Raw genomic sequence first — 55,675 nt, 5'->3', positions numbered from 1 at the left:
AGTGAGCACGGGGCCGGCCGAAGGGAATCCGTGCACGACCAGCCCCGTGACATCGGGCGCCCCGTCCGCGACACGCGTCGGCCGCGTGCACCGGGACGGGACCGGCCCGCCATACTCGTCACGATGCGTGTCGCACTGATCACAGCAGGCTCCCGGGGTGACGTCGCTCCGTTCACCGGCCTCGGGCACGGCCTCGTGCGCGAGGGCCACGACGTGACCCTGGTGACCCATGAGACATTCGCGGGCCTGGCGCGCGAAGCCGGTCTGCGCTTCCACGGCCTGCCCGTCGATCCGCAGGCCGAGCTGCGCACGGAGCGGGGCCGGCAGCTCCTGGCGAGCCGGAGCGGTCCGGGCAAGCTGGCGCGCATGCTGGCCATGGCGCGGCGGCTGGTCGGGGCCATGGCGCCGGGGATGCTGGACGCGGCCCGCGCCGCCGACGTGCTGCTTCTGTCGGGGTCGGTCGCGCCCCTCGGCCGTGCCATCGCCGACGGCCTGGGGATTGCGAGCCGCGGCGTCTACCTGCAGCCCCTCGCGCCCACCGCCGCGTTCCCGCCGCCCGTCATCGGCATCCGGTCGTACGGCCGCGCGGGCAACCGGCTGGCCGCGCGGGTCGTCGACTCCGCCCTGCACCTCACGTTCGCCGAGGCGGCCCGCCACATGCGGAGCGCACTCGGCGGGACCCGCAGCCGGAGGCGGGAGCGCCGGAACTGGCCGGTCCACCACGGCTTCAGCCCCTTGGTCGTGCCCCGCCCGGCCGACTGGCGCCCGGGCCTGACGATCGGCGGCTACTGGTGGCCGTACGTCTCGCCGGCCGCCGCACTGTCCGATGAGGTCCACGCCTTCCTCGACGCCGGTCCTGCCCCGGTCTTCGTCGGGCTCGGCAGCCCGACCGTGCCCGATCCGGAACGGATGAGCGACCTGCTCGTCCGGGCACTGCGCGCGGCGGGGCTCCGCGGGGTGATCCAGTCCGGGTGGAGCGGGCTCGGCGCCGACGGCGACGACATGCTGACGATCGGAGAGGCGCCGCACTCGCTGCTGTTCCCCCGCATGGCCGCCGTCGTGCATCACGCGGGCGCGGGGACCACGGCGGCGGCGCTGCGCGCCGGCGTGCCCGCGGTGCCGGTGCCGGTGTGGTTCGACGGCGCGTTCTGGTCCTCCCGGCTCACCGCCCTGGGCGTGTCGCCCGGCGCCGTGCCTCTGCGAACGCTGACCACGCCGGACGCCCTCGCCGCCGCGCTCACCGCGGCGGTCCGCGACCCGTCGTACCGCCGGCAGGCCACGGCCGTCGCCGAACGGCTCCGGCGCGAGGACGGCGTCGCCCCCGTACGCGCGGCACTGGACGCTCTCGACCGGGGCTGACGAGCCCGCCTTCAGAACGCGTTGTGACGGCGGAGTCTCGCCGGGCGGCCGTCCGGGTCGACCAGGAGGCGGTACAGGGGCATCGACAGGGCGCGGGCCAGACGCGACATGTCGGGTGGGCGGTAGGCGCGGACCCGGCCGGGCGGTCTCGGGCCGCGGCGGCCGCCATCATGCCAGGCGTCCAGGGCCGCGGCGCTCGCGGCGAAGGCGTCGAAGGCCGTCCGCGGGTCGCAGAGCTCGTCCCCCGCGTACGGCGCGCCGGGCTCGCCGGCCCCCAGGTGCTCGCGGGAGAGTTCGAGCCGCAGGTCCCGCGCGAACCGGCGGGCGCGGTCGCCGAGGCCGCCGGGGTCGTGGTGCGGCCGTTCGTCCACGTCGTCGTCCAGCACCACGCAGCTGAGCTCCGAGTCGTGCGTCCAGGAGCGCAGGTTGACGTTGTCGGAGCCGACCGAGGCCCACACGTCGTCGATCACGCACACCTTGGCGTGTACGTACACGGGGGTCCCCGTCGGGTTCTCCAGCCCGTAGACGGCCACCCGGGAGCCGCCGGCGCGGCGCAGTTCGTCGAGGGCCGTGACCCGGCCGACCAGGTTCACCGGGAGCGCGAGGCGGCCGTCCTGCTCCGGGAACGAAGGGATGACGGCGATCAGCCGCAGGTCCGGGTTGTCGCTGAGCGCCTTCGCGAAGGAGCCCACGACGTTCGGCGACCACAGGTACTGGTCCTCCAGGTAGATCAGCGACCGCGCCCGGCGCAGCGCCTTCAGGTAGCCGCGCGCGATGCTGCGTTCGCCGTCGGGGGCGAAGGGGTAGCCGTTCAGCAGCCGGTTGGGGTAGGTGCGCAGCACCTGCACGGTGTGGCTGCCGCGGGGCGGCGGGTCGGGGAGCTGCGGCGGGAGGGCGCCGGCCTCGGTGTCCTCGTGGTGCGCGAGTTCCCGCAGCCGGACGAGGGGGCTGCGGCTGAGCGGCGACGGGTCCTCCCAGCGTTCGCGGAAGACGAGTTCGATGTCGCCCACCGCCGGTCCGCGCAGGGCCAGTTGGACGTCGTGCCACGGGGGCCGGGGGCCGTAGGCGGTGGCGAAGGGCAGGGTCTGGGGGTCGCCGTGGTGGGACGCGTCGTCGTTGCGGCTGTGGCACAGATCGATGCCGCCGACGTACGCGACGTCGAGGTCCGGGCGATCGGGGTGGCGCAGGACGACGAGCTTCTGGTGGTGGGAGCCGCCGGGCCGTACCCGCATGTCGAGCAGGCACTCGGCGCCGGCGGCCTCCAGCTCCTCGCCGAGGTGCCGGTTCTCGGTCTCGCTGAACTGGAACTTGTCCAGGTGGGAGCGCCACACGAGCCCTTTGACGATCACTCCCCGCTCCGCCGCCTCGCTCAGGACGTCGCCGATCTCACTGTCCGAGCCGTCGAGGCGCTCGTCGGGATCGCCCCGCCAGTCCGTGAACAGCAGGAGGTCTCCGGCGCGCTGCGCCCGGATCGCGCGCAGCAGTTCGGCGAAATAGGCCGCGCCGTGGACCAGGGGCCGGACGTCGTTCCCGGTGGTCCAGGGCGCTCCGTCGGCGTGGCGCCGGTCCAGGCGCGTCGCGTCGTTCCCCCGCTCACGCACGGTGAGCATCCAGTCGCTGTGCTTCACGGTAGGACCTCCACCCGGCGGCTACCCCGCTCGCCCGGCCGACGAACAGGCGAACCTGGTCCTCGTGCCACCGGGCCCCGCCCGCGTCAGACCGCCCCGCCCTCCGTCAGGCCGCCTCGGCCTTCTTGGCGCGGGCGTCCGCGACGGCGTACGGGATCGCGGGCAGCAGCAGGATCGGCGCCACCCAGACCGGCAGGGTGAAGAGCGCGCCGTCGCCGGCCAGGAGCCGCACGCCGAGCGCCGTGGGCAGGCCGACGGCGAAGGCGAGCAGCCAGCTTTTGCGGAACCCGAGGCTGCCCCGCCGCAGCTCCCAGGCGACGGTGACCGTGGCGAGCATCCCCCAGAAGGCGAGGTCCGCGGCCTCGACGGGCAGCTCGGCGGTCCACCGTACGAGGTGACGGAACAGGCAGACGGCACCCACCACCCCGCCGGCCAGTGCCGCCAGGCGCAGGGCGCGTCGGTGCAGGGGCGTCCGGCTGCGGGCCCAGGCGGCGGCGAAGGCGGGGACGTCGTCCCCGACGACGTCCCGCGCGGTCCGCCCGGCGGCCTCGGCGTCCTGCAGATGGGCGGCGAGCTCCTGGAGCATCTCGCGCACCGACGCCTCGTCGAGGCCCCGGTACTCCCAGTTGCTGCGGCAGATCGCGAGGATGCGGTCGTGGTCCGGGCTCTCGTCGGCCGTGGGCCGGACGGTGCTGTCGGTGGTCATGGTGCGGCTCTCCCCCGTGGTCATCGAGTGGTCTCCCCCGTCGTCATCGGGTGATCTCCCCCGTGGTCATCGGGTGATCTCCCCCGTGGTCATGGTGCTTTCCCCCGCGGCAGTGCGGTCGAGGATCCGGCTCACCGGGTCGGCGAAGGCCCGCCACGCCGCACGCCCTTCGGCGAGCGCGGCGCGGCCTTCGTCGGTGAGGCGGTAGTACTTGCGCGGGGCGCCGCCCGTGGCGGACGGCGCGCGGTACGAGTCGACGAGCCCGGCCCGTTCGAGGCGGGCGAGCAGCGGGTAGATGCTGCCCTCCCGGACGAGGTCGAGGCCGCCGTCGGCGAGGGCCTGGGTGAACTCGAAGCCATACCGGGGACGTTCGTCGATCAGGGCGAGCAGGCAAACGTCGAGCACCCCGCGCAGGAGCTGGCTGCGGCGCTGGTCGTCGGCACCGGTCGGCTCCATTGTCATGCGGCACAAGATAGTCGGCGACTCCCTTGCCGCGCAAAACAGTTCGACCGCGCGGGCCTCACCACCCGCGAGGCACGGGGCGGTTGCTTCTCCAAGATCGCCAACGCCTAGCATGACCACGTCACCGAAGCGCCGCGATTCCCGATCACGCCTCGACGAAAGCGAACCATGCACCTGAAGCGGACCCTCGCCGCGACCGCCGCCGCCCTCGCCGCCCTCTGTCTCGTCACCGCCTGCGAGGAGAACGACGGCGCGACCGACGCGGCGGGGCTCCCCACCGCCTCCCCCGGGGCCGCGGCCGCCACGCTGGAGGAGGCGCAGACGTACGTGCGCCGGTACGCGTCCTGCGAGCGGCTGAGCACCGATCCGAAGGACCACCGGCTGCCGCTGACCGAGTTCACCGCGCCCGGGAAGTGGTCGGTGACCGAGCGCGGGGTGTGCAGCGACCGCGTCGAGCACGGCGAGATCGTCCTCTACCGCTTCACCGACCCCAAGGCGTTCCAACAGGGCTACAAGGACCGCGTCCTCGCGAAGATCGCCGCCGGGGACTCCGACTACGGCCTGTTCAGCCGGGTCCTCGTCGGCGAGGGCTTCGCCGTCACGCCGACGTCGACGAAGACCGCCCTCAAGCTCTCCCGCTCCGACCTGCGGGTCCTCACCTGCAACCCCACGGCCTCCGTGCCCGACGGCTACAAGCGCGAGAAAGCCCTGGTCGAGGGCTGCGTCCTCAGCGACTTCGTCGCGAGCGACGACGGCGAGGGCAGCCCCAACTTCGAGACGCCGCGCGACCCGGCGGCCGGCGGGGCGTCCGAGAAGCCGGGCCGGCCGCGCGAGGGCAGCCTCGGCCTGGCGAGCGCGGGCAGCCTGGCCGAGCTCAAGAAGCTGGTGCACCCGTACACCGTGGACTGCACGAACTACTCCACCGACCCGAGCGCCCTCGCGATCGAGTCCATCGACTACCAGCCCGTGATCACCGGCGACCACCGCGCGTGGGGCGTCGAGGACCGGGCGATCTGCGGGAACCCCGGCGGGGCCCAGCGCGCGAGCAACCTCAACTGGCTCGACGTCGTCGACGACATGACGACGCTTCAGGAGCGCGCGAAGGCCGCCCAGCAGGAGGACCTGAAGGACGACAACCGGCTCAGGGCCACCGCGAGCCGGCTGCTCGTCGGCCGGAACATCGCCGTCGAGACCAACGACCCGACCGTCCGCCACGGCCTGTACCAGCTGCAGTTCCTGTACCTGAACTGCGAACCGGGCTTCACCGCCCGGGCCGGGTACCGGCTGGAGCGGGCGAGCGTCGCGGGCTGCGTGCTCACCAACTACGAGCCCGGGGTGGAGGTCGGCGGCCACTGAGGGTCACCGCCGGGGACGGTCCGGCACCGCGCCCCCGCGGCCTACCCTGGAGACGTGGACAGGGCGCAGGTCAGGCTGTTCCTGTGCGGTGACGTCATGCTCGGCCGGGGCGTCGACCAGATCCTGCCCCATCCGGTGGACCCGGCCCTGGCCGAGTCGTACGTGCGCGACGCGCGGGACTACGTGGCGCTGGCGGAGGCGGTCAACGGACCGGTCCCCCGGCCGGCGGCCCCGTCCTACCCGTGGGGCGACGCCCTGGAGACCCTGGAGCGGGCCGCTCCCGATGTGCGGATCGTCAACCTGGAGACGGCGGTGACCGCCGACGGGGTGCGCGCGCCCGGCAAGCCGCTGCACTACCGCATGCACCCGGCGAACCTGCCCGCGCTGACCGTCGCCCGCCCCGACGTGTGCGTGCTCGCCAACAACCACGTCCTGGACCTCGGCCCCAGCGGCCTGCGCGACACCCTCACGGCGCTGAAGGGCGCCGGGCTGCGCACCGCCGGAGCGGGCCGCGACGCGGAGGAGGCCCGGCGGCCGGTCGTCGTCCCGCTGCCGGCCGGCGGCCGGGTCCGGGTGTACGCGCTGGGCCTGGCGTCCAGCGGCATCCCGCGCGACTGGGCCGCCGGGCCGGACCGCCCCGGCGTCCACTACGCGTCCGGGCCCGCCGACGGGGCGGCGGTCCGGCTCGCCGCGCGGATCCGCGCCGAGAAGGCCCCCGGGGACCTCGTCGTGGTGTCCGTGCACTGGGGCTCCAACTGGGGCTACCTCGTGCCGCACCCCCAGGTGGCGCTGGGGCACGCACTCGTCGACGCGGGCGCGGACGTGGTGCACGGGCACTCCTCGCACCACCCGCGCCCCCTGGAGGCGTACCGCGGCCGGCTCGTCCTGCACGGCTGCGGGGACCTGATCAACGACTACGAGGGCATCTCCGGCTACGAGGAGTACCGCGACGACCTGCGGCTGCTGCCGGTCGTCGCGGTCGACGCCGACGACGGCACGTTCGTCGAGGCCCGGCTCGTCCCGTTCCGGTCCCGGCGGCTGCGCCTGGAGCATGCCTCACCACGGGACGGGCAGTGGCTGCACGAGGTGCTCGACCGGATCAGCCGGCCCTTCGGCGTGCGCGTGGAGCTCGCGCCGGACGGCACGCCGGCGGCCCGGCCGGCCTGACGAGGAGCGCGCCATGTACTTCACCGACCGGATCGACGCGGGCCGGCAGCTCGCCGCCCTGCTGACGCATCTGAAGGACGCGGACGCGGTGGTCCTGGGGCTGCCGCGGGGCGGGGTGCCGGTCGCCGAACAGGTCGCCGACGTCCTCGGCGCCCCGCTGGACATCTGCCTCGTCCGCAAGCTGGGCGTGCCGTACCAGCCGGAGCTGGCCATGGGGGCGATCGGCGAGGGCGGGGTGAAGGTGCTGAACGAGGACGTGGTGAGCCGCGGCGGGGTGTCGGCCGCGGACCTGGCGACCGTGGAGCAGCGCGAGCTGGCCGTCCTGGAGGAGCGGTCCGCGCGCTACCGCGGCTCGCGACAGCCCGTACCGCTCAGGGGGCGCACCGTGGTCGTGGTGGACGACGGTCTGGCCACCGGCGCGACGGCGCTCGCGGCCTGCCATGTGGTGCGGGCGGCGGGCGCGGCGCGGATCGTGCTCGCGGTGCCCGTCGCTCCGGCGGGCTGGCGCGCGGAGCGGGTCGGCGGCAGCGCGGACGAGGCGGTCAGCGTGCAGGAGCCGGTGTTCTTCCGCTCGATCGGCGAGTTCTACCGGGACTTCTCGCAGACCCCGGACGAGGAGGTCGTCGCCTGCCTGAACCGGAACCACGCGGCACACGGCTCTGGGGCCCGTTTCGGCGGCGAGACGCGGGGTGGCCCCACGGCCGGGCTGCCGCCCACGGAGGTCCGGCTGCCGGTCGGCGGCGCGGAGGTCGGCGGGGAGCTGACCCTGCCGGAGGGCGCCACGGGCCTCGTGCTCTTCGCGCACGGCAGCGGCAGCAGCCGGCACAGCCCGCGCAACCGCGCGGTGGCGGCCCGGCTGAACCGGGCGGGCCTGGGCACCCTGCTGTTCGACCTGCTCACGGACGCGGAGGCCGCCGACCGGGCCAACGTCTTCGACACCGAGCTCCTCGCCCGGCGGCTCACCGAGGCCACCGCCTGGGCGGCGGCGCGCGACGACACCCGGCGGCTGCCGACCGGGTACTTCGGCGCGAGCACCGGCGCGGCGGCCGCGCTGTGGGCGGCGGCGGAACCGTCCTCGACGGTGGCCGCGGTGGTGTCGCGGGGCGGCCGGCCGGACCTGGCGGGGCCGCGGCTCGGTTCGGTACGCGCCCCGACGCTGCTGATCGTCGGAAGCCGGGACGACCTGGTCATCGAGCTCAACGAGCAGGCACAGGCGGCGCTGCGCTGCGAGAACCGGCTGGAGATCGTCCCCGGGGCGACGCATCTGTTCGAGGAGCCGGGAACCCTGGAGCGGGTCGGCGAGCTGGCGGCGGACTGGTTCGCCTCGCACTTCTGACGCGCGAGTCCGCCGGCCGCCCGCCGCCCGCCGAGAGCCCCCCTGCCTCCCGCCGGGCGTCCTCCCGGCTGCCGCCCCGAGCCGTCCGCAACGTGACCGCAACCTCCCGCCGTGTCTCCTGGAGGCCCCGAGGAACCGGCAGGAGGGGCGGGGGACATGGACGCGTCCGGTGAGCCGCGAGTGGAGCTGACGCCCGCCGCGGCCGCGTTGCTGTGGCGACTGCGCCAGCAGCACGGGCCGCTGATGTTCCATCAGTCCGGCGGCTGCTGCGACGGCAGCGCGCCGATGTGCTACCCCGACGGCGACTTCCGTACGGGTGACTCCGATGTCCTCCTGGCCTCCCTTGCCGTGCCCGGAGTCGCCGAACGGGTGCCGTTCTGGATGTCCCGCGCTCAGCACGAAGTCTGGGCGCACACGCGGCTGATCGTCGATGTCGTACCGGGCCGGGGCAGCGGTTTCTCCCTGGAGGCGCCGGAGGGCGTGCGTTTCCTGATCCGTTCCCGCGTGATTGGCTCCTAGCCTCCCGAGTCTGGTCAACTCTTCGAGTCACCCCCGAGTTGACCGGGCATCAGGAGGCTCCGTGGCGCCGCCGTTACGTACGCGTACGACGCTCGCACTGTCCTTGTTCCTCGTGGGGTCCGCCCTGCTGGCCGGGTCCCCGGCCGCCGGCGCCCCCGCCGCCGCGGCGCCCGCCGCCGCTCCGGCCCCTCCGGCGCCGGCGTCCTGGACCGCGCTCGCGTCCGGCGTCCGGTACGCGACGCTGGACCTGACGACGGCCAGGGGCCCCGTCCGCGCCCATCTGGTCTCCGTGGACCTGACCCACCCGAAGGTCTCGGTCGACCTGCTCCATCCGGGTGAAGTCGCGGGCCGGGCCCCGCTGTCCGAGCTGGCCGACGCGCGGAGGGCGGTCGCCGGCGTCAACGGCGACTTCTTCCACGTCTCGGAGACCCAGCACCCCGGCGTGGAGGCGACCGGCGCGGCCGTCGGCCCCGCGGTCGCCGACGGCCGGGCCCTCAAGGCGGCGGTGCCGGACGGGCAGCGCTTCGGCCCCGCCCTGCCGAAGGGCACGAGCACCCGCGACGTCCTCGGCGTCGGCTACGACGACCGGGCCCGGCTCGGCGAACTGGAGCTGGCCGGCACGGTGACCACGCCGGACGCGCGGCTGCCGCTGGGCGGGCTCAACCAGTACGCGCTGCCGGTCGGCTCGGTCGGCGTGTTCACCTCCGACTGGGGCGCGGCCTCGCGGCTGCGGGCGACCTGCGGCACGGACACCAGCCGGGCCGCGCCGTGCAGCACGGAGACGTACGAGGTGACGGTGCGGTCCGGGCGGGTCGCGGCGGTCGCGGAGCGGCCCGGCCGGGGCCCGATCCCCGAGGGCACGGAGGTGCTGGTGGGCCGGGAGGCCGGGGCGCGGGAGCTGCGCCGGCTGACGGTCGGCGAGCCCGTGTCCGTACGGCACCGTCTGGTCGCGGAGCGGTCCCGGGTGCCGTACCGGTTCGCGGTGGGCGGTTTCCCGGTGCTGCGGGACGGCAGTCCGCTGGGCGGGCTCGACCGGGTGGCCTCCGCGGTCCGCTCGGCGGCGGGCGTGGGGCCGGACGGGCGGTGGCTGCTGCTGATGGCGCTCGACGGCGGGACGGAGTTCCGCAGCGGGCTCTCGGTGGCGGAGCTGGCGGACCTGATGCGGTCGCTGGGCGCGCGGGACGCGGTGAACCTGGACGGCGGGGGCTCGTCGACGCTGGTCACCCGCTCCCCCGGCGCGCACGCGGTCACGGTCCGCAACCACCCGAGCGGCGGCGCGGAACGGCGGGTGCCGAACGGCATCGGCGTGTTCGTGCACCGCTGACCGCCGGCTCGCCCGGACGCCCAGGCCGGTCACCGTGCGGGGCGCACGCCGCGTCGCTAGCGTGGCCCGGGGAAGGAACCACCGATCGGAAGAGAGTCACCGTCATGGCAGCACGACCTGAGGGCACCCCGGTCTGGGCCGACGCGATGTTCACGGACGTCGAGGGGGCCAAGTCCTTCTACGGCGAGGTCCTCGGCTGGACCTTCGGCGAGTCGTCGTCGGAGTACGGCAACTACACGCAGGCGTACCTGGACGGCAAGGCGGTCGCCGCCGTCGTCCCGCCGATGCCGGGCGAGAGCGACCCGAAGTCGGCCTGGTGCCTGTACTTCGCGTCGGACGACGTGAACGCGACCGCGCAGAAGATCAACTCTGCGGGCGGCACGGTGCTGATGGAGCCGATGGCGGTCGGCGACTTCGGCTCCATGGTGCTCGCCCAGGACCCGGCGGGCGTCGTGTTCGGCGCCTGGCAGTCCGGTGTGCACGAGGGTTTCGAGGCGGAGGACCGGCCGGGCGCGTTCGTGTGGGCCGAGGTGTTCACCCGGGAGCCGGCGAAGTCGGACGCGTTCTTCACCTCCGTCTTCGGCTACGACGCCAAGAAGATGGTCGACGACCAGGTCGACTACAAGGTCTTCGACCTCGGCGGCGAGCGGCCGGTGCTGGGCCGGATGAAGATGACGGCGGAGGACTTCCCGCAGGAGGTCCCGTCGTACATCCAGATCTACTTCGCCGTCGACGACTGCGACGCGACGGTCGCGAAGGCGGAGAAGCTGGGCGGCCGCAAGGTCTTCGGCCCGATGGACAGCCCCTTCGGCCGCTTCGCCGCCCTCCTCGACCCCCAGGGCGCCGCCTTCGCCGTCATCGACACCGACACCACCGAAGGCGACATGCCGGATTTCGTCTGACCCCGCCCCCAGGGGCAACCGAACCGCCCGGCCCCGTCCCGGGCGGTTCCTCGCGTCCGTCTCGGGTCAGCGGGTGTCGCGGACGGCGACGAGGCCGTTGAAGACGCCGATGTAGGCGGTGCCGTCGGGGCCGAGGGTGATGGGGGCCCAGTTGTTGTCGTAGAGGGCGCCGGTGCCGGTGAGGCGGCTCCAGGCGCGGGCGCCGGTGCGGAAGTCGACGGCGGTGAGGTACCAGGCGTCGACGCCGAGGGGGTGGGGCTGCTTCTCGTAGAAGTAGAGCAGGCCGTTGGCGGTGGAGAGTTTGGGGACGGTGGACGGGGAGCGGACGTCGCTCTCCCAGATCGTGTCGCAGCCGCTGCCGTCGGGGCGGACGTCGATGCGGGTGGCGCCGCCCACGACGCTGCGGCCGAGGGTGAGGCTCGTCGGGTTCTCGTAGCCGTGGTTGTTCTCGACGACGAGGCTGTTGCCCCAGCTGATCAGGGAGTTGTCGGTGGTGGAGGCGCCCGGGCCGAAGACCGGGACCGTGCAGACGAGGCGGCGGTCGGCGGGGATGCCGGGGGCCCGCCGGAGGACGAGGACGTTCATGCGGTCGTCGGCGTTGTCGGTGATGGCCACGTAGCCGTCGCCGAACAGGTCGGGTGTGGTGCCCGAACCCTGGTTCACGGAACCGGGTTTGGGGCCGCTGCCCCGGTCGTACGGCTGGCGCCACTGCACGAGCGGGGTGCCGTCGGGGGCGGCGCGGAAGCTGTACAGGGCGTGGTCGGAGACGATCGAGACCCCGTCGGCGGCGACGGAGAACGAGTTCTGGATCTCCTCGCCGGGGAGCCGGACCGACCTGAGCGCCCCCGTTCCCGGATCGACCGTGCCGACGCGGCCGAGCCGGGTCACCCACCAGATGCGGCCCTGCCAGTCGGGCATGACGGAGGTGACGGGATCGCAGACGCCGCTCGGGAAGAGGTTCGTCCAGCCGACGCAGTCGTGCGGGACGTGCGAGGTGAGGTCCCAGTCGTCCTCGACCGCGAACGCCCAGGCTCCGTCGGGGTTCTGACGGTGGGCGAGGCGCAGGACGTGCCCGCGCGCGTCGGCGAGGACGACGCGGTCGCGGTGGTCGAGGAAGAAGTACGCGCCGCCCGAGGTGTCCTTGAAGATCTTCGCGAAGTCGAGCCGGGTGACGGCCTCCACGGTGGACGGGCGCTGCGGCAGCCTGTACTCGGCGAGGGTGTCGAGGGTGCGCGGGTCGAGCAGCTTGAGCAGGAAACCGGTGAACGTGCCGCAGACGGTGAGGAGCCGGCCGCCGGAGTCGAAGGTGGCGGTGGCGCATTCGCCGCCGAGGGCGGCGATCTTCTCGCTGGTGACCTCGGGGGCGCGGCCGAGGGGCCCCGGATAGGGGTGGGTGCCGCTGCCGGCGGCGTCGGCGTGCATGCCGCTGCGGCCGTTGGGCGCGAGGTACGGGTGCTGGGGCGGCGGGTCGCCGGGCAGCGGGCGGGCGGTGGCGGGCGCGCCCTGGTAGGGGGCGACGAGCCGGTGGCCGGGCGCGAGGGGGATGTCGTCGGCGAGCGCGGGCGGCACGGCTCCGACGAGCGCGCCCGCGCAGAGCGCGGCGACGGCGGCCAGTGCGCGGGCGCGCCGGGGGTAGGCAGGCATCACGGCTCCTCGGGTGGGTAGGGGGGTCGCGCCGGCGGCCGACGTTAGGCCCGGGTGCCCGAGAAGTACATGCGAAGGCCCGTTGTTTCACGGGCCCTTCATGGGGATGCAACGGGGCGGGGCCGAGGTCCGTCCGCCGGCCCGGCCCGTGTCACGGCTTGAGACTGCTCACCACGTCGGCGGTGGCGGCGACGCCGTTGTGGATGCTGGGCGCCATGCTCGTCCCCGCGAGGAAGAACCCGAGCAGGGCGCAGACCAGCGCATGGCTGACCTTCAGTCCGCCGTTGCGGAGGAAGATCACCGCCAGGATCAGCAGCAGAAGCACCACGGAAATCGAGACCGCCATCGCCCACACCCTCCTTGCGCCGCGCCGGAATCACGGCGTTCGGCGGCAAGTGTGGCGGAATGCGGGGCCCGTCCGGCCGTACGGCATGGCGGCCGTACGGGTGATTCCCGCCGTGACCGGTGTCAGACGCCCGTCCGGCGGGCCGGTGCGGGCGTCTGTTCCGGGCCCCGTTCGCCCCAGTCCAGGGTGCGGTCGCACCAGCGGGTGAGGAGGGTGCGGTCGTGGCCGACGGCCAGGAGGCCCGCCCCGGTGTCCCTGCGGTACGTCTCGACCGCCGCCACGAGGGCGGCGGTGGTCGAGGCGTCGAGCATGGCGGTCATCTCGTCGCAGATCAGCCAGCGCGGCCGCAGCACCAGGGCGCGGGCCAGGCAGGCGCGTTGGAGCTGGCCGTCGCTGACCTCGTGGGGGCGCCGGGTGAGCAGGTCGTCCGTCAGGCCGACCGCCGGAACCAGTTCGGCGAGGCGCTCGCGGACCTCGTCGCGCCGGCCGGTGGCGCGCAGGGGTTCGGCGATCAGGTCGGCGAGGTCCAGCCGCGGGTCGGCGGCCTGGCGGGGCTGCTGGAACACCACGCCGAACGCGGTGCGTTGGGCGCGGGGGGCCGCGTGGCGCCAGCCGCGTACGGGCTCGCCGTCGACGACGACGGCGCCCGCGTCGGGGCGGTGCAGCAGCGCCGCGACGCGGGCCAGCGTCGACTTGCCGCAGCCGCTGGGGCCGAGCAGGCCGACCGCCTCGCCCTTGCCGACGGTCAGCGACACGTCGCGGAGGACGGGGGCCCTGCGGTCGTACCCGGCGGTGATCTCCTTCAGCTCAAGCACGGCTCTCCTCCGGGTGGTGGCAGGCGACGCCGTCGCGCGGCTCCGGGACGGTCCGGCAGGCGTCCGTGACGCGCGCGCAGCGCGGGGCGAAGGCGCAGCCGTCGGGCAGGGCCGACAGTTCCGGCGGCAGTCCGGGGATCGGGGCGAACGCCCGGGTGGGCAGGGCGTCCAGGAGCCCCCGGGCGTACGGGTGGCGGGGGCCGGGGGCGCCGAAGAAGCGGGCCGCCGGGGCCACTTCGACGATGCGGCCCGCGTACATGACGGCGACGCGGTCCGCGATGCGCTCCGCGGCGGCGAGGTCGTGCGTGATCAGGAGCAGGCCGCGGCCGTCGTCCGTGTGCCGGCGCAGTTCGTCGGCCGTGCGGTCGACGAGAGCGCGGTCGAGTCCGGTCGTGGGCTCGTCGGCGAGGAGCAGCGGTGCGTCGCCGACGAGCGCGAGCGCGGTGGCGGCCCGTTGGGCGAGGCCGCCGGACAGCTCGTGCGGGTGGCGGTCGAGGTGTCCGGGCGGGAACGCGGCCCGCGCGGCCGCCGCCTCCGCCGCGGCGCGCCGCTCGCCGCGCGGTACGGGCGTCAGCTCCCGTACGGTCTCCTCCAGTTGGGCCCGCACGGTGCGGACGGGTGTGAGGTGGGCCGCCGGGCTCTGCGGGACGAGGCCGACGCGCCGGCCGCGCACCCGGCGGGCGAGGGTCCGTTCGTCCGCGGCGAGCAGGTCCAGGCCGTCGAGCAGCGCCGTCCCGCTCGCCTCGGCGTTGCCGGGGAGCAGGCCGAGCAGCGCGGAGGCGAGGACGGACTTGCCGCAGCCGCTCTCGCCGACGAGGGCCAGGCACTCCCCCGCGGCCAGGTCGAAGCCGACGTCGCTGACGGCCGCGACCCGGCGGCCGCCGGGCAGCCGGAAGCGCACGGTCAGTCCGCGCACGCTCAGGAGCGTGCCGGCACGGTCGTTCACAGCGTCAGCTCCGATCGGCGGCGGGGGTTGAGCCGTTCGCGCCAGACGCCCGCGAGTCCGGCGACGGCCAGGGTGGGGACGACGAGCAGCAGTCCGGGGAAGAGGGTGGGCCACCAGTCGCCGGCGAGCAGCGAGGACCGGGCGCTCTGCACCAGGTTGCCGAGGCTGGCCTGGTGGCTGGGCAGGCCGAGGCCGAGGAAGGACAGCGCGGACTCGTGCCAGATGGCGTGCGGCACCATCAGCACCGCCGCCAGTCCGGCCTGCGGCAGGACGCCGGGGAGCAGGTGGCGGACGGCGACCCGCCACCGGGAGGCCCCGCCGGAGATCGCCGCGTCGACGTACGGCCGGGACCGCAGCGACAGGACCTCCGAGCGGACGATCCGGGCCGTGGAGAGCCAGTGCGTGAGGGCGACGGAGACGATGACCGGCCAGACGCCGGGCCGGAACATGGCCACGACGAAGATGCCGAGCAGCAGGTGCGGTACGGACGCGAAGGCGTCGACGAGGCGCATCAGGAGCCGGTCGGTCCAGCCGCCGAGCGCCGCCGCGGCGGTGCCGACGGCCGTGCCGACGACGGTGGCCACGAGCGCCGCGACGACGCCGACGAGCAGCGAGATCCGCAGGCCGTACACGCAGCGCAGCAACAGGTCGCGGCCGACGTCGTCGGTCCCGAAGGGGTGCTGCCAGGACGGCGGCCGCAGGCGCCGCGACAGGTCGACGGCCTGCTCGTCCAGCGGGACGAGCAGGGGGACGAGGACGACGGCGGCGAGGAGCGCGCCGACGACGAGCGCGGAGGTCCACAGCCGGGCCCGGTGGCGCAGGGTGTCAGCCATCGAAGCCCACCCTGGGGTCGGCGAGCCCGTACAGCAGGTCCGCGAGCAGGTTGCCGGCGAGGACGGCGGCGGTCGCGAGGACGGTGAGCGCGGCGAGCAGCGGGAAGTCGACGGAGACGGCGGCCTGCACGGTGGCGGCGGCGATGCCGGGCCAGCTGAACACGGTCTCCACGAGCAGGGCTCCGGTGATGAGTTCGGGGATCCGGGAGCCGACGAGGGTCAGCACGGGCAGCAGCCCGGAGCGCAGGGCGTGGCCGACGAGGACGGTCCGCTCGGCGAGGCCGCGGGCGCGGGCGCCGCGCACGGGGTCCTCGGCGAGGGCGTCGGCGACGCCCTGCCGGACGTACAGGAAGAACCACGGCAGTTGTGTCAGGCCGAGGACCAGGGCGGGCAGGACGAGGTGGTGCGCGACCTGTCCGGCGGTCACGGTGTCGCTGGCGGTGTCCGTGAGGCCGCCGGCCGGCAGCACGCCGAGGGTGAGCGCGAAGAACCAGACGGCGAGCAGCCCGAGCCAGAACGCGGGCGCGGCTTCGAGCGTGTACGCGAGCGCGGTGACGCCGCGGTCGAGGAGCCCGCCGGGGCGGCGGGCGGCGAGGACGCCGAGGGCGGTGCCGAGCAGGATCGCGAGGAGGAAGGCGGTGCCGGCCAGCAGCAGGGACCAGCCGACGCGTTCGCCGATGACGGCGGCGACGGGCTGGCGCATGACGCCGGAGTCGCCGAGGTCGCCGTGGAGGGCGGCGGTGAGCCAGTCCCACCAGCGGGCGGTGAACGGGCGGTCGACGCCGAGGTTGGCGCGCAGTTCGTCGAGGTTCTGCTGCGAGGCGGTGAGGCCGGCGGTGCCGGCGTACGCCTTGACGGGGTCGAACGGGGAGGCGGCGGCGACCGCGAAGACGGCGAAGGTGACCGCGAGGAGGACGGGGACGGCGGACAGGGCCCGCCGTCCCGTCATCCGCGCCATCGCCGCCCAGGGCGGACGGCCGCCGGTGGGACGGCGGTTCACTTCTTCGTGCCCCCGGGGGTGCTCCTGGGGGTCCAGTCCTCGACGTTCCACCAGGGGCCGGAGGCGAGGCCGTGGTCGTGCGGCTCGATCTGGGTGGTGACGCCGGTCCAGTCGTCGTTCAGGACGTAGAGGTGGTCGATGTGGGTGAGGAAGGTGTAGCCGGGGTTCTTCACCAGTTCGCGCTGGACGGTGTCGTAGGCGGCCTTCCGCTTCACCGGGTCGTTCGTGCGGCGGCCGTCGGCGAGGGCCTTGTCGACGACGGGGTTGTCGTACCAGGCCATGTTGTTGAAGCCGTCGCCGGCGAGGGAGCTGGTGAGCAGGGGGTACTGGTCGAAGTCGGGGTCGCCGGGGGCGCCGCCGCCGGCGAGGACGGCGTCGTGCTTCATGCGCGGCTCGATGACCTCCCAGGTGCCGGACCTGGTGGTGATCTCGATGCCGGCCTTCTTCGCGTCGGAGGCGTAGGCGAGGGCGTGGTCCTGGCGGAGCTTGTCGCCGGTGAGGTACCAGAGCGGGAAGGCGGCGCGGACGCCGGCGCGGACGCGGATGCCGTCGGGGCCGGGCTTCCAGCCGGCCCGGTCGAGGATCTGCTTCGCGGCGGCGAGGTCGTGGGGGCGTTCGGTGCCCTTGGCGAACCATTCGCTGTCGGTGGGGACGGGGCCGTACGCGGGCTTCCCGGCGCCTTCGAGGAGGGTGTCGACCATGGCGCGCCGGTCGACGGCGAGGTCGAGGGCGCGGCGGACGGCGAGGTCGCCGGTGACCTTGTGGTGGGTGGGCAGGGTGACGGTGCGGTAGTCGTAGGTGGTGGCCTTGTACGTGGTGCGGCGGGGGTCCTTGGCGAAGCCCTTGGCGAGGTTGGGCGGCAGGATCGCGCCGTCGAGGTCGCCGGAGCGCAGCCGCGTGGCGCGGACGTCGTCGTCCTTGACGACGGCCATGGTCAGCTTCTTCACGGCGGGGGCGCCGGCCCAGTGGCGGGGGTTGGCCGCGAAGCTGAGCTTCTCGCCCTTGGACCAGCCGGTGAGCACGTACGGGCCGGTGCCGACGGGCTTCGTGGTGAACGGGCCGGTGTTGACGTCCTGCGTGCCGGCGATGTGCGCGGGGGCGATGCCGAGGACGGTGCGGTGGGCGAAGGGCGCGTAGGGGTACTTGAGCGTGAAGACCACGGTGTGGTCGCCGACGGCGCGGACGTCCTTCACCGCGTCGAGTTCGGTGCGGGAGGGGTTGTTGGTCTTCGGGTCGAGGACGGTCCGGTAGGTGAAGACGACGTCCCGGGCGGTGAACGGGGCGCCGTCGCTGAAGGTCACGCCCTTGCGGAGGGTGTAGGTGTACGTGAGGCCGTCGGCGCTGACGCGCGGCAGGGCGGTGGCGAGCGCCGGCTTCAGGTTCATGTCGGCGTCGAGGGCGAGCAGTCCGTCGAAGATCTTCGAGTTGCCGTCCTTGCCGTAGCCGAGGAGCGGGCTGAGCGATTCGGGCTCGTAGGCGATGCCGACGACGACCGAGTCCTTGGGCCGGTCGGCGGCGCTTCCGCCGGGGTTCGCGCAGGCCGCCGCGGTCAGGGCCAGTGTTCCGGCCAGCGCCGCGGCGACCGTGCCGCGTATGGATCGGGCGGTCATGCGTCCCACACCTCTACTGAAGATCAACTGTTGTTGCGAACAGCTTGCAATTAAACAGTATGTAGAGGTAGCGGGACGCAGGGGCCCCTTACCTGGGAGGCGGCCGTCCCTTTACGCCGGCGCCGGCAGGTCCGCGAGGCCGGCGATCGCGGCCCGGTGCCGGCCCGTCGAACCGAGCGCGAGCTGGTCGGACTTGGCGCGCTTGAGGGCCAGATGGGCCGGGTGCTCCCACGTCATGCCGATGCCGCCGTGCAACTGCACGCACTCCTCCGCCGCGTGCACGGCGACCTTCGCGCAGTACGCCTGGGCGACGGCCACCGTCAGGGGCGCGTCCGCGCTGCCGGTGGCCAGCGCGTCGGCGGCGGCCCGGGCGGCGGCCCGTGCGTTGACGGTCTCCAGCCAGAGCTGCGCCATCCGGTGCTTGAGCGCCTGGAACGAGCCGACCGGGCGGTTGAACTGGTACCGCTCCTTGGTGTGCCGGACGGTCTCCTCCAGGCACCACGTCGCCAGGCCCAGCTGCTCGGAGGCGAGCAGACCGGCGCCGGCGAGCAGCCCGCGCCGGATCGCCGCCGCGGCGGCCGGCCCGTCCGCGAGCCGGACGCCGGCCGCGCCGTCGGCGTCGACGGCGGCCAGCGGCCGGGTCAGGTCGAGCGGCGTCTGCGGGGCGATCTCGGCCTCTGCGGCGGGGACCGCGTACAGCCCGTCGGCCCGCGGCACGAGCAGGACGTCCGCGGCGGCCGCGTCCGCCACGCCGGTGACTCGGCCGCCGGACGCCGGCGGGGTGTCGGGGGCCGCGGTCAGCGGGACGGCGAGCACCGCGACGGTCCGGCCGGCGGCCAGCCCGGCGAGCAGTGAGGTGACCTCCTCGCCGGGCGCGTCGAGGGCCAGCAGCGTCTCGGTCGCGACGACGGAGGACGTCAGGTACGGGACGGGGGTCACCGCGCGGCCCAGTTCCTCCAGGACGACGGCCGCCTCCCGGTGGCTCGCGCCCTGGCCGCCGAACTTCTCGGGGACGAGCAGCCCGGCCGCCCCGATGTCCGCGGCGAGCGTCTTCCAGAGGCCGGGGACGTAGGGGCTGCCCGTCTCGATGCGGGCGAGGAGTGCGTTCGGCCCGGCCCGGTCGGCGAGCAGCGCGCGGACCGCGGCCCGCAGTTCGTCCTCGGTGTCCGAGTACAGCAGGTCGCTCATCGCGCGAGCTCCTTCCAGGGCACGTCCTTGTCGTTGCGGGGCTCGGGCGGCAGTCCGAGGACCCGCTCGGCGACGATGTTGAGCAGGACCTCGCTGGTGCCGCCCTCGATCGAGTTGCCCTTGGCGCGCAGGTAGCGGTACCCGGCGTCGCGGCCGGTGAAGTCGACCAGTTCGGGCCGGACCATGGTCCAGTCCTCGTACAACAGCCCCTCCTCGCCGAGGAGTTCCACCTCCAGGCCGCTGATCTCCTGGTTGAGGCGGGCGAAGCCCAGCTTCATGGCGCTGCCCTCGGGGCCGGGCTGTCCCGCGACGAGCTGCTGGCGCAGCCGTTCGCCGGTGAGCCGGGCGACCTCGGCGTCGACCCACAGGTCGAGCAGCCGCTGGTGCAGCTCGTGGGTGCGCAGTTCGGGGCGGGCCCGCCAGGTCTCGGCGAGCTTGCCGATCATGCCGCCCTCGCGGGGCAGCCGGCCGCCGCCGATGGAGACGCGTTCGTTCATGAGCGTGGTCTGCGCGACCCGCCAGCCGTCGCCGACCTCGCCGAGGCGGTGGGCGTCCGGGATGCGCACGCCGGTGAGGAAGACCTCGTTGAACTCGGCCTCGCCGGTGATCTGGCGCAGCGGCCGGACCTCGACGCCGGGGTCGGTCATGTCGCAGATGAAGTACGTGATGCCGCGGTGCTTGGGCAGGTCCGGGTCGGTGCGGGCGATGAGGATGGCCCAGCGGGCGGTGTGGGCGCTGGACGTCCACACCTTCTGCCCGTCGACGACCCAGCTGTCGCCCTCGCGGACGGCTCGGGTGCCGAGGGCGGCGAGGTCGGAGCCGGCGCCGGGCTCGCTGAACAGCTGGCACCACACCTCCTCGCCGGTCCACAGCGGCTTGAGGAAGCGCCGCTTGACGTCCTCGGAGCCGTACTGGAGCACGGTCGGCGCGGCCATGCCCAGGCCGATGCCGATGCGGCGCGGGTCGTTGTCGGGCGCGCCGGCGGCGGCCAGTTCGGCGTCCACGACGGCCTGCAGGGAGCGCGGCGCGCCGAGGCCGCCGAGGCCCTCGGGGTAGTGCACCCAGGCGAGCCCCGCGTCGAAGCGGGCCCGCAGGAAGTCCAGGCGCGGGGTGGTCGTGGGCGGATGCTCGTCGAGCAGCTTGCGGGTACGGGCGGTCAGTTCGGCGGCGTCGGGTGCGGTGGAGGGACCGTGAGCGGGAGCGGGCATCACGAGGCTCCTTCCGGGAGGACGACGAGCCGGCCGGTGGTGACGCCGTCGGCGACGCGCTGCACGGCGTCGGCGGCCGCGGCGAACGGGACCCGCTCGCTGACCAGGGGCTTCACCAGGCCCTTGGCGGCGTACTCGGTGAGGGTCTCGTGGCAACGCAGGATCGACGCGGGGTCCTTGAGGTTGTACAGGCCCCAGTGCAGGCCGAGAACCGAGTAGTTCTTCACCAGGGCGTGGTTGAGCGCCGGCGAGGGAATGGTGCCGCTGGCGAAGCCGACGACCACGATCCGGCCCTCGAAGGCGATGACCTTGGTGGACTGGGTGTACGCGTCGCCGCCCACCGGGTCGAAGACGACGTCCACGCCGCGCCCGCCGGTGGCCGCCTTGACGGCCGCGACGACGTCCTCGGCGCGGCGGTCCACGACCACGTCGCAGCCGAGCTCCCGGGCGACGGCGGCCTTGTCGGCACCGCCGACGACGCCGATGACGGTGGCGCCGGTGGCCTTGCCGATCTGCACGGCGGCGCTGCCGACGCCGCCGGCGGCCGCGTGGACGAGCAGCGTCTCGCCCTCCTTCAGGGCGGCCCGGCGGTGCAGGCCGAACACGGCCGTCTGGTAGCCGATGTGCAGGGCGGCCGCCTCGGCGTCGTCCAGGGCCTCGGGGGCGGGCAGCACCGTCGCCGCGTCGGCGAGGGCGTACTCCGCGAAGCCGCCGTGCGGGAGGGCGCAGGTGGCGATGACCCGGCGGCCGTCCTCGGTCTCGCCGCAGATCTCGACGCCGGGGGTGAACGGCAGCGGCGGGCGGATCTGGTACGTGCCCCGGCACAGGAGCGCGTCGGGGAAGTTGACGTTCGCGGCGCGCACCCTGAGCAGGAGCTGTCCGTCACCGGGGGTGGGGCGGTCGACCTCGTCGCACTGCATCACCTCGCCCGGCTCGCCGTTCTCGTGCACTCGCCATGCCTGCATCGGGTTCCTCCACGGGCGGTCGTCCGTACGGGGCGGTCGGTACTCCGCTCGCATACTAAGCGGTCGCTTGGGCTTACGGGAACAGGCTGCTCAGGTCTTCTTCGGACGCGCCCGTACGTGCATCCGTTCGCCCTGCGGGCCGAACAGGGAGAGGAACTCCACCGGCCCGTCGGACGTGGGCCCGAACCAGTGCGGCACCCGCGTGTCGAACTCGGCCGCCTCCCCCGCCCCGAGGACGACGTCGTGCTCGCCGAGCACCAGCCGCAGCTTCCCGGAGAGCACGTACAGCCACTCGTACCCCTCGTGGACCCGCGGGTCCGGCTCCTCGACGGCCTTCTCCTGACGGACCTTGTACGCCTGCAGCCCGCCGGGCTGGCGGGTCAGCGGGTACATCGTCCGGCCGTGCCGCACGATCGGCTTCGACCGCACCCGCGGGTCGCCCACCGGCGGCGCGCCGACCAGTTCGTCCAGCGGCACCTGGTGCGCGCGGGCCAGCGGCAGCAGCAGCTCCAGGCTGGGCCGGCGCTGCCCGGACTCCAGGCGGGACAGGGTGCTCACGGAGATCCCGGTGGCGGCGGACAGCTCGGCGAGGGTGACGCCCCGGTCGCGCCTGATGCGGCGCAGGCGGGGGCCGACCTCGGTGAGGACGGCGTCGATGCGCGGGTCCTCGGAAGGGTGATCGGTCATGACGTCATTGCAGAAACGGCAACAAACTTTGTCAAGCGCGCGGGGCCCGAGCAGGCTCGGGGACATGAACGCACACACCACTTCCCTCGCAGCTTCCCTCACCCACGAGCGGTACGACGTCGTGGTCGCCGGCGGCGGGGCCGCCGGTCTGAGCGCGGCCCTGGTCCTCGGGCGGTCCCGGCGCTCGACGCTGGTGGTCGACGCCGGCGCGCCGCGCAACGCCCCGGCCGCGCACATGCAGGGCTATCTGTCCCGGGACGGGATGAGCCCCGGCGCCTTCCTGGAGGCCGGGCGGCGGGAGATCGCCGCGTACGGCGTGCAGTGGACGGCCGGCGAGGTCGTCGGGGCGGTCCCGGACGGCGACGGGACGGTCGGGTTCACCGTGACGCTGGCCGACGGGCGGACGGTCCGGGCGCGGCGGCTGGTGGTGACGACCGGCCTGGTCGACGAACTGCCGCCGTTCGACGGGCTCGCGGACCGCTGGGGGCGGGACGTGCTGCACTGCCCGTACTGCCACGGCTGGGAGGTCCGCGACCGGGCCTTCGGGGTGGTCGCGCACCCGGTGATGGGCGCGCACCAGGCGCTGCTGGTCACGCAGTGGTCCGACGACGTGGTCTTCTTCCCGCACACGTACGACTCCGTCACCGAGGAGGACCGCCGACGGCTCGCGGCGGCGGGCGTGCGGACGGTGGAGGGCGAGGTGGCCGGTCTCGTCGTCGCGGACGACCGGCTGACCGGGGTGCGGATGGCCGACGGCCGCGTGATCGAGCGCGAGGTGCTGTTCGTCGGCACCCGGGTCACGCCGCGGGACGGACTGCTGACCGCGCTCGGCGCGGCGACGGAGGACACCCCGATGGGCCGCTTCGTGTCCGTCGACGCGACCGGCCGGACGAGCGTCCCGGGCGTCTGGGCGGCGGGCAACGCGATCGGCGCGGCCGAGCAGGTGGTCAACGCGGCGAGCGGCGGCTACCGGGCGGGCGCGATCATCAACATGGACCTGCTGAACGAGGACCTGGACCGGAAGACCGCCACCACGGTCTGAGACCCGGTGCCCGGTGTGCGGCTCCGCGGACCGCACACCGGGCCCTCGCTTCCGGGGCAGGGGCGGCCCGGCGGCTGACGCGCGCTCCGCCGAGCGTGTGATTGCGGGGCGCTCCGGCTGCGCGCGGCGCGCCGGGGCGGAAAGGATGCGCCGGGGGCGGCGACGGCACACCACTACCGCGGAAGGCGGGCGCACCAGATGCTCGGTACCGACTACACCACCGGCTCACCCAGCTGGATCGACCTCGGCAGCCCCGACACAGGCGCGGCCGCCGAGTTCTACACGGCGGTCTTCGGCTGGCAGTACCGGTCGGCGGGGCCGGAGGCGGGCGGCTACGGGTTCTTCCAGCAGGACGGGAAGACGGTCGCCGCTCTCGGTCCGCTGACCGAGACGGGCGCCCGGTCCGCGTGGACGGTGTACTTCACGACGCCGGACGCCGAGGCCACGGCCAAGGCCACCGAGGAGGCGGGCGGCCAGGTCCGCGTCGCGCCCATGGACGTGCCGGAGGCCGGCCGGATGGCGGCCCTGACGGACCCGGCGGGCGCCCAGTTCGCCGTCTGGCAGCCGGGCGAGGTCCGGGGCCTGGACCGGACCTCCGAGGAGAACACCCTCGTCTGGGTGGAACTCCACACCCCCGAACCGGAGTCCGCGCTCGGCTTCTACCGCTCGCTGTTCGGCTGGCGCTGGGCGGCGATGGAGGCGCCCGGCATGACGTACCGGGTGATCTCGACCGCCGACGGCGACGAGGAGGACACCTCGTTCGGCGGTGCGGCGGAGCTGCAGAGCGAGGGCATGCCGCCGAGCTGGATCCCGTATTTCGACGTGGCGGACGCGGACCGCACGGCCGAACTGGTGCAGGGCAGTGGCGGTTCGGTCCTGATGCCGCCCTCCGACATCCCCGACGTCGGCCGACTCGCCTGGTTCGCCGACCCCTTCGGCGCCCCCTTCGCGGTCCTCAAGCCCATGCCGCCGCAGAGGTAGCTGCGGCGAGGGCGGACGCACGCGGCCGGTGAGGGGCGGTACTCGACCTCACCGGCCGGACGCGCCGCGCGAGTTGACCGTACGCCAGGTCAGCGGGCGAAGAGTTCGAAGGCGACCGCGGGGACGCCGCCGAAGCGGTCGCCGGTGCGGGTGGCGATGCCGGTGAGGAACTCGCGGACGTACTCCTCCGGGTCCTGGTCGGTCAGGGCCTCGATGTAGGCGCGGTGGCAGAGGAGCGACTCGATGCCGCGCTCCAGGCCGGGCTCGGCGGAGACCGCGTGGGTGGAGGTGGTGGAGCCCGCGACGGCCACCCAGCGGACGCCGTCCCAGGGCTCCAGTCCCTGTTCGGTCAGTTCGGGGAAGATCCAGCGGTTGCCCGCGTCGGCGGCCGCGTCCAGCGTGGCCCGGCCGACGGCCAGGTGGTCGGGGGTGTTCCACGGGCCGCCGGGCCCGGGCGACCAGGTGTCGCGGTGGTTGAGCGTGATGACCAGCTCGGGCTTGTGGCGGCGGATCGCGGCGGCGATGTCCCGGCGCAGTCCGATCCCGTACTCGATCACCCCGTCCCGGTGGTCCAGGAACTCCACGGTCTCCACGCCCACCACCGCGGCGCTGGCCCGCTGTTCGGCCTCGCGGACCGGAGCGCAGGCAGCCGGGTCGAGCGTGTCGATGCCGGCCTCGCCGCGGGTGGCCAGCAGGTACGCCACCTCCCGGCCGCCGTCGGTCCAGTGCGCGATCGCGGCGGCGCAGCCGTACTCCAGGTCGTCCGGGTGCGCCACGACGGCGAGCGCGCGCCGCCAGTCCTCGGGCATCGGTTCGAGCGCCGGCGGGGTCTGTTCGATCTTCTCGCTCATGGCCGCACCCTACCCGGGCCGCCCCGTCCGGACGGCGCCCGTGAGGATCACCGAGCGGGCGAGGTTGCGCGGCCGGTCCGGGTTCAGTCCGCGCCGGCCCGCCAGGGCCACGGCGAGCCGCTGGGCGCGGACCAGCGCGGCGACCGGATCGAGCGCGTCGGCGACGAACAGCGCGCCCGTGGACTCGACTTCGTCCGCGAGACCCGACGGCACCTCGCCGAGGCACCACACGAGGCTGGACCGGTCGCTGATGCTGATCGGGCCGTGCCGGTACTCCATCGCCGCGTACGACTCCGTCCACGCGCGGGCCGCCTCGCGGAGCTTCAGCGCCGCCTCGTCGGCGAGCCCGACCGTCCAGCCCGTGCCGAGGAAGGTGAACTGGCCGCGCTGCTCCCAGGCCCGCGGCAGCGGTTCGTACAGGGCGAGTTCGGCGTCCACGATCGAGGCGGTGAGGTCGACGCCCAGTCCCGCGCGCAGGAGTTGCAGTGCCGTGGTCGCGAACCGGGTCTGGACGACGGAGCGTTCGTCGGCGAAGCCGAGGTCGATCACCTCGTCGGCGCGCCGGCCGGCGGGGCTGTCGGGCACGCCGGTGAGGGCCAGGGTGGGGACGCGGCCCTCGGCGCGGGCGAGGAGTTCGGCGACCTCGGTGGTCGTCCCGGAGCGGGTGAGGGCCACCAGCCGGTCGTAGCCGCGGCCGATCGGGGTCGGGTCGGAGGCGGGGAAGGCGTCGGTCTCCCCCGCCCCCAGCGACTCGCGCAGGGCCGCGTAGGCGCGGGCCATGAAGTACGAGGTGCCGCAGCCGACGACGGCGACGCGCTCTCCGGGCCGAGGCAGCCGGGAGGCGCGGTCGGCGGCGAGCTCGGCGGCGCGGCGCCAGCAGTCGGGCTGGCCGGCGATCTCGGCGGTGACGTGCGCGGTCATGTCCGGGTCCTCTCGTCCGGGCTGCGGTACGCACGGATTTCTATCCTCTGCCGCGCGGCGGCACCATGAGCAATCAGTGAGCAGGACTTGGACTTTTCTGCGCGCCGCACGAGGCACGGACGACGAGCCGCGGCCGCAGCTGCACCTGGTGCAGCGGGCTGGCGTCCCCGTCGGCGATGCGGCGCAGCAGGATCTGGGCCGCGAGACGCCCCACTTGGTACTTGGGCGGGGACACGGCGGTCAGCGGGGTCTCGGCGACGTCCGCGAACTCGTTGTCGTAGCTGACCAGGGCCAGGTCGCGGGGGACGTCGAGACCGGCGCGGCGGGCCGCCGCGAGGACGAGCGTGGCCTCCCGGTCGCCGAAGCAGAGCGCCGCGGTCGCCCCGGCGGCGCGTACGGCGGCCACGGCCGCGTCGGCGCGGGCCGCGTCCCAGCCGGCCATCGGCTCGCGCACGCCCACCGGCCGGCGCAGTCCGAGGTCGGCGACGGCGCGGGCGAAGCCGGCCTCGATGGGCGCGGTGGTCGGCGCGTCCGACCGGACCAGCAGCGCCGGCCGCTCGTGGCCCAGGCGGCGCAGGTGCCGGACGGCGTCGTACGCGCCGCCCTCGTGGTCGGTGCAGACGTGCTCGGTCGGGTCGCCGGGGCCGTACGCGGCGAGCCGGCGCTCCACGAGGACGGCGGGCACGGGCAGGGCGAGCAGTTCCTCGGCGCGGCGGCCGGGGTCGGTGGCGGTGTGCAGGGTGGGGACGAGGAGCAGTCCGTGCACGCCGGAGGAGAGCAGCCGGGCCACGGCGGCGTCCTCCTCGGCGGGGTCGTAGCCGGAGCAGGCGAGGACGAGCCGGGCCCCGGCGCCGGCCAGCTCCTTCTCGATGCCCTGGAGGACCCGCGGGTAGTAGAAGGCGGTGTCCGGGACGAGCACCCCGACGACCAGCCGGCCGAGCCGCCGCCCGGTGTCCTCGTCGGGCCACTGGGCGGCGAAGGTGCCCGCGCCCTGGCGGCGTTCGACGAGGCCGAGGGCGACGAGGTCCTCGTACGCGCGGCGCACCGTCGTCACCGACAGGCCGGTCTCGGCGGCGAGGGCGCGCTCGGTGGGGAGCTTGCTGCCGGGGGGCCAGGTGCCGTCGAGGATGCCGCGCCGCAGTTCGGCCATGAGCGTCCGGAACTTCAGCTCCCGCCCGCTCGTGGGCACCTCGTCCCGCGTCACCCGGCCCCCTCGTTCCGCGCCGACCGCCCGGCCATTGCTGACCGATTGCGCGGCGAATACTAGCGCCGGGCGGGCGGGGGTGGTCCAGACCTCCGCACGACGGACGCGGGGGCGCGGGCGCGGATCCGGGCCGCCTCGGTCCTCAGCGGGCGAGGCCGAGTTCCCGTACGAGGGCGGTGGCCGTGGCCGCGACCGCGCCGCTGTCCGGGCCGGCGGCAGCCGTGGTGCGGCGGGTCAGGACCACGAGGACGACCGGTGCCCCGCCGGGCGGGGTGGCGACGGCGATGTCGTGTGCGCCGCCGTAGGGGCCGCCGGTGCCGGTCTTGTCGCCGACCGTCCAGCCGTCGGGCAGACCGGCGCGGATCCGCTCCGCGCCGGTGACGGTGGCGCGCAGCCAGTCGTTCAGACGGGCGCGGTCCGCGGCCTCCAGGCTGCGGTCGCCGTCCGCGCCGAGGGTGAGCCGGGCGAGGGTGCGGGCGATCGCGGCCGGGGCGGTGGTGTCCCGCCGCTCCCCCGGCTTCCAGTCGTTGAGCGCGGGTTCCCACCGGTCGATGCGGGTGACCCGATCACCGGCGGAGCGGAGGAAACGGGTCAGGCCCGCCGGGCCGCCGAGTTCCTTCAGGAGCAGGTTGCCGGCGGTGTTGTCGCTGCGGGTCACCGTCGCGTGGCAGAGTTCCGCGACCGTCATGCCGGCCGCGCCGCGCCCGTCGGTCACGGGCGAGTTCGCCTGCTCGTCCGCGGCCGTCCAGTGGACCCTGCGGTCGAGGAGCCCGGGGTCGGTGCGGCGGGCCTTCTGCAGGATCGCGGCGGCCGCGAACGCCTTGAAGACGGAATGGATCGGGAAGGACTCGTCGGCGCGGTGGGCGACGGTCCGGCCGGTGCCGGTGTCGTACGCGAACGCGCCGATGCGCACCGCGCGCTCGCGCTCCAGCCGCCGCAGGGCGGCCTCCAGTCCCGGCGCGGGCGCCGGCGGCCGGGCCGGCACGGCCGTGACACCGGGGCTCGCCAGGGGGCCGGACCGCTGCGCGGGCGTGGTGGACGCGCCGGGCCGTTGGGGCGCGAGGGCCGGGGCCGTACAGGCGGTGACGCCCCCGACGCCGCCGACGAGTAACGCGAGCAGGAACGCGCCCGTGCGTCGTCCCGCACGTACGCGGAAGATCGTGTGCTTCATGCCTCCGACTCAACAGCGGCGGCCCTGCCTTGTCCAAGTGCCACTCCGCCGGTGACGCCAGTGACGCCAGTGACGCCGGTGACGTCGATGGCCAGGGCCCTCACTTGGTCTCGCCGGGCGGCGGCACGTGCTCGCCGGGGGTGGCCAGTTCCTCCACGGCCTCGGCGCCGACGACCGCTCCGGTGGTCTTCTTGCCGCGCCGCAGCCTGCCCTCGAGCCAGGCGGCGAAGGTGGTCAGGGCGAAGTTGAGGACGATGAAGACGACGGCGACGACGGTGAAGCTGGCGATCGTGTTGGCGCCGTAGTTGGCGCTCATGGGGCGCACGGACGCGAGCAGCTCGGAGAATCCGAGCATCGCGCCGCCGAGCGCGGTGTCCTTGACGATCACGACGAGCTGGCTGACCAGCGCGGGCAGCATCGCGGTCACGGACTGCGGCAGCAGCACGTGCCGCATGGTCTGGCCCTTGCGCATGCCGATCGCCTTGGCCGCGTCGGTCTGGCCCTGCGGCAGGGCGAGGATGCCGGCCCGTACCACCTCGGCCAGGACGGACGCGTTGTAGAGCACGAGGCCGGTGACGACCGCGTACAGGGGCCGGTTCTCCGGGCTGACGTCGGTGAACTCGGAGTACGCGGCGTTGGCGAAGAGCATCAGGATGAGCACGGGGATGGCGCGGAAGAACTCCACGATCGTGCCCGCCGTGCCGCGCACCCACCGGTGGTCCGAGAGCCGTCCGATGCCGAGGATCGCGCCGAGCGGCAGGGCGATGACCATGGACAGCGCCGCGGCGATCAGGGTGCTCTTCAGGGCGGGCAGCAGGTAGGTGTCCCAGACGCGGGCGTCGGTGAAGAACGGTTCCCACTTGGCCCATTCGAGCTGGCCCTTGTCGGCCAGGCTGGCCAGCACCCACCAGATCAGCGCGGCCAGCGCCACCAGGAACAGGACGGTCCAGAGCACGTTGCGCCGCCGGGCGCGGGGGCCGGGGACGTCGTACAGGACGGTCGCGCCGTGTCTCATCGCTTCACCGCCACCTTCTTGGCCACCCAGCCGAGGAACAGCCCGGTGGGGAGGGTCAGGCAGATGAACCCGACCGCGAAGATCACGGAGATCAGGATCAGCTGGGCCTCGTTCTCGATCATCTCCCGCATCAGCAGCGCCGCTTCGGCGACGCCGATGGCCGCGGCCACGGTCGTGTTCTTGGTCAGCGCGATGAGCACGTTGGCCAGCGGGCCGACGACCGAGCGGAATGCCTGCGGCAGCACGATCAGCCGCAGGGTCTGGGTGAAGTTCAGGCCGATGGCGCGGGCGGCCTCGACCTGACCCAGCGGGACGGTGTTGATGCCGGAGCGCAGCGCCTCGCAGACGAACGCCGAGGTGTAGGCGATCAGGCCGAGGACGGCGAGCCGGAAGTTGATGGTCTTGAAGTCGTCCGCGCCGAGGCTGACGTTGAGGGTCTGGAACAGCCCCAGGGACGTGAAGACGATGATGACGGTGAGGGGGATGTTGCGGACGATGTTCACGTAGGCGGTGCCGAAGCCCCGCATGAGGGGGACGGGGCTGACGCGCATGGCGGCCAGCAGCGTCCCCCAGATCAGGGAACCGATCGCGGAGTAGACGGTGAGCTGCACCGTCACCCAGAAGGCTCCCAGCAGGTCGTAGCCCTCGAGGAAGTCGAACACGGCGGCCTGCTCACTTCACGACGACGCCGATCTCGGGTGCCGGTTCGTTCTGGTAGTCGGCCGGGCCGAAGTTCTTCTTCACGTAGGTCTCCCAGGACCCGTCCTCGACCATCTTCTCCAGTGCGGTGTTGATCTTGCCCTTCAGGTCGCTGCCCTTCTGGACTCCGATGCCGTAGTTCTCGTTGCTCATCTTGAAGCCGCCGAGCTTGAACTTGCCCTTGAACTGGTCCTGCGCGGCGTAGCCGGCCAGGATCGAGTCGTCGGTGGTCAGCGCGTCGACGGCCTTGTTCTCCAGGCCGGTCAGGCACTCGGAGTAGCCGCCGTACTCCTGCAGCTGCGCCTGCGGGGCGAGCTTGGTCTTGACGTTCTGCGCGGACGTGGAGCCGGTGACCGAGCACAGCTTCTTCTTGTTGAGGTCCGCGGGCGTCTTGATGGTGTCGTCGTCGGCGCGGATCAGCACGTCCTGGTGGGCGAGCAGATACGGTCCGGCGAAGTCCACCTTCTCGGCGCGCTCGTCGTTGATCGAGTACGTGGCGGCGATGAAGTCGACGTCGCCGCGCTGCAGCAGCGTCTCGCGGTCGGCGCTCTTCGCCTCCTTCCACTCGATGTCGCCGGGCTCGTAGCCGAGTTCCTTGGCGACGTACGTGGCCACGTCGACGTCGAAGCCGGTGTACGTGCCGTCCGGGGTCTTGAGGCCGAGGCCCGGCTGGTCGAACTTGATGCCGACGGTGATCTTGTCGCCGTCGCCGCCCCCGCCTCCGCCGTTCCCGCCGTCGTCGCCGCAGGCGCCGGCGGACAGGGCCAGGGCGACCGCGGCGGCCGCGGCCAGAGTGGCCTTGCTGACCTTGGATCGATTCATGGTGTTCACCCCTGGGTGTTGGGCGCCTGTGGTGGGCGTCGGTGGTGCGGGTTCGGTGGTGCGTGTCCGGTGTGTTCAGTGGTGCAGGATCTTCGACAGGAAGTCCTTGGCGCGTTCGCTGCGCGGGTTGCTGAAGAACTCGTCCGGGGAGGTCTGCTCGACGATCCGTCCGTCGGCCATGAAGACGACGCGGTTGGCGGCGGAGCGGGCGAAGCCCATCTCGTGGGTGACGACGACCATGGTCATGCCCTCCCGGGCGAGCTGCTGCATGACCTCCAGGACCTCGTTGATCATCTCGGGGTCCAGGGCGGAGGTCGGCTCGTCGAAGAGCATGACCTTGGGTTCCATGGCCAGCGCCCGGGCGATGGCCACACGCTGCTGCTGGCCGCCGGAGAGCTGCGCCGGGTACTTGTCGGCCTGCGAGGCGACGCCGACCCGGTCGAGCAGGGTCCGGGCGCGGGACTCGGCGGCCTTCTTGTCCTTCCTGCGCACCCGGATCTGCCCGAGCGTGACGTTCTCGAGCACGGTCTTGTGGGCGAACAGGTTGAACGACTGGAAGACCATGCCCACGTCGGCGCGGAGCGCGGCCAGGTCCTTGCCCTCGGCCGGCAGCGGCCGGCCGTCGACGAAGATCTGGCCGGAGTCGATGGTCTCCAGGCGGTTGATGGCGCGGCACAGCGTGGACTTGCCCGAGCCGGACGGCCCGATGACCACGACGACCTCGCCGCGGTCGATGGTCAGGTCGATGTTCTGGAGCACGTGCAGAGCACCGAAGTGCTTGTCGACGTTCTTCAGCACGACCAGGGCGTCGCCGATGCCGGCGCGCGTCGCCTCTGGGTCGGGCATGGCACCCTCCTGGGGTCACCGTCTTCCCGCTTGCCGCGTCTTCTCACGTTCATGCTCCGCCCTCCACGATCGCCCCGCACGCCGGACAGGGCGTGCGGGTGGCGTGGGGTCCGTACGGGGCAGTGGTCCGGAGCGGGCGCGGCGCCCCGAGGCGGCGCGGGGCCGGTGTCAGTTCCAGGACGTGCGGCAGCGGCGGGCCTCGTCGCGGACTTCCGGATCGGCGTGGGCGCGCAGCTCGCGCAGCAGGTCGCGCCACCGCTCCGGCCAGGAGGTCCGCTCGCCGCCGGCCGTGGTGAGGACGACGGCGAGGACGCCCTCGGCGTGACCCCCGCTCGCGGCGAGCCGCCGGGCGACGGTGTACAGCGTGGCCTCGTCGCCCTCCCGCTGCCGCCCGCCCAGCCGCCGTTCCAGCTCCCGCGCGGACCGTGCGAGGCCCATGGGCCGGCCGTCGTGGAGCCGGGCCAGCCGGGTCAGGCCGGCGTGCAGGTCCTCGGTCCCGGTCCCCAGGTCCAGCGACTCGGCCCACAGCTGGGCGGCCTCGCCGGCGGTGGCGTCGTACCGGGCGAGCCGCTCGGCGGTCTCCGCCTGCACCGCGCGGATCCGCGCGAGCGGGCCGTCCTGCCGGTAGAGCACCCGCACCAGGGTCCCGATCCGGTGCAGGGCGGGCCGGTCCTGCTCCTCGCCGGCGTCCAGGGGACCGCCGACCGAGGCGGCGTCGGCCGCCACGAGGGCGTCGACGGCCTCGGCGTACGCCGCACGGGCGTCCGGGACCGCGGTGGCGGCCTGGGCGAGCCCGCGCGCGGCGGCGTACCAGCCTCCGGTGGCGTCGAGGTCGACGACGCCGGCCTTCAGCTTCGCGGCGGCCTGCGGCGACCACGGCAGCCAGGCGGCGAGCGCCTCGTAAGCGTCGCCGAGGAGCTCCTGGTCGTCGCTGTCGCACACCTCCTCGACGAGCCGCGCGTACACGGGCCGGAACGGCTCGGGCAGGTCCGCGGGGACGACCCGCAGCACGGCGCGCCGCTGCGCGGTGTGCCCGGCGGCGGCCTCGGTCAGCAGGCGCCGGGCGACCGGCTGTTCGAAGAGCCGGGCGGCGGCGGTCACGCAGGCGGTGCGCACGTCGCGGTGCTGCTCCGGTCGCGCGTACGCCTCGGCTATCAGCGCCGCCGCCTCGGACCGGGGCAGCCTCGCGGCGACGAGGCGGACGCCCTCCTTGCGGCTGGTGACCTTGGTACCGGTCAGGGCGAGCAGCGGGCGCAGCAGGGCGGGGAGCCGGGACGGCGGTACGTGCCGGGTGGCGCGGTCGGCGGCGTGGACGGCGACGCGGGCCCGGTCGTCACCCGCGTGGCCGAGGAGTTCGGCCAGGGCGTCGCCGGGGCGGACGGTGTGGACGAGCGCGGCGAGCGCGGCCTCGGCGAGGACCACGGACGGGTCGCCGGTACGGGCGCGGACGGCGTCGGCGCCGTCCGGGAGCCCGGCGAGCGCGCGCAGGCCCGAGGCCCGGTCGTACTCCGACAGGGAGACGTCGGCGACCACCTGCTCCCAGCGGCGGACCGCGGCACGCTGCTGCCGGCCGGTCCAGCGCCGGGCCGCGGGCGGTACGGGGATCGTCCAGCGGGTGGCGTCGGCGAGGAACCGCCCGTACGGGAGGGAGTCGCCGAGCAGCGGGCCCAGCAGGTCGGTGCGGCGGACGGTGAGCACGCCCAGGACGGCGGGCAGCACGGCGGCCGAGGGCTCCAGGGCGAGCAGCCGCTCGACCCGCGCGTCGCGCTCCGGGCCCGGGGCGAGCCAGTGCCCGACGGCGGCGCGTGCGGTGGGCTCGTCGCCCTCGCGGATCGCGCGCCACAGCAGTTCCTGGAGTTCCGGCAGCGCGGCGGCGCGCGGGCCCAGCGCGCGGGCCAGGGCGAGGACGAGCCCGAAGTCGGCCTTGGCGACGGCCGGCTCGAGCAGCGGCCGCAGCGCGTCGAGGAGCAGGGCCTCCTGCCCCGGGCGCAGCACGTGGTCGAGGCGGCCGAGGCCGGCCCCGCCGGCGATGCGGCAGAGCCGTACGAGGATGTCGAGGGCGGCGTCCCGCAGCGCGGGCTCGTCCGGCCGCGCGCGCAGCAGCGCCTCGGCCAGCGCGCCGAGCGCGCGGCGGCTCTCCGCGGAGAGGTCCGGGGCCTCGGTGGCGTCGACGGCGACGCGGGTGAGGTGCGGGGCGGCGGAGGCGGCGTACAGGCGGGGCGGCAGCGCGGCGAGGGCGTTCAGGGCGGCCCAGCGGACCGGGTCGGGTTCGTTGCGCAGCCGGGCCAGGTCGGCGAGGACGGTGGTGACGGCGTCCGGGTCCCCGGAGCGGGCCGCGTTCCGGAGGAGCAGCGGCCAGCCCTCCTCGCGGTCCTCGAGGACCGGTGCGCGGGTGGCGGCGAGCAGCGGCTCGCGGGCCTCGGCGACGGGGAGGCAGGCGGTGGCCTCCAGGAGACGTGCGCGGCTTCCGCTGCGGCTGCGGCAGTGGTCGACGACGCGTCGGGCCTCGCGCGCGGCGGTCTCCCGGGGCAGGGCGTGCAGGACGTCCGCCTGCGGCAGGTGCCTGGCGCCGGTGCGGCCGTCGAGGACCGCCTCGTAGAACGCGGTACGGCGGGCCGGGGGGTGGGCGACGATCAGCCGGGCCAGTTCGCTGGGCCAGTCGGCCACGACGCGGCCGAGGGCGACGACCTGTTCCCACGGCCCGGTCCGGGCGATGCGGCGGGCGGCCTCGGGGCGGTTGAGGACGGCGCCGGTCATGCCGCCGGTGTCGCGCACGAGCAGGCGCAGCATGCCGGCGGGGTCGCCGAGCGCGAGCGTGCGCAGGACATCGTCGAACTTCCAGGGCCGGACGCTCGGCCGGTACGCGTCCAGGAGCCCGACCACGCGGGCCGGCGCCGCCGCGGCGAGGACGCCCAGCGCGGGCAGGTACCGCTTCCACCAGTCGTCCCGCAGCCCCTGCGGCAGGGCGGCCAACTCCCGCTCGGCGGCGTCGGCGACGGCCTGCGGGTGCCGCTTCACGAGCACCGTCCAGCCGCGCACCGCGTGGAACAGCTCCGGCAGCAGCCGCCGTACGGTGGCGGGGCCGCAGCCCGGCAGCAGGCGGGCCGCCTCCTCGTCCCCCCACGTCGTGCGCAGCGCGTCGACCAGCCGGTCGGCGAGGGCGGTGCGGCCCTGGGCGACGACGGCGGCGAGCAGTTCGCGGCGCACGGCCTCGGGCGCGTCGTCGAGGGCGGCGGCGTACGCCTCGTCGGGGACGAGCTCCGGCCGGGCGACGCGCAGCACGTGTCCGCGCACGAACGCGTCGGGGTCGTCGAGCCGTTCGCCCAGCCAGGCCCCCTCGCGGGCGACGGCGGCGACGACGATCGCGAGGCCGCGCTCGTACGTGCCGCGCCGGTCCAGCTCCCGGAGCAGCTCGCGGGCCTCGTCGTGCTCCGTGCCCCGGACGCGGGCGGCGAGTTCGCGGGTGCGGCGGTGGTACGGGAGGGGTTCGAGGACGTCGAGCAGACGCTCGGTCCGCGCGGTGGAGCCTGTGGTCATGGGCGGATTGTGCCTGGTCACCCCGTCGTTCTCGTAACGGTTTTCGAACTGGCATGATCGGGCGGACATCCACAGGGGACGACGCGCGAGGCGCGACACGGGAGGGCGGGGCCATGCGATACGACCGCGACACGGACAGGGCACTGGACGTGCTGATCTCCCTGACCGGCGCGGACGAGGCGGAGCGGGTGCGCGAGCGGATCGGCGTCGTGGCCGCCCGGCCCGCCGCCCGGATGCCGGAGCGCTGGGCCGCGGTGCGCGCGCTCGGCGACACCGCGATGCCCCTGTCCGCGCGCCTGTGGGCGCTGGAGGCCGACGATCCCAAGGTCAACGAACTCGTCGTGCTCGCCGGGGGCCTGCCCGGCGCCCTGGAGCTGTCGGTCCTGAAGGGCGAGCCGTTCGGGCCCGACGGAGGACGCACGCTGCCCCGCGCCGGCACGCTGCCGGCCCGGCCCACGCCGCCCGGGGTCCGGCGGTTCGCCGCCCCCGAGGAGGCGGTGGCCGCCCTGCGCGAGGTACGGACGATGCGGCAGGGCCGCAGGGCGGCCAACCAGTTGGGCCGCGCGCACTGGCCGGCTGTGACGGCGGCGGACGTCGAGCGGCCGCTGCCCGGTTTCGCCCGCTGGGCGCTGGCGCTGCGGCCGGACTGCCCGGGCGAGCTGCGCGAGCGGTTCGCGGACCACCCGTCGTACGCGCACCGCATGCGCCAGGGCGGCATCGTGGCGGACCCGGCGGAGTACGTACGCGGGTGGGGGCCGGCCCGCTCGGTGCTGGCGGTCCTGGACACCGGCCGCTGGGCGTTCCCGCACCGGATGCCGGAGGCGGAGGAGGTGCTGCGGCCGCTGGTGCGCGGATCGCTCGGCGGCAGCGTCGAGGCGTGGGCCGTCCTGGCGCAGCTGCTGCCGACGTTCACGGGCACGGTGCCCGAACTGGTCGTCACGGCGGGCGCGATCGCCTGAGGGCGGGCCGGCGGACGGCGCCGGGGCGCTGCGGGGGCCGGGGAGGCCGAAGGGCCCGGCGAGGCTGAAGGGGGCGGGGCGGCTGGAGTCGAACCAGCGTGTTCCGGTTCTGGAGACCGGTGCGCCTGCCTCTGCGCTACGGCCCCGCCTTGCCTCCGATCCTAGGCGAAACGTCCCTGCGAAAACACCTTCGCCGGTTGTCGGTGGCGCTTGGTACCAATGGATCACGAACGACGGGGGGTGAACCGGTCATGGCGTACGGGGAGCGCGCGGGACGGCCGCGCCATGTCGTCGACCTGACGGACCGGCGGGCGCTGGAGCGCTGGCGCCCGGCCGACGAGGCCGTGGTGGCCGAGGCGCGGCGGCTGAAGGAGGCCGCGCTGCTCGACTTCGGCCTGTCCGGTTCGGCGGTCGCCTCCTGGCTGTACGCCAAGTGCCACCACCAGATACCGACGACGGCGATCGGCACCGCGGCCGTGGTGGCGAGCGGCGACGGCAGCTGCCTGCTGCTGTACAACCCGGAGTTCTTCGTCGCCCTCGGCCTGGACGGGGTGAAGTTCGTCCTCTTCCACGAGGCGCGCCACCTGGTGCACCGGCACCTGTTCGTGGAGCCGGAGCTGCGCGACGACCCCGTGTTCACCGTGGCCGCCGAGGTGTCCATCAACCATGTGGCGATGGTGCGGCTGGGCCGCCGGGAACTGCCGCTGCTCGACGGGGAGCCGACCGGCGTCGATCCGTTCCGCGTCCACGCCGAGTACCAGCTGGACCTGCGGGCGCACGGCCTGGAGCCGGTGGAGTACCGGGACTTCGTGGCCACGGACCTGTCGGTGTACACGGAGCTGAAGCGGATGGCGCATCCGCCCGTGCCCGCGCCGGTGTGCGTGCACCTGTCGGAGGGCGGGGTGCCCGCCGACCAGGAGACGGTGGACGCCACGGTGTCCTCCGTGCTGCTCAACTCGCTGCTCGCGGCCCGCCGCGGGCACACGGTGGCCGAGCAGGAGCTCGGCGAGCTGATGGACCGGACGGACGGGGCGTCCGAGCGGGTGGCCCGGATGTGGGGCCGGCTCGGCGCCGGAATGCTGCGCGGGGAGACCGTGCGCACCGGCCGGGTCGACTGGTGGCAGCGCTGGCTCGTGGACGTGATGGCGTCGAAGCTCCGCGAGGGCGAGCGGCTGGTGTACCCGAAGAAGCGCGGGGCGCTGCTCGCGGCGCTGGGGCACGATCCGATGCTGTCGCGGCGCGGCCCGGTGCGCGACAAGGTGCTGGTCATCGCGTACGACACGTCCGGCTCGATGCCGCACCACGTCGTCGAGTGGCTGACCGAACTGGTCGGCGGCATCGACGGGGTGGAGGCGCACTGGCTGTCGTTCGACGCGGTGGTGATGCCGTTCGAGCCCGGCGAGCGGGTGTACGGCGGCGGGGGCACGAGCTTCCAGGCGGTGGCGGACTACGTCGAGGGCCGCACCACGATCGACGGCCGCCCGTTCGACGTGACGCCGGACGCCGTGATCATGCTGACCGACGGCTACGCCCCGCACATCACCCCCGCCGAGCCCGACAAGTGGATCTGGCTGATCACCGAGGGCGGCGACGACTGGCCCGACACGCACACTCCCCCGATGGCCTGCCATCGCGTCACGACAGGATCGAGATGACTGCCACCCCCGCGCCGGCGCGCACCGTCCCCTGGCGGCCCAACGCGACCTATCCGGAGCCGCCGAAGGGCTGGACCGGGGCCTCACGGCTGGAGTCCTTCATCGACGCGATGATCGACATGGGCCAGACCGGGCAGGTCTTCGGCGAGCACGGCATCGGCAAGACGGCGACGTTCTTCTCGCACATCCCCGAGGCGTACCCGGACGCCGAGCTGGTCTTCGTCCCGGCGGCCAATCTCACCCCGGACGACCTGCTCGCCAACGCCCCGGTACGGGACACCGCGACCGGCGAACTCGTGCTGCGGCAGCTGGTGATGAGCCAGCTCAAGCCGGGCCGGCCGTTCGTGCTGCTGATCGACGACTCGCTGCAGGCCGGCGAGTCCATCCAGTCGCAGCTGATGCAGATCGCCTGCAACTGGACGCTGGGCGGCTACGACCTGCGGGCGCTGGGCTGCATCGGCGTGTTCCTCACCGACAACGAGTCGCTGGCGGAGACGGCGGCCCGCCGCAGCGACCTCGCGATCCTGGACCGGATGGTCACGGTCAGGATCACCGCGAACGACACCGCGTGGCGGTTCAAGCTGGCGGCCAAGTACCGCCGGTGGGACCTCAACGGCGTGTTCCAGGTGTGGGCCTCGCTCGGGCCCGCCCTGCGCGAACTGCTCTCGCCGCGCACCCTGGACCACATCCTGGCCAACGCCCAGGAGGGCTTCCCGCTGCGCTGGGGCCTGCCGCTGGTCAACGGGGAGCGGCTGATGCTGGCCGAGCCGCGCCCCGACGGCCGGCCGGGGCAGAACCGCACGCAGGAGATCCTCGACCGCATCGCCTCCGCGCTCGGCGTACCGAACCCGGGGACGATCCCCGACCCGGTCCGCAGCGTGGTCCGCGCCGCACTGCGCAACCGGTGGACGGTCCTGCTCCAGGGTCCGCCGGGCTGCGGCAAGACGGAGCTGGTCCGCCAGACGGTGCGGGAGGGCCTGGACGGCCGCGAGCCGCTGTACTTCTCGCTGCCCGTGACCAACGTGGAGGACCTCTGCGCGCCGATCCCGGCGCCGGACGGCTCCCTGGACACCCTGCTCGCGGCCGCGTTCACCGGCCCGGAGCCGAAGGCGATCGTCTGGGACGAGTACAACCGGCCCAAGGACAAGGCGGCGTTCGCCAAGCTGATGGAGATCACCCAGGAGTGGTCGCTGGCGGGCCGGCCGATCCAGGGCCTGCGGGCGCAGATCGCCGTGCAGAACCCGCCGTACCACCTGGGCCGCAAGCTGCTCGTGGCGCGCAACAACATCGCCCAGGCGACGCGTTTCACGGCCTCGCTGACGGTGGAGCCGGGCGACATCCCGGCGAACGAGTGGCTGATCGAGAAGTACGGCGCGGTCGCCGAGACGGTGCTCGACTGGTGGAAGCACGACATCGACGAGGACGGCCGCGCCTGGATCACCAAGCGCACGATCGAGCGGCTGATCAAGCTGCACCAGCGGGGCCTGCCGCTGGAGATCGGCACGGTCTACCTCGGCGACGGCGAGTACGCCCCGGTCCCGCTGACCTCCCTCATCGACCGCCTGAACAACCGCCCGGTCACCGGCCTGCGCGAACTCGCCCGCGACGTCGACGTCTGGGAGTCCCGCCTCCGCCGCGCCGCCGAGGAGTCCCCCGAGGGCGGCAACGACACGGACACGGTCCACCAGATCATCGCCAACGCGGAACTCTCCCAGTTGAAGAAGCACCGCAAGGCCGTGACCCGCCTGGTGGCCCACCTCCCGCCGAAGCTCCGCTCCACGTATCTGGTGGGCGCCTCGGACCGGCACCAGCGCTTCTGGATCGAGGTCTTCGCCGCGCTACCCCGCTGACGCGCCCTCCGGGCGCTGCCCGTGGAGCACAGCCACGGCCTCCTCGACACGGCCCAGGTCGACGAGGTACCCGGCCAGGTCGTGGCTGTTCGCGGGGGCGTGGGGCCGCAGGACGGCGACGGCCTCCTCGGTGCGCCCGACGCCGGCCAGCAGTTCGGCGACCTGCTGTGCCGCGTACGAGGTGCCGCCCTCGGGGTGGACCCGGACGCGCTCCGTCGCCCGGTCGACCTGGCCGCACGCGGCCATCAACGGCAGCCGCATCCAGAAGAGCTCCCAGCACTCCTCTCCTCCCGTGAAGGCGTCGAGGTGCGCCAGGCCGTCCTCGTGGCGGCCCTGGTCGGCGTAGAGGGTGGCGAGCATGTGGAGGGTCCAGTCCTCGCCCCCGCCCTGAGAGTCCACCAGGGCCCCCATCACCTCGATCGCCTCGTCGCCGCGGCCGTGCCGCGCCAGGAGCCGTGCGAGGTCCACTGTCATGTGGCCCGGGCGGACGGATGCGTCGCGGGCACGCCGGTACACGGCGATCGCACCTTCCAGGTCACCCCGCGCCTCCAGCAGTTCCGCGAGGCGCTGTGCGGCGTGCCCCAGCTCGTCCTCCGCTGCGTAGGCGCGCAGTTCCTCGGTCCGGTCGTGCCGCGCCAGCAGGTCGGCCAGCTGATCCCGGCTGTTGAGCGAGGTCTTGTCCCGGGTGCGGAGCAGGGCGACGGCGTCGTCGACGCGGCCCTGGCGTTCGCGGATCGTGGCGAGCAGGCCGATCGCCATGTCGGATCGAGGCCACGGCAACACCACGGCCCGTCGCAGCGGTGCCCGTCCGGGATCCGGGCGGCGAGCAGTGCAGCGGCCTCCTCGTCACGCCCGGCGTCCTCCGCGACGTCGACGAGGGCCGCGGCGAAGGACCAGTGGTCGATGTGCGGCTTCAGCAGGGTGAACGCCTCGTCGCTCCGGCCGTGCCGGGCGAGCAGTCGCGCGTAGGACGCCAGGGCCCGCGGATGCCCGGCTTCCATGCGCTCTCGGGCCAGCACGATGGCCTCGTCGGCCCGCCCCCAGCTCTCCAGCAGCTCCACCGTGGCCCAGGTGGCCGTCCACCAGCCCGTGGCGAGGTACGGGCCGAGTACCTCCAGGGCCTCGGCCCGTCGGCCCCGTTCGCCGAGCAGCCGCGCCCATTCCAGGGCACAGAACCACTCCCCTCGGCCGGCCCAGAGCTCCACGAGCCCGGCATGGCCGAGTTCGAGAAGCCCGGAGACCAGATGCGGCGGGATGCAGCCGGACCGGGTCCGGGCACGGTAGTCGAGATCATCGGCGTCCACAGCGCGTACCGTAGCCGCGCTCACTGACAGGACCTCAGCCGCCCACGGCCCCGCCTCACGCCCCGCCCGCTCCGGCGAGCATCCCGTGGGCGGTGAGGCGGCCGAGCAGTGGCGGCGGCCGGGATTGTCGAATTGCCCGGAGGAATGTCCGCGTCCGCGCGGGGAAAGCGCTGAGGCGGAGGAGTGCAGGACTGTTCTGCTTCCGCATGCTCTCGTGGATGTCTGGGAGGGCGACATGACTCGGTCGGTGGGTATCGATCTCGGCACCACGAACTCGGTGGTGTCCGTTCTCGAAGGCGGTGAGCCGACGGTCGTCGCGAACGCGGAGGGTGCGCGGACCACACCGTCCGTGGTCGCCTTCGCCAAGGGCGGGGACGTGCTCGTCGGCGAGCTGGCCAAGCGGCAGGCCGTGACGAACGTGGACCGCACGGTCCGCTCGGTGAAGCGGCACATGGGCGAGGCGGACTGGCGATTCCCGGCGAGCGGTGACGTGGACGGGAAGCGGTACACCGCGCAGGAGATCTCCGCGCGGGTCCTGCAGAAACTCAAGCGCGACGCCTCGTCGTACCTGGGCGAGGACGTGACCGACGCGGTGGTCACGGTTCCCGCGTACTTCAACGACGCTCAGCGCACGGCCACGAAGGAGGCCGGCGAGATCGCGGGCCTGAACGTCCTGCGCATCGTCAACGAGCCGACCGCGGCCGCCCTCGCGTACGGGCTGGACAAGGAGAACGACCAGACCGTCCTCGTCTTCGACCTGGGCGGCGGCACCTTCGACGTGTCCCTGCTGGAGATCGGCGAGGGCGTCGTCGAGGTGAAGGCCACCAACGGCGACACCCGTCTCGGCGGCGACGACTGGGACCAGCGGATCGTCGACCACCTCGTCACACGGTTCAAGAACGGGTACGGCATCGACCTGTCCCAGGACAGGATGGCGGTGCAGCGTCTGCGCGAGGCCGCGGAGAAGGCGAAGATCGAGCTGTCCTCGGCGACCGAGACCACGATCAACCTCCCCTACGTCACGGCGTCCGCCGAGGGCCCGCTGCACCTGGAGGAGAAGCTCAGCCGGACCCAGTTCGAGAAGATGACGGAAGACCTGCTGGAGCGCTGCCGGGAGCCGTTCCACCAGGCGGTCCGGGACGCGGGGATCAAGGTCTCCGACATCGATCACGTCATCCTCGTCGGCGGCTCGACCCGCATGCCGGCCGTGACCGAACTGGTGCGCTCCCTCACGGGCAAGGACCCGCACAAGGGCGTGAACCCCGACGAGGTCGTCGCCGTCGGCGCCGCCCTGCAGGCCGGTGTCCTCAAGGGTGAGGTCAAGGACGTCCTGCTCCTCGACGTGACCCCGCTGTCCCTCGGCATCGAGACCAAGGGCGGCATCATGACCAAGCTCATCGAGCGCAACACGACCATCCCCACGCGCCGCTCCGAGGTCTTCACCACGGCCGAGGACAACCAGCCCTCGGTGACCGTGCAGGTGTTCCAGGGCGAGCGCGAGATCGCGGCGTACAACAAGAAGCTCGGCATGTTCGAGCTGACCGGCCTTCCGCCGGCCCCGCGCGGCGTCCCGCAGATCGAGGTCTCCTTCGACATCGACGCCAACGGCATCATGCACGTGACCGCGAAGGACCTGGGCACGGGCAAGGAGCAGAAGATGACCGTCACCGGCGGCTCCTCGCTGCCGAAGGACGACATCGAGCGCATGGTCCGCGACGCGGAGCGGCATGCCGAGGAGGACCGCACGCGCAAGGAGGCCGCGGAGACCCGCAACCAGGGGGAGCAGCTCGTCTACCGGACGGAGAGACTCCTGAGGGACAGCGAGGGCAAGGTGCCGGGCGAGGTGACATCCGAGGTCGAGACGGCGGTGGCCGAGCTGAAGGAGAAGCTGAAGGCCGAGGACACCGCCGCGATCCGCTCCGCCGTCGAACGGCTCAACACGGCCGCCCAGCGGATCGGCACCGCGATGTACGCCGGGCAGACAGCCTCCGACGCGGGTTCCGGCAGCGGCGAGGGCGGCAGCCGAGGGGACGGCGGCCGCGAGGCGGACGGTGCCGCGGACGACATCGTCGACGCCGAGATCGTCGACGAGGACAAGCGGAACGAGAACCACTGAACGAGAACGGCTGACACGGCGCACCGACCTGCGAGGACCCACCTGCGAGGCGATCGACCCATGACGGACAAGAAGATCATCACGGTGTTCGGTGCCACCGGGCGCCAAGGCGGCGGCCTCGTCCGGGCCGCCCTGGCCGACCACGACGGTGACTTCCACGTACGTGCCGTCACCCGGCGCCCGGACTCGGAGGCCGCCCAGGAACTGAAGCGGCTGGGCGCCGAGGTGGTCCGGGCCGACATGGACGAGGAGGCCAGTCTCGCGCCGGCGTTCGAGCACGCGTACGGCGCGTTCCTGGTCACGAACTTCTGGGAGCACGGGTCCGCCGAGCGGGAGAAGGCCCAGGCCCTGGCCCTCGCGCGGGCCGCCTCGCACGCGGGCGTGCAGCACGCGGTCTGGTCCACGCTGGAGGACACCCGCGACTGCATCCCCCTGGACGACGACCGGATGCCGACCCTGCAGGAGCACTACAAGGTGCCCCACTTCGACGCCAAGGCGGAGGCGGACCGCTACTTCACCGAGGAGGGCGTGCCCACGACGTTCCTCCGCACGACGTTCTTCTGGGAGAACCTGCTCGGCGTGTACGCCCCGCAACGCGATCAGGACGGCGTCCTGAGTCTGGGATTCCCGATGGGCGAGAGCAGGCTCTCGGGAATCGGGGTGGACGACATCGGCAGGACCGCCCTCGCCATCCTGCGCGGCGGCGCCGACTTCGTCGCCGCGACGATCAGCATCGCGGGAGAGCACCTCAAGGTCGCCGACATGGCCGCCGCGCTCACCGACGCCGTCGGTGAACCGGTGCGCTACCGGCCTCTCACCCCGGACGAATGGCGCGCCCAGGGAACCCCCGCCGCCGAAGAGAGGGGGAACATGTTCCAGTACTACGCGGAGTGCGAGCACCGCTTCACCGCGGCCCGGGACCTCCTCGCCGTCCGCGAACTCGACCCCGCCCTCCAGGACTTCGCCACCTGGCTCGCCGCCCACCAGAAGCAGCTGCGCACGGCCTGGGCGTAGCCCGGGGGGTCTGTCGTGACCGGTGCGGAAGGGAGAGTCCCATGGTGCTGGCGGCAGCGGATGTGATCGGCGCTCCCTGCTGGCTCAGCCTGGCGGCGCACCACCGCGAGGCGGCGGAGCGCTTCTACGGCGCCGTCCTGGGGTGGACGTTCCGGCAGGGCCGCTTCGGCCGGGCCTTCTCGGTGGCCGAGATCGACGGCGTCCCGGTGGCCGGCATCGGGGCCGTGGCGGCCGAGTTCGCCGTACCGGTGGCCTGGACGCCGTACTTCGCCGTGGACGACGCCGACGCGGCCGTGGCCCGGGTGCGGGAGCGGGGCGGCACGATCGGGGTGGGACCGGTCTCGTTCCCGCCCGGCGGCCGGGCCGCCCTGGCGGCGGACCGCGAGGGGGCCACCTTCGGCGTCTGGGACGGCAGCGTCCTCGCCGAGTGGAGCGTCGGCGCGGAACGGTCTCCGGCCTGGCTGGAGCTGCACACGGGCAACGCGTTCGACGCCGCGCTCTTCTACGGCGAGGTGCTGGGCTGGGGCCGGGACGGCTGTTGCGACACCTCGTACGAGGAGGATCAGGTCGTCCTCCGCCGGGCAGGGCGCCCCGTGGCCAGGCTCAACAGCGGACCGGTGGAGGAGGCCGCGCCGAGGCCGCAGCTGCGACCCCGGTGGCTGGTCCACTTCAAGGTCTCGGACCTGCACGGGACGGTCGCGCGCGCCCTCGAGAACGGCGGGAGCACGGTGAGCGGCGCGGAATGGGGCAGCGACGACCGGCAGGTGACGCTCCGGGATCCCGAGGGCGGGCTGTTCACCCTCGACCGGGCCGACGCCGCGCAGCCCCCCGCGTGAGCCGCCTTCGTCGGAGCGCGGAGGCACGCTCCGTCAGGGCGCGGCGGTCAGGCCGGCCAAGGTGCCGATCATCTGCACCTGGTGGTCGAAGTACTCGTCGCGCGCCTCGATCATGTCGTTCAGCCGGCCGAAGGTCTCGAAGCCGACGAGGCCGAACAGGTGTGTCCACAGTGTCAGCGCCATCGCGAGCAGATCCTCGTACGACGGGGGGCCCTGCGTCTCGGGCAGCTCACCCGGCCAGTGGTTCATGAGCCGGGTCAGGTCCTCGCGTACCGCCGCGGGCAGCGGCCTGACGGGGATCGCTGCGTGCTGCGACGCGGTGCCGGCGCTGTCGAAGAGGATGCCGCTCAGTGTGATCAGCACCCTCGCCGCGGGGCTCACCGTGTCCTCCGGGGCGGCGTAGCCGGGCACCGGGCTGCCGTAGATCAACGCGTACTCGGCCGGATGCGCCAGCGCCCAGGCACGCACCGTGCGGCAGACCGTCAGCCACCGGCCGCCGGCGTCCGCCCGCGGCACGGCCGCCTCGGCCGCCGCCACCGAGGCGCCCACATCCTCGTAGGCCTCGGTGATCAGAGCGGTGAGCAGGGCATCACGGCTGTCGAAGTAGCGGTAGAGCGCCGAGGGCACGAGACCGGCATCGCGCGCCACGGCGCGCAGGGAGAGGTTCGCGCCCTCCGAGGCGAGATGTCGTCGGGCGACGGCGAGGATCTCCTCCCTGACCCCGGCGCGCAGGCGCTCGCGGAGCGTCTTACTCGTCATGCTGCGGATTCTCGCACACGGTCGAGAACAGGGAACTGATCAGAGAACAGCGTTCTTGACAGAGAGCAGTGCTCACGTCAGGCTGGGGACGTGAACAGAGAACACTGTTCTCTTCGATCTCCCGCACTTGGAGGTGCGCTGTCATGTCGATGCATCTGATCGTCGGAGCCGGGCCGATCGGTACCGCGACCGCGAGCCTGCTCGCCGACCGTGGCGAGCGGGTCCGTCTCGTGACGCGACGCGGGACCGGTCCGGACCGCCCGGACATCGAGAAGGTGGCGGCCGACGCGTCCGACCCCGCCGCCCTGACCGAGCTGGCCGAGGGCGCGACCGCGCTCTACAACTGCACCGGCGCTCCCTACGACCGGTGGCTGACCGACCTGCCGCCGCTGGCCACGGCATGCCTGGCCGCCGCCCGGGCCTGCGGCGCCGTGCTGGCCACCACCGGCAATCTCTACGGTTACGGACCGGCCGACGGCCCCCTGACCGAGCGGAGCCCCCTGCGCGCGACGGGCCCCAAAGGCCGCCTCCGGGCCCGCCTCTGGCAGGAGGCCCTGGCCGCTCACGAAGCCGGTGACGTGCGGGTGACCGAGGTGCGCGGCTCGGACTACCTCGGCGCGGGGACCCAGTCGCTGCTGACCTCGCTCGTCCTGCCGAAACTGCTCGCCGGCGCGCGCGTGAGCGTCCCCGCCGACCTGAACGCCCCGCACAGTTGGACGTACGCCGGCGACGTCGCCCGCACCCTCGTGGCCGCCGCCGCCGACGAACGCGCCTGGGGCAGGCCCTGGCACGTCCCCACCGCCGCTCCGGTCTCCATGGCCGAACTCGCCGCCCGGGCCGCCGTACTGGCCGGTGTCGCGGCCCCTCGCCTGTCCACCATGCCCACGGCGGTGCTCTGGCTCGGCGGGCTCGGCAACCCGATCGTCCGCGAACTCCGCGAGACGCAGTACCAGTTCCGCCGCCCCTTCGTGCTCGACTCCTCGGCCGCCACCGACGCGTTCGGCATCGAGCCCCGGCCGATCGAGGACTCCCTGCGCGAGACCGTGGCCTGGCTGGCGGACAACGACGCGGCACACGCGAAGCGGTGACCGCCCGGACTCCCGCCTCAGTCCGGCATGTCCGCGCGGGAGGAACGCGTCCCTTCCCCGTCCTCCCGCGTGTCGAAAGCGTCGCGGGCGCGCTCGATGGCCGGCAGGTGCTCCGCGGCCCAGGCCAGCAGGACGTCCACGGGGTCACGGAGGGTCTTGCCGAGCGGCGTGATGCGGTACCTGATCGCGACGGGGCGCGTGGAGACGACCTCGCGGTCGATGACGCCGTTGCGCTCCAGCCGGCGCAGCGTGGCCGTGAGCGACTTCTGGGTGACCGCCGGGATGGCGCGGCGCAGTTCGTTGAAGCGGCAGGGGCGTTCGCAGAGCTCGTTGAGGACGCTGAGGGACCACTTGTCGAGCACCTGGTCGAGCAGTTCGCGGTGCGGGGCGTCGATGCGGAACTCGTCGTCGGTATCCATGGCGAAACCTGGTCTCGTTGAAGTGTCCTTTTTCTCCTAAGTAGCGTAGCGATACCTGATCCGCGAAGGAGAAACAGCCATGACCGTCACGCACTTCACCCCGGAGGGCATGCTGCAGCCCACCCCGTACCACCACGTGGCCGTGGGCACCGGGTCCCGGCACGTCCACGTCAGCGGACAGATCGCACGTCGCGCCGACGGGACGCCGGTGGCGCCGGGCGACCTCGCCGGCCAGGTCGCCCAGGCGCTGCGGAACACGGCCCTCGGGCTCGGCGGAGCCGGCGCGACGTTCGACGATGTCCTGCGGCTGACGTTCTACGTGACCCGGTGGAGCCCGGACAGGATCGGCGACTTCATGGCCGGTGTGGAGGCGGTCGCCGACGAGATCGGCCTGCGGCTTCCGATGCCGCCCGCCTCCCTCATCGGTGTCGACCACCTCTTCGAGCCGGATGTGCTCGTCGAGGTCGAGGCGACCGCCGTCATCGACTGATCCCGGGTGGCGGGCGCCGGTCCGAGTGCGTCAGATCCGGTGCGCCGGTGTGCCGAAGTACCAGTTGCCGGGCGCGTCCGGATCGGGGCTGGTGAAGTACTCGGTGACGGCCCTGCGGAGTTCGGCCCGGGTGAGGGTACCGTCACCGTCCCGGTCGAGGCGCCGGAACCCGGTGCGAATCTTGGCCTTGATGGATTCCTGCGGGAACAAACGCTCACCCAACTCGTTCGCTCGGACACGACGGATGCCCCGCCGTGCAGGCGTTGAGCCGTTCCGTCGAAGGCTAGGTCCGGTCGACGCGACCCCGTGGCCGAAGATCAAGTCTGGCCCATTTCCTTCCGAAGTTTGATCCGGCCGACGACTGGTACGCGTCACGCCAGAGGGCGCGTCACCGGCGGCCCGGGCCGTGGGGCTGCGCGGTGTCGGGCGGGGTCGGTTCGGTGGTGGGGTCGTCGGGTGCCGTGGGCGTGCGGTGTCGGTGGCGGCGCCAGTACCAGAGTGCGCCGACGGCGGCGGACGCGGCGGCCAGGGCGATGCCGAGGACCGGCCAGCTGCTGTCGGCGATGCGCAGACCGGTCAGGAAGGTCACGACGGCCAGGGCGATGGGAACGAGGAGCGACAGGAGCGCGCGGAACGCGGCCGCCACGGCCTCCGGCGCGGCTCGGGAGACCGACGGGCGCTGGACGGCCGCGCCGTCGCCGAAGTAGTAGGCGAGCACGCGCTTCGTCAGGCGGGCGTCCGCGCGCCGGTAGGACACCGCCATGTACGGCAGCCAGACGAGGGGGGCGACCAGTCCGACCAGGAACACCACGGCGAGGAGCAGCCACCGCCAGGTGCGGACGGCGGCCCGGCGTACGCGCCCGCCCTCGCCCTGGTCCTCCTCGCTCGGCGTGATCACGCCGAGCAGGCGGGCCATCCGCACGGTGATCCCCCACAGGGCCGTCCAGCGCCTCCGGCGGACCGGTGCGCCGACGGCGGGCGCGGTCCGGACGAGCGCGGCCCGGGCCTGACCCACGTCCTCGTACACGCCCTGGAGGACGAGGAGTTCGGCGGCGCGGGTGCCGTCGGTCGGATCGCGGCCGTCGAGGGCGGCCAGTTCCAGGATCGTCCGCGCCTGGCTGAGCAGGGCCGCGCAGAACGCGAAGGGGACCAGCACGATGAACGGTCCGCCGACGAGGGCTCCCTCCGACACGACCCTCCGGCGGCCGCTCGCGACGACCCGGGCCCGGAGCTCCTGCTCGGTGGCGTCCGGGTGCTCCCGCCGGAGCCGGGCGACCGTCTTCGGCACGGCCGGCCCGTTGCGCCGGACGGCGAAGTCGGCGAGGAGTTCGGGCAGGTGCCCGGGATCGGTGACGACGAGCGAGAGCAGCGCGCGGGCCGGCGAGGACTCCTTGCGGACCGCCGTGCCGTCGGCCGTGGCCGGGCGGCTGCGGGGAAGCCGTACGGCGGCCGCCAGCCCGACGAGCCCGACGACGGCGAGGGCGATCATCGCGACGGCGTAGGCCCCGGTGGACAGTCCGGCCACGAGGATCGTGCCGGCGATGGCCGTGCCCATCGAGGAGCCCAGGTTGGACACGCTGCGGGAGAGCCCGGAGATCTCGCCCTGCCGCTCCTCGGGGAAGCTCGACTGGACCACGTTGACCGAGGGGGTCAGCATGACCCCGAGGCCCAGTCCGAGCAGGAGGAGCCCCGGTACGAAGGCCCAGGCGCTCCGCAGGCCGTACACCAGCGCGATCAGGACGGCGATGCCGACGAGGGAGACGACGAAGCCCGTGATCACGAGGGTGCGCTGGGGCCGCCGTTTCGCGAGGCGTTCGGCGGCCAGGGACGAGACGAGCAGCCCGAGCGTGGCCGCCGTGAACACGACGCCCGTGCCGATCGCGCTGTACCCCCGCACGACCTGCAGGTACGCCGCCACCGTGAACGAGGCCCCCATCAGCATCAGCCACTGCACGTTCTGGGTGACGAGGCCCAGGTTGGCAACACGATCGCGGAACAGGCTGGTGGAGATCAGCGGCTCCTTCCCCGCCGCCTCGCGGGCGCGGGCGAGGCGGAAGAACCACAGCAGGGCGAGGGCGCCGAGGGCGAGCAGACCGAGCGTCAGCCAGAGGCTCTCGTCGGCGGCGAGGACGCCCATGACGACCAGGGTCAGCCCGACGGCCGAGAGGACGGCTCCGGCGGTGTCGAAGGGGCGCGTCCGGTCGGGCGGCACGGGGTCCTCGATGTGACGGCTCAGCAGAACGATCACCGCGATGACCAGGGCCTGGAAGCCGAAGGAGGCGCGCCAGCCCAGCCATGTGGTGATGAGGCCGCCGATCAGGGGCCCGGCCGCGGCGCCCACGCCGCCCGCCGCCATGACGACCCCGAACGCCCGGGCCCGCGAGGTGACGTCCCGGAAGAGGAGCGTCGTGAGGATGTAGGCGGGCGGGATGAGCAGGGCCGTGCCGATGCCTTCGAGGATGGAGTTGCCGAGGATCAGCACGCCGAGGCCCGGGGCGACGGCGCTCAGCAGGGCGCCGATGCCGTACACGACGAGGCCGAGCAGGAAGCAGCGCTTGCGGCCGTACCGGTCGCTCAGCCTGCCGCCCGGGATCATCAGTGCGGCCATGACGAGCAGGAAGAGCGTGATCGCGACCTGCACGCCCTGCACCGTGGTGTCGAGGTCCTCGCTGATGTCGTTGATCATCACGTTCATGTTCGAGCCGGCGAAGCTGCAGATGAACTGCGCCAGCGCGACGGGGACGAGGACCCGTCGCAGGACCTTCGCCGAGCGACCCGGCAGCCCTGTCCCAGCCATCGGACGGCTCTCAGCCACCGGTCGGCGCCGTGCGAGGTCCGGCATCGGCCGGGGTCTCCGACGCGTCGAGCACGTCGTCCAGCGCCATGGCCGCGGCGATCAGCGCGAGGTGGGTGAACGCCTGGGGGAAGTTGCCGAGTTGTTCGCCGGACGGACCGATCTCCTCGGCGAACAGGCCCACGTGGTTCGCGTAGGTGAGCATCTTGTCGAAGGCGTAGCGGGCCTGTTCGATCCTGCCGGACCGGGCCAGCGCCTCGACGTAGAGGAAGCTGCACAGGTTGAAGGTGCCCTCCGAGCCCCGCAGCCCGTCCGGGGAGGCGGCGGGGTCGTACCGGTAGACGAGGCTGTCGCTGACCAGTTCCTCGCCCATCGCGTCGAGGGTGGTGAGCCAGCCCGGGTCGCGCGGGGAGAGGAAGCCGACCCTGGGCATCAGCAGCAGCGACGCGTCGAGGACGTCGGTCGCGTAGTGGTGCACGAACGCCTGGCGTTTCTCGCTCCAGCCGCGCTCGACGAGCTGACGGAAGACGGCGTCGCGGGCGCCGGTCCAGCGGGCGAGGTCGGCGGGCCGTGAGTGGGTGGTCGCCAGACGCAGGCCGCGGTCGAGGGCTACCCAGGTCATGAGCCTGCTGTGGGTGAAGTCCTGGCGCCCGCCGCGGGTTTCCCAGATTCCCTCGTCGGGCTGGTCCCAGTGGTCGACGAGCCAGTCGAGCCCGTCGCTGAACGCCTTCCAGCCGCGGATGGCGCCCATGTCGTCCCCCACGGAGAGGGCGTCGGCGGCCTCGCCGTAGATGTCCAGCTGGAGCTGGTCGGCCGCCGCGTTGCCGGCCCGCACGGGTGCCGAGGCCAGCTGCTGGACGGTCGGTTCCTCGCCGGCGGACGGCTCCACGGTGAGCCGGCAGTAGCCGCCGCGCTCGCTGTCCAGGAGCGAGGCGAAGACGCTCGGGGAGTCGAAGCGAGGAGTGCACCACCAGTGGATCGTTCCGCCGGCGGACACGAGCGCGGCCGTCTGGAGATCGCCGACCATGCCGTGGTCGGCGATCGGCGGATAAGCGTTCACGGTTCCTCCTTCGCCGGCGGGCGGTCCACTCGGACCCGGCCGCCCGGACCCGCCGCTCGGACCGGCCCCTCTGACCGGCTCGGGCCGGGCCGCTCGGTCCGGCCGCCCCGCCTCGGTCGTCGGCGGCGCGAGCCGGGCACTCGGCAACGCCACGCCCGGCTCGACCGGCCCACGCCCGGGCGGCTCGGGCGCCGGGCCGGACGCAGCGGAGACCGCTGAACGATCCGTCGCCCGATGAGCGACCGGGGCGACGGGGGCCCGCCCCTCTCCCAGCCTGCGCGCTGCGGCGGCGGGGCGCATGCCGGGAAGACGTCGGCTCAGGACCCCGGCCGGGGACGTACCTGCTGGTGAGAGGGCCGCGAGCCGATGCGCCGGGCACCGGTACGGAAAGGCTGGGAAGCTGGGACAGGACGCTCTGCACCAGACAGAACGCTGACGGAACGGCGGTGATGAGCGCCGTGGCCGAGAGGGAAGACCACCCCCGGGAACCGACCGCCCCCCGTGCCGATCCGGCCGGGCCCCTTGCCGATCCGGCCGCACCCCATGCCGATCCGCCCGGACCCCTTGCCGATCCCCTGGGGGACCCGTTCCTGCGCACCCGGTTCGCCCTCCCCGCACCGCCGACCGCCTTCCTGCGGCGGCAGCGGCTCGTCGACCACCTCGACCAGGCGCTCCGGACCCCGTTGACCCTGCTCAACGGCCCGGCGGGGGCGGGAAAGACCCTTCTGGCCGCCGACTGGGCCGCGGGGCTCCGCACGCCGGTCGCCTGGCTCACGGTCGAGCCGGGGGACCGGCGGCCCGGGGTGTTCTGGGCGTACGTCCTCCAGGCCCTGAGGGCGGGCGGCGCCCCGGTGTCCGGGGCGGTCGGGACGCCGGCGACCGCGGCCGGTGTGGACCACGGCATGCTCACGGCGCTGGCCGCCGAGCTGCACGACCGGGATCGTCCCGTGGTCCTCGTGCTCGACGACTACGACTGCGTGCCCGCTCCGGAAGTCGCGGAGCAGCTGGAGTTCGTGCTGCACCACGCCCGGCCGGGACTGCGCCTCGTCCTCGTCACCCGCACCGAACCGCTGCTGCCTTTGCACCGCCACCGGGCGGCCGGCGAGCTGACGGAGATCCGCGCCGCCGAGCTCGCGTTCACCCCCGAGGAGGCCGCCGCCCTCCTCGACCTGCACGGCCTGGACCTGCCGGCCCCGGCTTCGCGCGCCCTGGTGCAACGGACCCGGGGCTGGGCCGCCGGCCTGCGCCTCTTCGCGCTGGCCGCGCGGGAGAGCGCCGACCCGGAGCGGTACCTGAAGGAGTTCGAGGCGGGTCACAGCACGGTCGCGGACTTCCTGCTCGCCGAGGTCCTCAAGGGCCGGACGGAGGAGACGCAGGACCTCCTGCTGCGGGTCAGCATTCTGGAGCGCTTCTGTCCCGACCTGGCCGACGCCCTGACGCTCCGGAACGACGCCGAGCCCCTGCTCGCCGGGCTGCACCGGGACAACGCCTTCGTCGAGCACCTCGGGCACGGGTGGTACCAACTCCACCCGCTGTTCGCGGAGATACTGCGGGCGCACCTGCGCGAGCGACTGCCGGGGGTCGAGCCCGAGCTGCACCGGCGGGCCGCGCACTGGATGGCGCGCGAGGGGCTCCTGCCGGAGACCCTCGCCCACGGCGCCGCAGCCGAGGACTGGGACCTCGCCGCCGGCGCCCTCGTCGACGACCTGGCCATCGGCCAGCTCTTCACCGGCATGCGCACGGACGACCTGACCGAGCTGTTCTCCCGTATGGGGCCCGAGGCGAGGAGTCCCGCGACGGACCTCGTGCGCGCCGCCCGTGACCTGTCCCGCTGCGATCTCCCCCACGGTCTGGCCCATCTGCGCCACGCCGCGGAGCGCATGTCCGACGACGCGGCCGCCCGGCTGAGCTGTGCGCTCCTGGAAGCGCTGGCGGCGCGGCTCACCGGCTGCCCGCCCCGGGGCGAGCGGGCGGCCGAGGCCGCCGACGTCCTGCGGCAGGAGATTCCGGCGCACCTCCTGGAGAAGCATCCCGAACTGACCGCTCTGCTGTGGACGCATCTGGGGTCGGCGCAGCTGTGGGCCGGGCAGTTCGACGACGCGCACGACGCCCTGGCCGCCGCGGCCGGGACCACGGGAGGAGCCGCCACCGTACTCCCCCGGCAGGAGGCGATGGGACACCTGGCGCTGCTCGACTATCTCAACGGCTGGCTCGACCGGGCGGAGCGCAAGGCCCTGGCGGCCGTGTCCGAGGCGGAGCGGGCGGGCCTGCCGCGGCCGCCGGGCTCCGGCATCGAGCGGCTGGTCCTGGCCGCCGTGGCCGTCGACCGCCATGAGCTGAGCCGGGCGCAGGCCCTCCTGGACGAGACCGCGCGGCTTCCCTCGGGGACGCGCGATCCGGTGCCCGCCGCGGGGCGCGCGCTCGTCACCGCACGTCTGCTGCTGGCGAGGGGCAAGGGCCGGGCCGCCGTCGAGGCGGCGGACCCGGCCGTCTCCGCCGTCATGCCCTCCCCCTGGGCGGCGGGCCACGAGGCGCTCGTCGCCTCCGCCGTCCACCTCGCCGAGGGACGGCCGGACGAAGCCGCCGCGCAGCTGGGCGAGGTGACGGCGGATCAGCCGATGTGGGCCGCGGAGGCCGCGGCGATCCAGCTCGCCGCAGGGCGTCCCGAGACGGCCGTCGACCTGCTCGACCACATCCGCAGCGACGGACGGACCGGTCCGGCGGTGACGGTGACGGCGGCCCTGGCGCGCGCCCGGGCCGCGGTGCGCGCGGGAGATCCGGCCACCGCCCAGCGGCTGGTCGGGCGGGCGCTTCTCGACGCCCGGCGCGAGCGGCTGCGGCGTCCCTTCCTCGACGCGGGCCCGTGGATCCGGCCCCTGCTGGCCTCGGCGCCGCTGCACGAGCTCGCGGCGGGCTGGCTCGTTCCGGGTCGGCCCCGTGGCGACGAGGCCGTCACGAGGGAGGCGGATGCCTCGACGCTCGTCGCCGTGGAGCTCAGCGGACGCGAGCACGACGTGCTGGAACGGCTGGCCCGGATGATGTCGACGGAGGAGATCGCCGCGGACCTCTACGTGTCGGCGAACACGGTGAAGACCCACCTCAAGAGCGTCTACCGGAAGCTCGCCGTGAACCGGCGCAGTGACGCGGTGCACCGCGCGCGCGACCTGGGGCTTTTGTGAGGACCCTCGGCGCGGGGCCGCCGACGGGCACCCTCCGGTTCCGCCCCTTCCCCCGTGGCGGGTGAGGTGCGGGGGGCTCGTTCGTGGCCGAATGGTCCGAGGGCCGGTACGGACGGCCACGGTGACCGGCCACCGCACCCCGCGCGAGAAGGGAGCCGCAGGTGTCCAGAACCGGCGCGACCACGACCCGCAGGGAAATCCGGGCCGAGCGCCGGGCCGAACGCCGCGCCCACGCGGACTACACGGGCGGCGTCTACGGTTCCATGCTCGCGGCCTCCGTGGTGCTCGGCGCCGGCTCGCTGGGCGATTTTCCCCGCTTCGAACTGGTGCTGCTGCTCCTGCTGACGAGCGTGGTGTTCTGGGTCGCGCACGTGCACGCCCAGTTGTTCGGGGCGCGTCTGGCGCAGCGGGTGCCGGACCGTCGTGTGGTGCTGCGCGTGTGCCGTGACGAGTGGCCGATCGTCAACGCCTCGCTGCCGCCGGCCGCCGCGGTGGCCGTCAGCCCGCTCCTGGGCCTGGACGTCCGCGGCGCCCTGTGGCTGGCCCTCGCCGTCGCCGTGGCCGGGCAGGTGGGGTGGTCCGTGGCCGCGGCGTACCGGGCCGGCGCCTCGAGGCGGCTGACGGCCGTCACGGCATCGGTCAATCTGGTGCTCGGCCTGCTGATCGTCGGTCTCAAGCTCGTTCTGACGCATTGAGCGCGGAGAGGATCGGAGGGACGGACAGGGCCGACCACCGGACAGCCTGTGAGGGGACAGCTGGTGCGCTACGAGATCCGAGTCGAGGGACACCTGTCGGAAACGCTGGTCAAGGCCTTCCCGGAACTGGGCCACGTGGTGATCTGCGGCCAGACGGTGCTGTTCGGCCCCGTGGTGGACGAGGCGCATCTGTACGGACTGCTGGCGCGCTGCCAGTCGCTGGGACTGCGCGTCGTGGAGATGCGGCCGCTCCCGGAGTGACCGGCGCCGTCGGGGACGGATCACCCGCCGCGGGTGATCCGTGCTGGATGACGCGGGTGACGCTGGAGGGGTCGGCCTTCCGCACAAGGAGGAGTCATGACCATGT

50 protein-coding genes and 1 tRNA gene (1 of these 51 cut by a window edge) are annotated in these 55,675 nt (G+C 73.9%); 21 read left to right on the top strand and 30 right to left on the bottom strand.

Going from position 1 to position 55,675, the window contains the following annotated elements; genetic code table 11:
- Together ACNJ93_RS30340 and ACNJ93_RS30335 are read left to right on the top strand one after the other, a co-directional pair.
- Nucleotides 1-5, top strand: the 3' end of a protein-coding gene (locus ACNJ93_RS30340; RefSeq protein ID WP_418960657.1) for an NADP-dependent oxidoreductase. It extends 934 nt beyond the left edge of the window; 5 of the gene's 939 nt are visible here — the last part of the coding sequence; its start codon lies off the left edge, out of view; its stop codon occupies nt 3-5.
- A gap of 118 nt (nt 6-123) precedes the next feature.
- The gene (locus tag ACNJ93_RS30335) at nt 124-1,359 is read left to right on the top strand and encodes a glycosyltransferase (protein WP_418960656.1); all 1,236 of its coding nucleotides are present in this window, start codon (nt 124-126) and stop codon (nt 1,357-1,359) included.
- Nucleotides 1,360-1,370: 11 nt separating this feature from the next.
- Here ACNJ93_RS30335 and ACNJ93_RS30330 read toward each other — a convergent pair whose 3' ends face one another.
- The 3 genes from ACNJ93_RS30330 to ACNJ93_RS30320 form a co-directional block, all read right to left on the bottom strand.
- On the bottom strand, nt 1,371-2,987 hold the full coding sequence (locus tag ACNJ93_RS30330; RefSeq protein ID WP_418960655.1) for a phospholipase D family protein: 1,617 nt from the start codon (nt 2,985-2,987) through the stop codon (nt 1,371-1,373).
- 106 nt (nt 2,988-3,093) lie between these two features.
- Complete coding sequence (locus ACNJ93_RS30325; protein ID WP_418960654.1) at nt 3,094-3,693, bottom strand: hypothetical protein; 600 nt, start codon at nt 3,691-3,693, stop codon at nt 3,094-3,096.
- A gap of 66 nt (nt 3,694-3,759) precedes the next feature.
- The gene (locus tag ACNJ93_RS30320; protein WP_418960653.1) at nt 3,760-4,155 is read right to left on the bottom strand and encodes a PadR family transcriptional regulator; all 396 of its coding nucleotides are present in this window, start codon (nt 4,153-4,155) and stop codon (nt 3,760-3,762) included.
- 168 nt (nt 4,156-4,323) lie between these two features.
- Between ACNJ93_RS30320 and ACNJ93_RS30315 the strand changes: the two genes are divergently transcribed.
- From ACNJ93_RS30315 to ACNJ93_RS30290, 6 genes are all read left to right on the top strand, one after another.
- Nucleotides 4,324-5,511: a hypothetical protein gene (locus tag ACNJ93_RS30315; RefSeq protein WP_418960652.1), complete on the top strand. Its 1,188-nt coding sequence runs from the start codon at nt 4,324-4,326 to the stop codon at nt 5,509-5,511.
- A 54-nt stretch (nt 5,512-5,565) separates the two neighbouring features.
- The gene (locus tag ACNJ93_RS30310; protein WP_418960651.1) at nt 5,566-6,678 is read left to right on the top strand and encodes a CapA family protein; all 1,113 of its coding nucleotides are present in this window, start codon (nt 5,566-5,568) and stop codon (nt 6,676-6,678) included.
- Nucleotides 6,679-6,691: 13 nt separating this feature from the next.
- Complete coding sequence (locus tag ACNJ93_RS30305) at nt 6,692-8,014, top strand: phosphoribosyltransferase family protein (protein WP_418960650.1); 1,323 nt, start codon at nt 6,692-6,694, stop codon at nt 8,012-8,014.
- A gap of 156 nt (nt 8,015-8,170) precedes the next feature.
- Nucleotides 8,171-8,533, top strand: a complete 363-nt coding sequence (locus ACNJ93_RS30300) for a DUF779 domain-containing protein (RefSeq protein WP_418960649.1) — start codon at nt 8,171-8,173, stop codon at nt 8,531-8,533.
- Nucleotides 8,534-8,594: 61 nt separating this feature from the next.
- On the top strand, nt 8,595-9,857 hold the full coding sequence (locus tag ACNJ93_RS30295; RefSeq protein WP_418960648.1) for a phosphodiester glycosidase family protein: 1,263 nt from the start codon (nt 8,595-8,597) through the stop codon (nt 9,855-9,857).
- A 104-nt stretch (nt 9,858-9,961) separates the two neighbouring features.
- Entirely contained in the window at nt 9,962-10,759 is a 798-nt protein-coding gene (locus tag ACNJ93_RS30290) for a VOC family protein (protein ID WP_418960647.1), read from the top strand.
- 66 nt (nt 10,760-10,825) lie between these two features.
- On the opposite strand, the gene ACNJ93_RS30285 is transcribed toward ACNJ93_RS30290, so the two are convergent.
- The 11 genes from ACNJ93_RS30285 to ACNJ93_RS30235 form a co-directional block, all read right to left on the bottom strand.
- Complete coding sequence (locus ACNJ93_RS30285; protein ID WP_418960646.1) at nt 10,826-12,403, bottom strand: hypothetical protein; 1,578 nt, start codon at nt 12,401-12,403, stop codon at nt 10,826-10,828.
- A gap of 151 nt (nt 12,404-12,554) precedes the next feature.
- Nucleotides 12,555-12,749 (bottom strand): hypothetical protein, encoded by a 195-nt coding sequence (locus tag ACNJ93_RS30280; RefSeq protein WP_418960645.1) that lies wholly within the window; start codon nt 12,747-12,749, stop codon nt 12,555-12,557.
- A gap of 122 nt (nt 12,750-12,871) precedes the next feature.
- Nucleotides 12,872-13,564 (bottom strand): ABC transporter ATP-binding protein, encoded by a 693-nt coding sequence (locus ACNJ93_RS30275; RefSeq protein WP_418960644.1) that lies wholly within the window; start codon nt 13,562-13,564, stop codon nt 12,872-12,874.
- A complete protein-coding gene (locus ACNJ93_RS30270; protein ID WP_418960643.1) occupies nt 13,557-14,510 on the bottom strand; it encodes an ABC transporter ATP-binding protein in 954 nt (317 codons plus the stop codon). Before ACNJ93_RS30270 ends, ACNJ93_RS30275 begins: the two co-directional genes overlap by 8 nt.
- Complete coding sequence (locus tag ACNJ93_RS30265; protein WP_418960642.1) at nt 14,507-15,343, bottom strand: ABC transporter permease; 837 nt, start codon at nt 15,341-15,343, stop codon at nt 14,507-14,509. Before ACNJ93_RS30265 ends, ACNJ93_RS30270 begins: the two co-directional genes overlap by 4 nt.
- Nucleotides 15,336-16,301 carry an ABC transporter permease gene (locus tag ACNJ93_RS30260; RefSeq protein WP_418961580.1) on the bottom strand — a complete coding sequence of 322 codons (966 nt, stop codon included), beginning with the start codon at nt 16,299-16,301 and terminating at the stop codon, nt 15,336-15,338. Before ACNJ93_RS30260 ends, ACNJ93_RS30265 begins: the two co-directional genes overlap by 8 nt.
- A gap of 38 nt (nt 16,302-16,339) precedes the next feature.
- Nucleotides 16,340-17,953 (bottom strand): ABC transporter substrate-binding protein, encoded by a 1,614-nt coding sequence (locus ACNJ93_RS30255; protein WP_418960641.1) that lies wholly within the window; start codon nt 17,951-17,953, stop codon nt 16,340-16,342.
- Nucleotides 17,954-18,064: 111 nt separating this feature from the next.
- The gene (locus tag ACNJ93_RS30250) at nt 18,065-19,141 is read right to left on the bottom strand and encodes an acyl-CoA dehydrogenase family protein (protein ID WP_418960640.1); all 1,077 of its coding nucleotides are present in this window, start codon (nt 19,139-19,141) and stop codon (nt 18,065-18,067) included.
- Entirely contained in the window at nt 19,138-20,349 is a 1,212-nt protein-coding gene (locus ACNJ93_RS30245; RefSeq protein ID WP_418960639.1) for an acyl-CoA dehydrogenase family protein, read from the bottom strand. The genes ACNJ93_RS30250 and ACNJ93_RS30245 overlap by 4 nt, the downstream gene beginning before the upstream one ends.
- The gene (locus tag ACNJ93_RS30240; RefSeq protein WP_418960638.1) at nt 20,349-21,314 is read right to left on the bottom strand and encodes an NADPH:quinone oxidoreductase family protein; all 966 of its coding nucleotides are present in this window, start codon (nt 21,312-21,314) and stop codon (nt 20,349-20,351) included. The genes ACNJ93_RS30245 and ACNJ93_RS30240 overlap by 1 nt, the downstream gene beginning before the upstream one ends.
- A gap of 90 nt (nt 21,315-21,404) precedes the next feature.
- Nucleotides 21,405-22,001 carry a helix-turn-helix domain-containing protein gene (locus ACNJ93_RS30235; RefSeq protein ID WP_418960637.1) on the bottom strand — a complete coding sequence of 199 codons (597 nt, stop codon included), beginning with the start codon at nt 21,999-22,001 and terminating at the stop codon, nt 21,405-21,407.
- Nucleotides 22,002-22,065: 64 nt separating this feature from the next.
- On the opposite strand from ACNJ93_RS30235, the gene ACNJ93_RS30230 reads away from it, so the two are divergent.
- Together ACNJ93_RS30230 and ACNJ93_RS30225 are read left to right on the top strand one after the other, a co-directional pair.
- On the top strand, nt 22,066-23,043 hold the full coding sequence (locus ACNJ93_RS30230) for an NAD(P)/FAD-dependent oxidoreductase (protein WP_418960636.1): 978 nt from the start codon (nt 22,066-22,068) through the stop codon (nt 23,041-23,043).
- A gap of 198 nt (nt 23,044-23,241) precedes the next feature.
- Entirely contained in the window at nt 23,242-24,024 is a 783-nt protein-coding gene (locus tag ACNJ93_RS30225; protein ID WP_418960635.1) for a VOC family protein, read from the top strand.
- Between the two features lie 89 nt (nt 24,025-24,113).
- Here the strand turns inward: ACNJ93_RS30225 and ACNJ93_RS30220 are convergent, their stop codons facing one another.
- The 9 genes from ACNJ93_RS30220 to ACNJ93_RS30180 form a co-directional block, all read right to left on the bottom strand.
- Nucleotides 24,114-24,875 (bottom strand): PIG-L deacetylase family protein, encoded by a 762-nt coding sequence (locus ACNJ93_RS30220; protein WP_418960634.1) that lies wholly within the window; start codon nt 24,873-24,875, stop codon nt 24,114-24,116.
- 9 nt (nt 24,876-24,884) lie between these two features.
- The gene (locus ACNJ93_RS30215; protein ID WP_418960633.1) at nt 24,885-25,796 is read right to left on the bottom strand and encodes an SIS domain-containing protein; all 912 of its coding nucleotides are present in this window, start codon (nt 25,794-25,796) and stop codon (nt 24,885-24,887) included.
- Nucleotides 25,797-25,869: 73 nt separating this feature from the next.
- On the bottom strand, nt 25,870-27,000 hold the full coding sequence (locus ACNJ93_RS30210) for a GntR family transcriptional regulator (protein WP_418960632.1): 1,131 nt from the start codon (nt 26,998-27,000) through the stop codon (nt 25,870-25,872).
- Nucleotides 27,001-27,142: 142 nt separating this feature from the next.
- A complete protein-coding gene (gene bla / locus ACNJ93_RS30205) occupies nt 27,143-28,171 on the bottom strand; it encodes a class A beta-lactamase (protein WP_418960631.1) in 1,029 nt (342 codons plus the stop codon).
- A gap of 100 nt (nt 28,172-28,271) precedes the next feature.
- Nucleotides 28,272-29,186: an amino acid ABC transporter permease gene (locus tag ACNJ93_RS30200; protein ID WP_418960630.1), complete on the bottom strand. Its 915-nt coding sequence runs from the start codon at nt 29,184-29,186 to the stop codon at nt 28,272-28,274.
- Entirely contained in the window at nt 29,183-29,848 is a 666-nt protein-coding gene (locus ACNJ93_RS30195) for an amino acid ABC transporter permease (RefSeq protein WP_418960629.1), read from the bottom strand. Before ACNJ93_RS30195 ends, ACNJ93_RS30200 begins: the two co-directional genes overlap by 4 nt.
- 10 nt (nt 29,849-29,858) lie before the next feature.
- A complete protein-coding gene (locus tag ACNJ93_RS30190; protein WP_418960628.1) occupies nt 29,859-30,707 on the bottom strand; it encodes a glutamate ABC transporter substrate-binding protein in 849 nt (282 codons plus the stop codon).
- A 75-nt stretch (nt 30,708-30,782) separates the two neighbouring features.
- Nucleotides 30,783-31,553, bottom strand: a complete 771-nt coding sequence (locus ACNJ93_RS30185) for an amino acid ABC transporter ATP-binding protein (RefSeq protein ID WP_418960627.1) — start codon at nt 31,551-31,553, stop codon at nt 30,783-30,785.
- Nucleotides 31,554-31,721: 168 nt separating this feature from the next.
- Entirely contained in the window at nt 31,722-35,090 is a 3,369-nt protein-coding gene (locus ACNJ93_RS30180) for a hypothetical protein (RefSeq protein ID WP_418960626.1), read from the bottom strand.
- Between the two features lie 113 nt (nt 35,091-35,203).
- On the opposite strand from ACNJ93_RS30180, the gene ACNJ93_RS30175 reads away from it, so the two are divergent.
- Nucleotides 35,204-36,049, top strand: a complete 846-nt coding sequence (locus ACNJ93_RS30175) for a hypothetical protein (protein WP_418960625.1) — start codon at nt 35,204-35,206, stop codon at nt 36,047-36,049.
- A 72-nt stretch (nt 36,050-36,121) separates the two neighbouring features.
- Here the strand turns inward: ACNJ93_RS30175 and ACNJ93_RS30170 are convergent.
- Nucleotides 36,122-36,197 (bottom strand) — tRNA-Trp (locus ACNJ93_RS30170).
- 103 nt (nt 36,198-36,300) lie between these two features.
- Between ACNJ93_RS30170 and ACNJ93_RS30165 the strand changes: the two genes are divergently transcribed.
- Nucleotides 36,301-37,704, top strand: a complete 1,404-nt coding sequence (locus ACNJ93_RS30165; RefSeq protein ID WP_418960624.1) for a DUF2201 family putative metallopeptidase — start codon at nt 36,301-36,303, stop codon at nt 37,702-37,704.
- Complete coding sequence (locus ACNJ93_RS30160) at nt 37,701-39,554, top strand: AAA family ATPase (protein ID WP_418960623.1); 1,854 nt, start codon at nt 37,701-37,703, stop codon at nt 39,552-39,554. The genes ACNJ93_RS30165 and ACNJ93_RS30160 overlap by 4 nt, the downstream gene beginning before the upstream one ends.
- Here ACNJ93_RS30160 and ACNJ93_RS30155 read toward each other — a convergent pair.
- A complete protein-coding gene (locus ACNJ93_RS30155; protein WP_418960622.1) occupies nt 39,543-40,313 on the bottom strand; it encodes a tetratricopeptide repeat protein in 771 nt (256 codons plus the stop codon). The genes ACNJ93_RS30160 and ACNJ93_RS30155 overlap by 12 nt on opposite strands.
- 780 nt (nt 40,314-41,093) lie before the next feature.
- Here ACNJ93_RS30155 and dnaK point away from each other — a divergent pair.
- The 3 genes from dnaK to ACNJ93_RS30140 are packed head-to-tail and all read left to right on the top strand — an operon-like array spanning nt 41,094 to nt 44,824.
- A complete protein-coding gene (gene dnaK / locus ACNJ93_RS30150; RefSeq protein WP_418960621.1) occupies nt 41,094-42,974 on the top strand; it encodes a molecular chaperone DnaK in 1,881 nt (626 codons plus the stop codon).
- A gap of 60 nt (nt 42,975-43,034) precedes the next feature.
- On the top strand, nt 43,035-43,988 hold the full coding sequence (locus tag ACNJ93_RS30145; protein WP_418960620.1) for an NmrA/HSCARG family protein: 954 nt from the start codon (nt 43,035-43,037) through the stop codon (nt 43,986-43,988).
- Nucleotides 43,989-44,029: 41 nt separating this feature from the next.
- Nucleotides 44,030-44,824, top strand: a complete 795-nt coding sequence (locus ACNJ93_RS30140) for a VOC family protein (protein ID WP_418960619.1) — start codon at nt 44,030-44,032, stop codon at nt 44,822-44,824.
- A 33-nt stretch (nt 44,825-44,857) separates the two neighbouring features.
- On the opposite strand, the gene ACNJ93_RS30135 is transcribed toward ACNJ93_RS30140, so the two are convergent.
- Nucleotides 44,858-45,583 carry a TetR/AcrR family transcriptional regulator gene (locus ACNJ93_RS30135; RefSeq protein WP_418960618.1) on the bottom strand — a complete coding sequence of 242 codons (726 nt, stop codon included), beginning with the start codon at nt 45,581-45,583 and terminating at the stop codon, nt 44,858-44,860.
- Nucleotides 45,584-45,726: 143 nt separating this feature from the next.
- Here ACNJ93_RS30135 and ACNJ93_RS30130 point away from each other — a divergent pair, with 143 nt between their 5' ends.
- Nucleotides 45,727-46,671: an NAD-dependent epimerase/dehydratase family protein gene (locus tag ACNJ93_RS30130; RefSeq protein WP_418960617.1), complete on the top strand. Its 945-nt coding sequence runs from the start codon at nt 45,727-45,729 to the stop codon at nt 46,669-46,671.
- A 17-nt stretch (nt 46,672-46,688) separates the two neighbouring features.
- Here the strand turns inward: ACNJ93_RS30130 and ACNJ93_RS30125 are convergent, their stop codons facing one another.
- Nucleotides 46,689-47,090, bottom strand: a complete 402-nt coding sequence (locus ACNJ93_RS30125; RefSeq protein ID WP_418960616.1) for a winged helix-turn-helix transcriptional regulator — start codon at nt 47,088-47,090, stop codon at nt 46,689-46,691.
- 79 nt (nt 47,091-47,169) lie between these two features.
- On the opposite strand from ACNJ93_RS30125, the gene ACNJ93_RS30120 reads away from it, so the two are divergent.
- A complete protein-coding gene (locus ACNJ93_RS30120; protein WP_418960615.1) occupies nt 47,170-47,580 on the top strand; it encodes a RidA family protein in 411 nt (136 codons plus the stop codon).
- A 30-nt stretch (nt 47,581-47,610) separates the two neighbouring features.
- Here the strand turns inward: ACNJ93_RS30120 and ACNJ93_RS30115 are convergent, their stop codons facing one another.
- From ACNJ93_RS30115 to ACNJ93_RS30105, 3 genes are all read right to left on the bottom strand, one after another.
- Complete coding sequence (locus ACNJ93_RS30115; protein WP_418960614.1) at nt 47,611-47,790, bottom strand: hypothetical protein; 180 nt, start codon at nt 47,788-47,790, stop codon at nt 47,611-47,613.
- Between the two features lie 178 nt (nt 47,791-47,968).
- Nucleotides 47,969-50,377 carry an MFS transporter gene (locus tag ACNJ93_RS30110; RefSeq protein WP_418960613.1) on the bottom strand — a complete coding sequence of 803 codons (2,409 nt, stop codon included), beginning with the start codon at nt 50,375-50,377 and terminating at the stop codon, nt 47,969-47,971.
- A 10-nt stretch (nt 50,378-50,387) separates the two neighbouring features.
- Nucleotides 50,388-51,734 carry a glycoside hydrolase family 15 protein gene (locus ACNJ93_RS30105; RefSeq protein WP_418960612.1) on the bottom strand — a complete coding sequence of 449 codons (1,347 nt, stop codon included), beginning with the start codon at nt 51,732-51,734 and terminating at the stop codon, nt 50,388-50,390.
- Between the two features lie 149 nt (nt 51,735-51,883).
- Here ACNJ93_RS30105 and ACNJ93_RS30100 point away from each other — a divergent pair, with 149 nt between their 5' ends.
- The 3 genes from ACNJ93_RS30100 to ACNJ93_RS30090 all read left to right on the top strand — a co-directional run bounded on the left by ACNJ93_RS30100 (nt 51,884) and on the right by ACNJ93_RS30090 (nt 55,569).
- The gene (locus ACNJ93_RS30100) at nt 51,884-54,613 is read left to right on the top strand and encodes a LuxR C-terminal-related transcriptional regulator (protein ID WP_418960611.1); all 2,730 of its coding nucleotides are present in this window, start codon (nt 51,884-51,886) and stop codon (nt 54,611-54,613) included.
- A 161-nt stretch (nt 54,614-54,774) separates the two neighbouring features.
- The gene (locus ACNJ93_RS30095) at nt 54,775-55,308 is read left to right on the top strand and encodes a hypothetical protein (RefSeq protein ID WP_418960610.1); all 534 of its coding nucleotides are present in this window, start codon (nt 54,775-54,777) and stop codon (nt 55,306-55,308) included.
- A 63-nt stretch (nt 55,309-55,371) separates the two neighbouring features.
- On the top strand, nt 55,372-55,569 hold the full coding sequence (locus tag ACNJ93_RS30090) for a hypothetical protein (protein WP_418960609.1): 198 nt from the start codon (nt 55,372-55,374) through the stop codon (nt 55,567-55,569).
- The last annotated feature ends 106 nt before the right edge of the window (nt 55,570-55,675 follow it).

It is taken from the genome of Streptomyces tritici (genome assembly GCF_048500665.1).
Taxonomy (GTDB): Bacteria; Actinomycetota; Actinomycetes; order Streptomycetales; family Streptomycetaceae; genus Streptomyces; species Streptomyces tritici.
The sequence above is the reverse complement of the archived record's forward strand: the minus strand, read 5'-3'. Positions and strand labels throughout refer to the sequence as shown.

Excerpts from the sequence above, each read along its gene's own strand:
- ACNJ93_RS30335 (WP_418960656.1), top strand. The coding sequence starts at position 124 with ATGCGTGTCGCACTGATCACAGCAGGCTCCCGGGGTGACGTCGCTCCG.
- ACNJ93_RS30325 (WP_418960654.1), bottom strand. The coding sequence starts at position 3,693 with ATGACCACCGACAGCACCGTCCGGCCCACGGCCGACGAGAGCCCGGAC.
- ACNJ93_RS30320 (WP_418960653.1), bottom strand. The coding sequence starts at position 4,155 with ATGACAATGGAGCCGACCGGTGCCGACGACCAGCGCCGCAGCCAGCTC.
- ACNJ93_RS30315 (WP_418960652.1), top strand. The coding sequence starts at position 4,324 with ATGCACCTGAAGCGGACCCTCGCCGCGACCGCCGCCGCCCTCGCCGCC.
- ACNJ93_RS30305 (WP_418960650.1), top strand. The coding sequence starts at position 6,692 with ATGTACTTCACCGACCGGATCGACGCGGGCCGGCAGCTCGCCGCCCTG.
- ACNJ93_RS30300 (WP_418960649.1), top strand. The coding sequence starts at position 8,171 with ATGGACGCGTCCGGTGAGCCGCGAGTGGAGCTGACGCCCGCCGCGGCC.
- ACNJ93_RS30290 (WP_418960647.1), top strand. The coding sequence starts at position 9,962 with ATGGCAGCACGACCTGAGGGCACCCCGGTCTGGGCCGACGCGATGTTC.
- ACNJ93_RS30285 (WP_418960646.1), bottom strand. The coding sequence starts at position 12,403 with ATGCCTGCCTACCCCCGGCGCGCCCGCGCACTGGCCGCCGTCGCCGCG.
- ACNJ93_RS30280 (WP_418960645.1), bottom strand. The coding sequence starts at position 12,749 with ATGGCGGTCTCGATTTCCGTGGTGCTTCTGCTGCTGATCCTGGCGGTG.
- ACNJ93_RS30265 (WP_418960642.1), bottom strand. The coding sequence starts at position 15,343 with ATGGCTGACACCCTGCGCCACCGGGCCCGGCTGTGGACCTCCGCGCTC.
- ACNJ93_RS30260 (WP_418961580.1), bottom strand. The coding sequence starts at position 16,301 with ATGGCGCGGATGACGGGACGGCGGGCCCTGTCCGCCGTCCCCGTCCTC.
- ACNJ93_RS30255 (WP_418960641.1), bottom strand. The coding sequence starts at position 17,953 with ATGACCGCCCGATCCATACGCGGCACGGTCGCCGCGGCGCTGGCCGGA.
- ACNJ93_RS30250 (WP_418960640.1), bottom strand. The coding sequence starts at position 19,141 with ATGAGCGACCTGCTGTACTCGGACACCGAGGACGAACTGCGGGCCGCG.
- ACNJ93_RS30245 (WP_418960639.1), bottom strand. The coding sequence starts at position 20,349 with ATGCCCGCTCCCGCTCACGGTCCCTCCACCGCACCCGACGCCGCCGAA.
- ACNJ93_RS30240 (WP_418960638.1), bottom strand. The coding sequence starts at position 21,314 with ATGCAGGCATGGCGAGTGCACGAGAACGGCGAGCCGGGCGAGGTGATG.
- ACNJ93_RS30235 (WP_418960637.1), bottom strand. The coding sequence starts at position 22,001 with ATGACCGATCACCCTTCCGAGGACCCGCGCATCGACGCCGTCCTCACC.
- ACNJ93_RS30230 (WP_418960636.1), top strand. The coding sequence starts at position 22,066 with ATGAACGCACACACCACTTCCCTCGCAGCTTCCCTCACCCACGAGCGG.
- ACNJ93_RS30225 (WP_418960635.1), top strand. The coding sequence starts at position 23,242 with ATGCTCGGTACCGACTACACCACCGGCTCACCCAGCTGGATCGACCTC.
- ACNJ93_RS30220 (WP_418960634.1), bottom strand. The coding sequence starts at position 24,875 with ATGAGCGAGAAGATCGAACAGACCCCGCCGGCGCTCGAACCGATGCCC.
- ACNJ93_RS30215 (WP_418960633.1), bottom strand. The coding sequence starts at position 25,796 with ATGACCGCGCACGTCACCGCCGAGATCGCCGGCCAGCCCGACTGCTGG.
- bla (WP_418960631.1), bottom strand. The coding sequence starts at position 28,171 with ATGAAGCACACGATCTTCCGCGTACGTGCGGGACGACGCACGGGCGCG.
- ACNJ93_RS30200 (WP_418960630.1), bottom strand. The coding sequence starts at position 29,186 with ATGAGACACGGCGCGACCGTCCTGTACGACGTCCCCGGCCCCCGCGCC.
- ACNJ93_RS30190 (WP_418960628.1), bottom strand. The coding sequence starts at position 30,707 with ATGAATCGATCCAAGGTCAGCAAGGCCACTCTGGCCGCGGCCGCCGCG.
- ACNJ93_RS30185 (WP_418960627.1), bottom strand. The coding sequence starts at position 31,553 with ATGCCCGACCCAGAGGCGACGCGCGCCGGCATCGGCGACGCCCTGGTC.
- ACNJ93_RS30180 (WP_418960626.1), bottom strand. The coding sequence starts at position 35,090 with ATGACCACAGGCTCCACCGCGCGGACCGAGCGTCTGCTCGACGTCCTC.
- ACNJ93_RS30175 (WP_418960625.1), top strand. The coding sequence starts at position 35,204 with ATGCGATACGACCGCGACACGGACAGGGCACTGGACGTGCTGATCTCC.
- ACNJ93_RS30165 (WP_418960624.1), top strand. The coding sequence starts at position 36,301 with ATGGCGTACGGGGAGCGCGCGGGACGGCCGCGCCATGTCGTCGACCTG.
- ACNJ93_RS30160 (WP_418960623.1), top strand. The coding sequence starts at position 37,701 with ATGACTGCCACCCCCGCGCCGGCGCGCACCGTCCCCTGGCGGCCCAAC.
- ACNJ93_RS30155 (WP_418960622.1), bottom strand. The coding sequence starts at position 40,313 with ATGGCGATCGGCCTGCTCGCCACGATCCGCGAACGCCAGGGCCGCGTC.
- dnaK (WP_418960621.1), top strand. The coding sequence starts at position 41,094 with ATGACTCGGTCGGTGGGTATCGATCTCGGCACCACGAACTCGGTGGTG.
- ACNJ93_RS30145 (WP_418960620.1), top strand. The coding sequence starts at position 43,035 with ATGACGGACAAGAAGATCATCACGGTGTTCGGTGCCACCGGGCGCCAA.
- ACNJ93_RS30140 (WP_418960619.1), top strand. The coding sequence starts at position 44,030 with ATGGTGCTGGCGGCAGCGGATGTGATCGGCGCTCCCTGCTGGCTCAGC.
- ACNJ93_RS30135 (WP_418960618.1), bottom strand. The coding sequence starts at position 45,583 with ATGACGAGTAAGACGCTCCGCGAGCGCCTGCGCGCCGGGGTCAGGGAG.
- ACNJ93_RS30130 (WP_418960617.1), top strand. The coding sequence starts at position 45,727 with ATGTCGATGCATCTGATCGTCGGAGCCGGGCCGATCGGTACCGCGACC.
- ACNJ93_RS30125 (WP_418960616.1), bottom strand. The coding sequence starts at position 47,090 with ATGGATACCGACGACGAGTTCCGCATCGACGCCCCGCACCGCGAACTG.
- ACNJ93_RS30120 (WP_418960615.1), top strand. The coding sequence starts at position 47,170 with ATGACCGTCACGCACTTCACCCCGGAGGGCATGCTGCAGCCCACCCCG.
- ACNJ93_RS30110 (WP_418960613.1), bottom strand. The coding sequence starts at position 50,377 with ATGGCTGGGACAGGGCTGCCGGGTCGCTCGGCGAAGGTCCTGCGACGG.
- ACNJ93_RS30105 (WP_418960612.1), bottom strand. The coding sequence starts at position 51,734 with ATGCGCCCCGCCGCCGCAGCGCGCAGGCTGGGAGAGGGGCGGGCCCCC.
- ACNJ93_RS30100 (WP_418960611.1), top strand. The coding sequence starts at position 51,884 with ATGAGCGCCGTGGCCGAGAGGGAAGACCACCCCCGGGAACCGACCGCC.